Annotated in this window: 52 protein-coding genes (2 of these 52 only partly in view); 27 read left to right on the plus strand and 25 right to left on the minus strand. The window is 58.9% G+C overall.

Going from position 1 to position 57,671, the window contains the following annotated elements; all coding sequences use genetic code 11:
- Positions 1 to 494 carry the beginning of a tyrosine--tRNA ligase gene (gene tyrS / locus LOY43_RS25670; protein ID WP_095126209.1) on the minus strand. The gene continues 706 nt to the left of window position 1, outside the view, so the window shows 494 of its 1,200 coding nt (coding positions 1-494); the start codon lies at positions 492 to 494; its stop codon lies beyond the left edge, outside the window.
- A 212-nt stretch (positions 495 to 706) separates the two neighbouring features.
- On the opposite strand from tyrS, the gene LOY43_RS25675 reads away from it, so the two are divergent.
- Positions 707 to 2,125 (plus strand): peptidoglycan DD-metalloendopeptidase family protein, encoded by a 1,419-nt coding sequence (locus tag LOY43_RS25675; RefSeq protein WP_095050332.1) that lies wholly within the window; start codon positions 707 to 709, stop codon positions 2,123 to 2,125.
- Positions 2,126 to 2,128: 3 nt separating this feature from the next.
- On the plus strand, positions 2,129 to 3,220 hold the full coding sequence (locus LOY43_RS25680) for an anhydro-N-acetylmuramic acid kinase (RefSeq protein WP_258708891.1): 1,092 nt from the start codon (positions 2,129 to 2,131) through the stop codon (positions 3,218 to 3,220).
- Positions 3,221 to 3,291: 71 nt separating this feature from the next.
- Here LOY43_RS25680 and erpA read toward each other — a convergent pair whose 3' ends face one another.
- The gene (gene erpA / locus LOY43_RS25685; RefSeq protein WP_008077999.1) at positions 3,292 to 3,642 is read right to left on the minus strand and encodes an iron-sulfur cluster insertion protein ErpA; all 351 of its coding nucleotides are present in this window, start codon (positions 3,640 to 3,642) and stop codon (positions 3,292 to 3,294) included.
- Between the two features lie 168 nt (positions 3,643 to 3,810).
- The gene (gene argC, locus LOY43_RS25690) at positions 3,811 to 4,845 is read right to left on the minus strand and encodes an N-acetyl-gamma-glutamyl-phosphate reductase (protein WP_034155112.1); all 1,035 of its coding nucleotides are present in this window, start codon (positions 4,843 to 4,845) and stop codon (positions 3,811 to 3,813) included.
- Positions 4,846 to 4,978: 133 nt separating this feature from the next.
- Here argC and hemJ point away from each other — a divergent pair, with 133 nt between their 5' ends.
- The 6 genes from hemJ to coq7 all read left to right on the plus strand — a co-directional run bounded on the left by hemJ (position 4,979) and on the right by coq7 (position 9,525).
- Entirely contained in the window at positions 4,979 to 5,407 is a 429-nt protein-coding gene (gene hemJ, locus LOY43_RS25695) for a protoporphyrinogen oxidase HemJ (protein ID WP_034155111.1), read from the plus strand.
- A gap of 33 nt (positions 5,408 to 5,440) precedes the next feature.
- Complete coding sequence (locus LOY43_RS25700) at positions 5,441 to 6,412, plus strand: nitronate monooxygenase family protein (protein WP_095050330.1); 972 nt, start codon at positions 5,441 to 5,443, stop codon at positions 6,410 to 6,412.
- A gap of 78 nt (positions 6,413 to 6,490) precedes the next feature.
- Positions 6,491 to 7,441: a DUF805 domain-containing protein gene (locus LOY43_RS25705; RefSeq protein WP_095050329.1), complete on the plus strand. Its 951-nt coding sequence runs from the start codon at positions 6,491 to 6,493 to the stop codon at positions 7,439 to 7,441.
- Between the two features lie 61 nt (positions 7,442 to 7,502).
- Positions 7,503 to 8,291, plus strand: coding sequence for an SDR family oxidoreductase (locus LOY43_RS25710; RefSeq protein ID WP_093441854.1), 789 nt, complete (start codon positions 7,503 to 7,505; stop codon positions 8,289 to 8,291).
- A 57-nt stretch (positions 8,292 to 8,348) separates the two neighbouring features.
- Positions 8,349 to 8,687 carry a histidine triad nucleotide-binding protein gene (locus LOY43_RS25715; protein ID WP_003228789.1) on the plus strand — a complete coding sequence of 113 codons (339 nt, stop codon included), beginning with the start codon at positions 8,349 to 8,351 and terminating at the stop codon, positions 8,685 to 8,687.
- 190 nt (positions 8,688 to 8,877) lie between these two features.
- Positions 8,878 to 9,525 carry a 2-polyprenyl-3-methyl-6-methoxy-1,4-benzoquinone monooxygenase gene (gene coq7 / locus LOY43_RS25720; protein WP_008077993.1) on the plus strand — a complete coding sequence of 216 codons (648 nt, stop codon included), beginning with the start codon at positions 8,878 to 8,880 and terminating at the stop codon, positions 9,523 to 9,525.
- 120 nt (positions 9,526 to 9,645) lie between these two features.
- On the opposite strand, the gene speD is transcribed toward coq7, so the two are convergent.
- Positions 9,646 to 10,440 carry an adenosylmethionine decarboxylase gene (gene speD, locus LOY43_RS25725; protein ID WP_095050328.1) on the minus strand — a complete coding sequence of 265 codons (795 nt, stop codon included), beginning with the start codon at positions 10,438 to 10,440 and terminating at the stop codon, positions 9,646 to 9,648.
- 237 nt (positions 10,441 to 10,677) lie between these two features.
- Positions 10,678 to 11,100 carry an OsmC family protein gene (locus LOY43_RS25730; protein WP_003228794.1) on the minus strand — a complete coding sequence of 141 codons (423 nt, stop codon included), beginning with the start codon at positions 11,098 to 11,100 and terminating at the stop codon, positions 10,678 to 10,680.
- Between the two features lie 237 nt (positions 11,101 to 11,337).
- On the opposite strand from LOY43_RS25730, the gene crp reads away from it, so the two are divergent.
- Complete coding sequence (gene crp, locus LOY43_RS25735) at positions 11,338 to 11,982, plus strand: cAMP-activated global transcriptional regulator CRP (protein WP_095126211.1); 645 nt, start codon at positions 11,338 to 11,340, stop codon at positions 11,980 to 11,982.
- A gap of 9 nt (positions 11,983 to 11,991) precedes the next feature.
- Here crp and LOY43_RS25740 read toward each other — a convergent pair whose 3' ends face one another.
- From LOY43_RS25740 to LOY43_RS25755, 4 genes are all read right to left on the minus strand, one after another.
- Positions 11,992 to 12,693: a lipoyl protein ligase domain-containing protein gene (locus LOY43_RS25740; protein ID WP_258708892.1), complete on the minus strand. Its 702-nt coding sequence runs from the start codon at positions 12,691 to 12,693 to the stop codon at positions 11,992 to 11,994.
- Between the two features lie 135 nt (positions 12,694 to 12,828).
- Positions 12,829 to 13,665 (minus strand): indole-3-glycerol phosphate synthase TrpC, encoded by an 837-nt coding sequence (gene trpC, locus LOY43_RS25745; RefSeq protein WP_258708893.1) that lies wholly within the window; start codon positions 13,663 to 13,665, stop codon positions 12,829 to 12,831.
- Positions 13,662 to 14,711 (minus strand): anthranilate phosphoribosyltransferase, encoded by a 1,050-nt coding sequence (gene trpD, locus LOY43_RS25750; protein WP_095050325.1) that lies wholly within the window; start codon positions 14,709 to 14,711, stop codon positions 13,662 to 13,664. The genes trpC and trpD overlap by 4 nt, the downstream gene beginning before the upstream one ends.
- A 9-nt stretch (positions 14,712 to 14,720) precedes the next feature.
- Complete coding sequence (locus LOY43_RS25755) at positions 14,721 to 15,314, minus strand: aminodeoxychorismate/anthranilate synthase component II (RefSeq protein ID WP_095050324.1); 594 nt, start codon at positions 15,312 to 15,314, stop codon at positions 14,721 to 14,723.
- A 408-nt stretch (positions 15,315 to 15,722) separates the two neighbouring features.
- Between LOY43_RS25755 and estP the strand changes: the two genes are divergently transcribed.
- Positions 15,723 to 17,630, plus strand: coding sequence for an esterase EstP (gene estP / locus LOY43_RS25760; RefSeq protein ID WP_095050323.1), 1,908 nt, complete (start codon positions 15,723 to 15,725; stop codon positions 17,628 to 17,630).
- Positions 17,631 to 17,802: 172 nt separating this feature from the next.
- Here the strand turns inward: estP and trpE are convergent, their stop codons facing one another.
- From trpE to LOY43_RS25810, 10 genes are all read right to left on the minus strand, one after another.
- Complete coding sequence (gene trpE / locus LOY43_RS25765; RefSeq protein WP_007918809.1) at positions 17,803 to 19,284, minus strand: anthranilate synthase component I; 1,482 nt, start codon at positions 19,282 to 19,284, stop codon at positions 17,803 to 17,805.
- A gap of 71 nt (positions 19,285 to 19,355) precedes the next feature.
- Positions 19,356 to 20,174, minus strand: coding sequence for a phosphoglycolate phosphatase (locus LOY43_RS25770; RefSeq protein ID WP_258708894.1), 819 nt, complete (start codon positions 20,172 to 20,174; stop codon positions 19,356 to 19,358).
- Positions 20,171 to 20,845, minus strand: coding sequence for a ribulose-phosphate 3-epimerase (rpe, locus tag LOY43_RS25775; protein ID WP_007918813.1), 675 nt, complete (start codon positions 20,843 to 20,845; stop codon positions 20,171 to 20,173). Before rpe ends, LOY43_RS25770 begins: the two co-directional genes overlap by 4 nt.
- Positions 20,846 to 20,959: 114 nt before the next feature.
- The gene (locus LOY43_RS25780; protein ID WP_095050322.1) at positions 20,960 to 22,108 is read right to left on the minus strand and encodes an iron-containing alcohol dehydrogenase; all 1,149 of its coding nucleotides are present in this window, start codon (positions 22,106 to 22,108) and stop codon (positions 20,960 to 20,962) included.
- Between the two features lie 391 nt (positions 22,109 to 22,499).
- A complete protein-coding gene (locus tag LOY43_RS25785; protein ID WP_008084123.1) occupies positions 22,500 to 23,324 on the minus strand; it encodes an ABC transporter permease in 825 nt (274 codons plus the stop codon).
- 12 nt (positions 23,325 to 23,336) lie between these two features.
- A complete protein-coding gene (locus tag LOY43_RS25790; RefSeq protein ID WP_093441896.1) occupies positions 23,337 to 24,584 on the minus strand; it encodes an ABC transporter permease in 1,248 nt (415 codons plus the stop codon).
- A gap of 198 nt (positions 24,585 to 24,782) precedes the next feature.
- Positions 24,783 to 25,826 (minus strand): ABC transporter substrate-binding protein, encoded by a 1,044-nt coding sequence (locus LOY43_RS25795; RefSeq protein WP_038363355.1) that lies wholly within the window; start codon positions 25,824 to 25,826, stop codon positions 24,783 to 24,785.
- A gap of 48 nt (positions 25,827 to 25,874) precedes the next feature.
- Positions 25,875 to 26,999 carry an ABC transporter ATP-binding protein gene (locus LOY43_RS25800; protein ID WP_095126215.1) on the minus strand — a complete coding sequence of 375 codons (1,125 nt, stop codon included), beginning with the start codon at positions 26,997 to 26,999 and terminating at the stop codon, positions 25,875 to 25,877.
- 352 nt (positions 27,000 to 27,351) lie between these two features.
- Positions 27,352 to 27,981 (minus strand): response regulator transcription factor, encoded by a 630-nt coding sequence (locus tag LOY43_RS25805; protein ID WP_093441901.1) that lies wholly within the window; start codon positions 27,979 to 27,981, stop codon positions 27,352 to 27,354.
- Positions 27,982 to 28,066: 85 nt separating this feature from the next.
- Positions 28,067 to 30,463: a PAS domain S-box protein gene (locus LOY43_RS25810; RefSeq protein WP_095050320.1), complete on the minus strand. Its 2,397-nt coding sequence runs from the start codon at positions 30,461 to 30,463 to the stop codon at positions 28,067 to 28,069.
- Positions 30,464 to 30,536: 73 nt separating this feature from the next.
- Here LOY43_RS25810 and LOY43_RS25815 point away from each other — a divergent pair, with 73 nt between their 5' ends.
- Positions 30,537 to 31,520 (plus strand): alpha/beta hydrolase family protein, encoded by a 984-nt coding sequence (locus tag LOY43_RS25815; protein ID WP_258708895.1) that lies wholly within the window; start codon positions 30,537 to 30,539, stop codon positions 31,518 to 31,520.
- A 123-nt stretch (positions 31,521 to 31,643) separates the two neighbouring features.
- On the opposite strand, the gene LOY43_RS25820 is transcribed toward LOY43_RS25815, so the two are convergent.
- Genes LOY43_RS25820 through LOY43_RS25830 form a run of 3 tightly spaced genes read right to left on the minus strand, consistent with a single transcriptional unit; the run spans position 31,644 to position 34,100 of the window.
- Positions 31,644 to 32,411 carry a TerB family tellurite resistance protein gene (locus LOY43_RS25820; RefSeq protein ID WP_093441918.1) on the minus strand — a complete coding sequence of 256 codons (768 nt, stop codon included), beginning with the start codon at positions 32,409 to 32,411 and terminating at the stop codon, positions 31,644 to 31,646.
- A gap of 1 nt (position 32,412) precedes the next feature.
- Entirely contained in the window at positions 32,413 to 33,084 is a 672-nt protein-coding gene (murU, locus tag LOY43_RS25825; protein ID WP_258708896.1) for an N-acetylmuramate alpha-1-phosphate uridylyltransferase MurU, read from the minus strand.
- Positions 33,081 to 34,100 (minus strand): aminoglycoside phosphotransferase family protein, encoded by a 1,020-nt coding sequence (locus LOY43_RS25830; protein WP_258708897.1) that lies wholly within the window; start codon positions 34,098 to 34,100, stop codon positions 33,081 to 33,083. Before LOY43_RS25830 ends, murU begins: the two co-directional genes overlap by 4 nt.
- A gap of 130 nt (positions 34,101 to 34,230) precedes the next feature.
- Here LOY43_RS25830 and LOY43_RS25835 point away from each other — a divergent pair, with 130 nt between their 5' ends.
- From LOY43_RS25835 to LOY43_RS25885, 11 genes are all read left to right on the plus strand, one after another.
- On the plus strand, positions 34,231 to 37,044 hold the full coding sequence (locus LOY43_RS25835; RefSeq protein WP_095126217.1) for an LPS-assembly protein LptD: 2,814 nt from the start codon (positions 34,231 to 34,233) through the stop codon (positions 37,042 to 37,044).
- Complete coding sequence (gene surA, locus LOY43_RS25840; protein WP_408980817.1) at positions 37,025 to 38,341, plus strand: peptidylprolyl isomerase SurA; 1,317 nt, start codon at positions 37,025 to 37,027, stop codon at positions 38,339 to 38,341. Before LOY43_RS25835 ends, surA begins: the two co-directional genes overlap by 20 nt.
- The gene (pdxA, locus tag LOY43_RS25845) at positions 38,338 to 39,327 is read left to right on the plus strand and encodes a 4-hydroxythreonine-4-phosphate dehydrogenase PdxA (protein ID WP_258708899.1); all 990 of its coding nucleotides are present in this window, start codon (positions 38,338 to 38,340) and stop codon (positions 39,325 to 39,327) included. The genes surA and pdxA overlap by 4 nt, the downstream gene beginning before the upstream one ends.
- Positions 39,324 to 40,142, plus strand: a complete 819-nt coding sequence (gene rsmA / locus LOY43_RS25850; protein WP_095122616.1) for a 16S rRNA (adenine(1518)-N(6)/adenine(1519)-N(6))-dimethyltransferase RsmA — start codon at positions 39,324 to 39,326, stop codon at positions 40,140 to 40,142. Before pdxA ends, rsmA begins: the two co-directional genes overlap by 4 nt.
- 113 nt (positions 40,143 to 40,255) lie before the next feature.
- Positions 40,256 to 40,636, plus strand: a complete 381-nt coding sequence (apaG, locus tag LOY43_RS25855) for a Co2+/Mg2+ efflux protein ApaG (protein ID WP_134178005.1) — start codon at positions 40,256 to 40,258, stop codon at positions 40,634 to 40,636.
- Complete coding sequence (locus LOY43_RS25860; protein ID WP_134178006.1) at positions 40,636 to 41,517, plus strand: symmetrical bis(5'-nucleosyl)-tetraphosphatase; 882 nt, start codon at positions 40,636 to 40,638, stop codon at positions 41,515 to 41,517. The genes apaG and LOY43_RS25860 overlap by 1 nt, the downstream gene beginning before the upstream one ends.
- A gap of 33 nt (positions 41,518 to 41,550) precedes the next feature.
- On the plus strand, positions 41,551 to 41,880 hold the full coding sequence (glpE, locus tag LOY43_RS25865; RefSeq protein ID WP_016983139.1) for a thiosulfate sulfurtransferase GlpE: 330 nt from the start codon (positions 41,551 to 41,553) through the stop codon (positions 41,878 to 41,880).
- Positions 41,881 to 42,177: 297 nt separating this feature from the next.
- Positions 42,178 to 44,100, plus strand: coding sequence for a PrkA family serine protein kinase (locus LOY43_RS25870; RefSeq protein ID WP_007910115.1), 1,923 nt, complete (start codon positions 42,178 to 42,180; stop codon positions 44,098 to 44,100).
- Between the two features lie 121 nt (positions 44,101 to 44,221).
- Positions 44,222 to 45,493, plus strand: coding sequence for a YeaH/YhbH family protein (locus tag LOY43_RS25875; protein WP_007910114.1), 1,272 nt, complete (start codon positions 44,222 to 44,224; stop codon positions 45,491 to 45,493).
- A complete protein-coding gene (locus tag LOY43_RS25880; protein ID WP_258708900.1) occupies positions 45,490 to 47,052 on the plus strand; it encodes a SpoVR family protein in 1,563 nt (520 codons plus the stop codon). Before LOY43_RS25875 ends, LOY43_RS25880 begins: the two co-directional genes overlap by 4 nt.
- Before the next feature lie 63 nt (positions 47,053 to 47,115).
- The gene (locus LOY43_RS25885) at positions 47,116 to 48,339 is read left to right on the plus strand and encodes a multifunctional CCA addition/repair protein (RefSeq protein WP_095126220.1); all 1,224 of its coding nucleotides are present in this window, start codon (positions 47,116 to 47,118) and stop codon (positions 48,337 to 48,339) included.
- Between the two features lie 91 nt (positions 48,340 to 48,430).
- Here the strand turns inward: LOY43_RS25885 and folK are convergent, their stop codons facing one another.
- Both folK and folB read right to left on the minus strand, forming a co-directional pair.
- The gene (folK, locus tag LOY43_RS25890; RefSeq protein ID WP_095050309.1) at positions 48,431 to 48,946 is read right to left on the minus strand and encodes a 2-amino-4-hydroxy-6-hydroxymethyldihydropteridine diphosphokinase; all 516 of its coding nucleotides are present in this window, start codon (positions 48,944 to 48,946) and stop codon (positions 48,431 to 48,433) included.
- Positions 48,937 to 49,293 carry a dihydroneopterin aldolase gene (folB, locus tag LOY43_RS25895; RefSeq protein ID WP_064390789.1) on the minus strand — a complete coding sequence of 119 codons (357 nt, stop codon included), beginning with the start codon at positions 49,291 to 49,293 and terminating at the stop codon, positions 48,937 to 48,939. Before folB ends, folK begins: the two co-directional genes overlap by 10 nt.
- 74 nt (positions 49,294 to 49,367) lie before the next feature.
- On the opposite strand from folB, the gene plsY reads away from it, so the two are divergent.
- Positions 49,368 to 49,937, plus strand: coding sequence for a glycerol-3-phosphate 1-O-acyltransferase PlsY (plsY, locus tag LOY43_RS25900; RefSeq protein ID WP_095050308.1), 570 nt, complete (start codon positions 49,368 to 49,370; stop codon positions 49,935 to 49,937).
- 23 nt (positions 49,938 to 49,960) lie between these two features.
- On the opposite strand, the gene tsaD is transcribed toward plsY, so the two are convergent.
- Positions 49,961 to 50,986: a tRNA (adenosine(37)-N6)-threonylcarbamoyltransferase complex transferase subunit TsaD gene (tsaD, locus tag LOY43_RS25905; protein WP_093441977.1), complete on the minus strand. Its 1,026-nt coding sequence runs from the start codon at positions 50,984 to 50,986 to the stop codon at positions 49,961 to 49,963.
- 199 nt (positions 50,987 to 51,185) lie between these two features.
- Between tsaD and rpsU the strand changes: the two genes are divergently transcribed.
- From rpsU to LOY43_RS25925, 4 genes are all read left to right on the plus strand, one after another.
- Complete coding sequence (rpsU, locus tag LOY43_RS25910) at positions 51,186 to 51,401, plus strand: 30S ribosomal protein S21 (protein WP_002551877.1); 216 nt, start codon at positions 51,186 to 51,188, stop codon at positions 51,399 to 51,401.
- 486 nt (positions 51,402 to 51,887) lie between these two features.
- Entirely contained in the window at positions 51,888 to 53,852 is a 1,965-nt protein-coding gene (gene dnaG, locus LOY43_RS25915; RefSeq protein WP_258708901.1) for a DNA primase, read from the plus strand.
- Positions 53,853 to 53,919: 67 nt separating this feature from the next.
- Positions 53,920 to 55,764 (plus strand): RNA polymerase sigma factor RpoD, encoded by a 1,845-nt coding sequence (gene rpoD, locus LOY43_RS25920; RefSeq protein WP_093441990.1) that lies wholly within the window; start codon positions 53,920 to 53,922, stop codon positions 55,762 to 55,764.
- Between the two features lie 126 nt (positions 55,765 to 55,890).
- Positions 55,891 to 57,671: the 5' end (the start) of a bifunctional diguanylate cyclase/phosphodiesterase gene (locus LOY43_RS25925; RefSeq protein WP_258708902.1), read on the plus strand. Its footprint extends 1,966 nt past the window's final position; only the first 1,781 of its 3,747 coding nucleotides appear in the window; the start codon lies at positions 55,891 to 55,893; the stop codon falls past the right edge of the window.

The following is a 57,671-nucleotide window of genomic DNA, read 5'->3' on the forward strand; positions in this document are numbered from 1 at the left end:
TGAATAGCGATTGGCTGATTGGTGGTGTAGCGCTTATCGAAGTCGTCACGCTCAAGCATGCGCGCCACGGTGTACTGAGAGGTCAGGCGGATGAAGTCCGCCGGCCCCATCTTGTCCATCCAGGTGGAATTGAACGCAACTTCGGTTTTCGCCGGATCAAGAATCTTGAACACCTGCGTCTTGTAAGTCTCGGCGTTTTCCAGAACCTGCTCACGAGTCAACGGAGGACGCGTAGCACTCTTGCCGCTCGGATCACCGATCATTCCGGTGAAGTCACCTATAAGGAAGATAACTTGATGCCCCAGCTCCTGGAACTGGCGCAGCTTATTAATAAGCACCGTGTGGCCCAAATGCAGATCCGGAGCGGTCGGATCGAAACCAGCCTTGATACGCAGCGGTTGGCCGCGCTTGAGCTTCTCGATCAGCTCGGACTCGACCAATAGTTCTTCCGCACCACGTTTAATCAGCGCTAGCTGCTCTTCAACCGACTTCATAACAGACCCGCAAGGCTCAGATTCAAAGGGAACCAACCATACAAGATCGTGCACCAATTACAAGTTTTGCCCGGCGCACGGACACCAATCCACAAACGCGGCGTCTGCAGACTTGCTTCAGAGATGATTTGGTTATATTTTATACAGTTATTTCATCTTCATCATGTCATTCATCTTTTCCAATTCATCTTTTTTCAAAGTCAAAATTACTTATGACCACAGAACCGTCTAAAGCGCCTCCGCTTTACCCGAAGACCCACCTGCTCGCCGCAAGTGGAATCGCCGCCCTTCTCAGCCTGGCACTCCTGGTATTCCCTTCCAGTGATGTTGAAGCCAAAAAGACGACCCTGAGCCTTGAACTGGAAAGTCCTGCTGAACAACTGACACAAGATCAAGACGCTGCTGACGCAGCTCAAGCCACAAATGAGCCAGTAGCTTCGCCATTTGCTCAAATCGAAAACAGTAGCGAAAACACCCCGCAAACCGCAGAGGCTGCACCTACGCCAGCCGCCGAAAAGCCAAAAGCGCCTGGCCATCGCGAAGTCATCGTTGCCAAGGGCGATACCCTGTCGACCCTGTTCGAAAAGGTCGGCCTGCCGGCTGCCTCCGTTCACGAAGTCCTGGCCAGCGACAAACAAGCCAAACAGTTCAGCCAACTCAAGCATGGCCAGAAACTCGAATTCGAATTGAATCCTGAAGGCCAACTGACCAGTTTGCACAGCAAGGTCAGCGACGTCGAAACCATTACCCTGACCAAGAATGACAAGGGTTATGCCTTCAACCGGGTTACCGCAAAACCAACCGTTCGAACTGCTTACGTCCATGGCGTAATCAATAGCTCGCTCTCACAATCAGCAGCCCGTGCCGGTCTCTCCCATAGTCTGACCATGGATATGGCCAGCGTCTTTGGCTACGACGTCGATTTCGCTCAAGACATCCGCCAGGGTGACGAATTCGATGTCATCTACGAGCAGAAAGTGGTCAACGGCAAAGCCGTCGGCACCGGACCTATCCTGTCCGCTCGCTTCACTAACCGCGGCAAGACCTACACCGCCGTGCGTTACACCAACAAGCAAGGCAACAGCAGCTACTACACCGCTGACGGCAACAGCATGCGCAAGGCGTTCATCCGTACTCCGGTGGATTTCGCCCGCATCAGCTCGAAGTTCTCAATGGGCCGCAAACACCCGATTCTCAACAAGATCCGCGCCCACAAAGGCGTGGATTACGCTGCGCCACGCGGTACGCCAATCAAGGCTGCGGGTGACGGTAAAGTGTTGCTGGCCGGACGTCGTGGTGGCTACGGCAACACGGTGATCATCCAGCACGGCAACACTTACCGCACGCTGTACGGCCACATGCAAGGCTTCGCCAAAGGCGTGAAGACTGGCGGTTCCGTTAAGCAAGGCCAAGTCATCGGCTACATCGGCACCACCGGCCTCTCGACCGGCCCGCACTTGCACTATGAGTTCCAGGTCAACGGCGTTCACGTCGATCCGCTGGGACAGAAGCTGCCAATGGCTGATCCAATTGCCAAAGCCGAACGCGCTCGCTTCCTTGCACAGAGCCAGCCGCTGATGGCGCGCATGGATCAAGAGAAAGCCACCATGCTGGCTTCGAGCAAGCGCTAAGTCATGGCCCTGTATATTGGCGTGATGTCCGGAACCAGCCTCGACGGTCTGGACATTGCCCTGATCGAACAGACCTCGGCGATCAAACTGGTCGCCACGCATTACATTCCCATGCCTGAATCCCTGCGCACCGAGCTGCTTGGCTTATGCGCCAGCGGCCCTGACGAAATCGCCCGCTCGGCGATTGCCCAGCAGAACTGGGTGACACTCGCTGCGCAGGGCATTCATACCCTCCTCGATCAGCAGCGACTCAAGCCGCAGGACATTCGGGCGATAGGCAGCCACGGCCAGACCATTCGCCATGAGCCTGCACGCGGTTTCACCGTGCAGATCGGCAACCCCGCTCTGCTGACCGAACTGACCGGTATCACCGTAGTCAGCGATTTCCGCAGTCGTGATGTGGCGGCCGGTGGCCAAGGCGCTCCGCTGGTACCTGCATTTCATGAAGCGTTATTTGAAGAGCGTACCGGTAACCAGGCCGTCTTGAATGTCGGCGGTTTCAGCAATCTGAGTCTGATTGAGCCGACCAAACCTGTAGCCGGTTTCGACTGCGGCCCCGGGAATGTGCTGATGGACGCCTGGATTCACCAGCAGCGCGGCGAAAACTATGATCGCAATGGCGACTGGGCTAAAACAGGTACAGTCGAGCCGACACTGCTAAACGCACTCCTCAGCGATCCGTTCTTCGTCACCAAGGGGCCGAAAAGTACCGGCCGAGAAGTGTTCAACCTGCCCTGGCTGGAACAACATCTCTCGCACCTGCCAGCCTTTGCTGCCGAGAACGTGCAAGCGACGTTGCTTGAGCTGACCGCGTTGACGATCGCTGAATCTTTGCAAAACGCTCAAACCGATACTCAGGAACTGTTGGTCTGTGGCGGCGGGGCGCACAACGCCACGCTGATGAAGCGTCTGGCCGAGCTGCTGCCGACCACCAAAGTCACCAGCACTGCCACTCACGGCGTTGACCCCGACTGGGTCGAAGCCATGGCCTTCGCCTGGCTGGCCCATTGCTGCCTAGAAGGCATCGCCGCCAACCGCCCAAGCGTCACCGGCGCACGCGGGCTGCGGATACTTGGCGCTATCTACCCCGCTTAAAGATTAAGCACAGCAAAACGCCGCAGAACCGTGAGGCTCTGCGGCGTTTTGTTATCTGGAGCGAGGAGCAATCAGATCGAGAACGAAGACCCGCAACCACACGTCGTGGTGGCGTTAGGGTTCTTGATCACGAAGCGCGAACCTTCCAGACCTTCCTGGTAATCCACTTCAGCACCGGCCAGGTACTGGAAGCTCATCGGATCCACCACCAGACTCACGCCTTCGCGCTCGACGATGGTGTCGTCCTCGGCCACATCTTCATCGAAGGTGAAACCGTACTGAAACCCTGAACAACCGCCGCCCGTAACGAATACGCGCAGCTTCAAGCGATCATTCCCCTCTTCATCGACCAGGCTCTTCACCTTGTGCGCGGCACCGTGGGTGAATTGCAAAGCCGTGGGGGTGAAGGATTCGACGCTCATGCTGACTATCTCCCGGCGTTACGCCGCCATAATGCGTGATGACGCGCATTATCCGCTTGTCCGAGAAAATCGGTCAACTATTGTTACGGTATATCAATAAACCCGACGAACTGTTCAGAATGCAAAAAGGCCCGCTTAACGGGCCTTTTTGCTGTGCTGCTTAAAGTATTACGGCAGCATACCGGCGTGGGACAGACCGAAACGCTCGTCCAGCCCGAACAGGATGTTCATGTTCTGCACCGCTTGACCCGACGCACCTTTGACCAGGTTGTCGATCACCGACAGCACCACCACCAGATCGCCATCCTGCGGACGATGAACGGCGATACGGCAAACGTTGGCACCGCGCACGCTACGGGTTTCCGGATGGCTGCCGGCCGGCATCACATCGACGAACGGTTCGTTGGCATAGCGCTTTTCAAACAACGCCTGCAGATCCACCGAGCGATCAACCACGGTCGCGTAGAGCGTCGAGTGAATGCCACGGATCATCGGAGTCAGGTGCGGTACGAAGGTCAGACCGACATCCTTGCCCGCTGCGCGACGCAGACCCTGGCGAATTTCCGGCAGGTGACGGTGACCTTTCACCGCATAGGCCTTCATGCTTTCTGACGTTTCGGAGTACAGCGAGCCGACAGCCGCACCGCGACCAGCACCGCTGACGCCGGATTTGCAGTCGGCGATCAAGCGCGAAGTATCCGCCAGACCAGCCTCGAGCAACGGCAGAAAGCCCAGCTGCGTAGCGGTTGGGTAGCAACCCGGCACCGCGATCAGGCGGGCCTTCTTGATCTGCTCGCGATTGACTTCCGGCAGACCGTAAACCGCTTCGTCCAGCAACTCAGGCGCGCCGTGCGGCTGACCGTACCACTTGGCCCACTCTTCAGCGTCTTGCAGACGGAAGTCAGCCGACAGGTCGATGACCTTGGTGCCCGCTGCCAGCAATTCACCGGCCAACGCATGAGCCACACCGTGCGGAGTGGCGAAGAACACTACGTCGCAAGCGCCGAGGGTCTTGATGTCTGGGACGCTGAAGGCCAGGCCGTCGTAGTGTCCGCGCAGGTTCGGGTACATGTCAGCCACGGCCAGACCGGCCTCGGATCGGGAAGTGATCACTACCACTTCTGCCTGCGGATGCTGCGCCAACAGACGCAGCAGTTCGACACCGGTGTAACCCGTGCCGCCGACGATACCGACCTTGACCATAACCTGCCCTCAAAGAACCCACTGGAAAGCCGTCGATAATAGGGGCCGCGCGGCCCTGCGACAACCGTCAAGGTGACGTGCGGACGCTCAAGCCTCTACTATCCGGCTTACCGTGAACCTGGAATAACTAAAAATGCTCTATCTATGGATCAAAGCTTTTCACATTGTCAGCATCGTTTGCTGGTTTGCCGGGCTGTTCTACTTGCCGCGTCTGTTCGTGTATCACGCGCAAAGCGAAGACACGATCAGCAAAGAGCGCTTCAGTGTCATGGAGCGCAAGCTGTATCGCGGCATCATGGGCCCGGCGATGATTGCGACGCTGATCTTCGGCGGCTGGCTGATTTACCTCAACCCGAGCATCTTCAGCATGGGCGGCTGGATTCACGCCAAATTGACCCTGGTCGTCTTGCTGATCGGCTACCACCACATGTGCGGTGCGCAGGTAAAACGTTTCGCCCGTGGCGAGAACACCCGCAGCCATGTCTTTTATCGCTGGTTCAATGAAGTGCCGGTTCTGATATTGCTGGCTATCGTAATTCTGGTCGTGGTCAAGCCGTTCTAACTTCAACAAGTACAGATCCTTGGGGTGTTCATAATGTCGCTGCCCGCTTTGCTCGAACAACGTCTGCGTTTGCCTGTAGTGGCGGCGCCGATGTTTCTGATTTCCAACCCTGAGCTGGTGCTCGCCTGCTGCCGTAATGGCGTGGTCGGGAGTTTTCCTGCGCTGAACCAACGCGAAAGCAGCGGATTCAAAGCCTGGCTGGAACAGATCGAAGCGGGCCTGGCGACACTGGACAACCCGGCGCCGTACGCGGTGAACCTGATCGTGCACAACAGCAACCCGCGCTTGCAGGCAGACCTGAACATCTGCGTCGAACACAAAGTGCCGATCGTCATCACCAGCCTCGGCGCGGTGAAGGAGTTGGTCGACGCGGTACACAGTTATGGCGGCCTGGTCTTCCATGACGTCACCACTCGCCGACATGCCGAGAAAGCGGCCGAGGCCGGCGTCGACGGATTGATTGCTGTGGCGGCCGGCGCCGGGGGCCATGCCGGGACCTGGAGTCCGTTTGCGCTGATCGCCGAGATCCGTCAGTTCTTCGATAAAACCCTGCTGCTTGCAGGATGTCTTAACCACGGGCATGAGATTCTCGCCGCACAGCTGCTCGGCGCGGATCTGGCCTACTTCGGTACGCGATTTATCGGCACCACGGAAAGTCATGCGCCCGACGCCTACAAGGAGATGCTGCTGACAGCCAAGGCGTCCGACATCATCCATACTCCAGCGGTCTCGGGAGTGCCGGCGAGCTTTATGCGGCAGAGCCTGGAAGCGGCCGGTTTCGACATGGCCGCCCTGCAAGGCAAAGGCGAAGTGAATTTCGGTGACAAGCTCAAGCCAATCAATGATGAAGCCAAAGCCTGGAAGACTGTGTGGTCGGCCGGACAAGGCGTCGGACAGATCGATGACCTGCCGAGCGTGGATCAATTGATCGCACGGCTGGACGCTGAATACCGGCAAGCCCAGGAACACGCAGCACAATTGCCAAAACGCTGGCCGCGCGAATAAAAAAACCGGGCAAGTCGACTCAAGACTGGCCTTACACTGACGACCTTTCAAACCATTCGCGACAAGGATGCCTCGGCCATGAGCGAACCCCGTTACAAGATCGTATTCGACGGTGCTTTGCAGCCCGGTGTCGATATCACTACGGCCAAGCTCAATCTGGCTGATCTTTTCAAAAGTGAAGTGGCGGCCATCGAACGCCTGTTCAATGGCCGCGCCGTAGCACTCAAACGCGACCTGTCCCACAACGATGCACAGGCTTATCTACAAGCTCTGAGCAAAACCGGGATTGATGCACGCATTGAAGCAGAGACGGCAATCGAACTGAATCTATCGGACGTCCAGGAACACTCCACTGTGGTGGCAGAACCGGACTCCCCGTATGCACCGCCTCGCGCCAATGTGGGGGAACATCTTCCGGCGTTCGCCACGCTCAAGCCGTTCAGCGTCGAAGGCCGCATAGGTCGCCTGCGTTTTCTTGCATGGACGATGGTACTGAGCCTGGTCACGCTGCCCATTATCGGGGTATTCGCCCTGTTGGCGCTTGGCCTGGTCAGCGGCGATTCCACCACCGGCCTGATCATCGGCGGAATCTTCGCGTTCTTCCTGTTTATCGCCTTCCTGATCGTCAGCATTCTGTTCAGCGTCCAGCGCCTGCACGATATCGGCTGGTCGGGCTGGCTCTGGCTATTGAACCTTGTACCGTTCGTGGGCAGCTTCTTCCCGCTGGTGATCATGGTCGTACCGGGCAACACCGGCGCCAATCGCTACGGCCCTCCCCCGCCGCCAAACAGCACCGCCGTGAAAGTGCTGTGCTCACTGTGGATCGTGTTCTTCGCACTGATTTTTGTCGGTGGAATGCTCGGCGGCATCTCAGCCATCCAGCAGGAATATGAAAGCAATCTGGAAAGCAGCTACGAAAGTGGCTCGGTGACCACTGATGAAGTCGAAGTAGAGGTCGAAACGCCTGCGGATTCCGCCGACGAGGCAGCCGAAGCGGCGCAGGCCCCTGTAGACTCTGCGAAAGAATGAACAGCGCTCCCCGCCGTGACACCCGCGTCGCCGGCGCGGAGCTGTTGCGATGGAGAATTGCATGACCCGTTACGCACTGATCACCGGCGCCTCCAGCGGCATCGGCCTGGCGATGGCCGAAGCACTGGCCCGGCGTGGCCGCAGCCTGATTCTGGTGGCCCGACAGCGTGATCAGCTCGAAAGCATTGCGATCGAATTGACCCAGCGTTTTGGCGTCGAGGTACTGTTCCGCGCCTGCGATCTGGGCGAGCCATTGCGTCTGTCCGGCTTCCTGCTGGAACTGGAAGAAGGTGACCGACAGATCGACTTGCTCGTCAATTGCGCCGGCATCGGCACCTGCGGCCCGTTTCTCGCACAGGACTGGATGACCGAGCAGGATCTGATCGAAGTGAACATCCTCGCCCTCACCCGTCTCTGCCACGCCATCGGCAACAGCATGGCGCTGCAGGGTGGCGGGCAGATTCTCAATGTCGCCTCGGTGGCCGCCTTCAATCCCGGCCCTTGGATGAGCACTTACTACGCCAGCAAGGCGTATGTGCTGCACTTCTCCGAAGCCTTGCGGGTTGAACTGAAACAAAGTGCGGTGAAGGTCTCGGTACTCTGCCCCGGCCCGACACGCACGGCATTTTTCCGCACGGCGCAGCTGAACAGCGACAAACTCAAAGACAGCAAGTTAATGATGAGCCCGGAGGAAGTCGCGCTATACACCGTACGCGCCCTCGACAAGAACCGCGCAATCATCATTCCCGGACGACGCAACCGCTGGTTCGCGTTCTTGCCGCGACTGGGCTCGCGCTGGCTCAATCGCACCATCGTCGGTATGGTCAATAAAGCTTACTGCCCGCGCTGAAGAAACCGGATTCAACGCGGTACACTCGATTCAGCCCAAACAGCGGAGAAAACAGCAGTGGATACTCTGTTCACCAAGATCATCAACCGGGAAATCCCGGCCAAGATCATTTACGAAGACGACCAGGTTTTGGCCTTCCATGACATCGCCCCTCAGGCACCGGTGCATTTCCTGGTGATCCCGAAAAAACCGGTGCGCACCCTCAATGACCTGACCGAAGATGACAAGGCATTGGCCGGGCACATCCTGTTCACTGCGCAGCGTCTGGCACTGGAACTGGGTTGCGAAGAAGGTTTCCGCGTAGTGATGAACTGCAATGAGAAAGGTGGGCAGACCGTCTACCACATTCATATGCACGTACTCGGTCAGCGTCAGATGAACTGGCCACCGGGCTAAAAAGCCCCCTGCGGGAGCGAGCCTGCTCGCGAAGACGTCGGCACGTTCAATATACCAGTGCCTGACACGACGCCTTCGCGAGCAGCATCGCTCCCACAAAAAAGCATGACCGCGCAGCAAATGACCCAGCGCAAACCTTCCCCGGCCGATTCGGTTAAACTGGCCGTCGAGATTCTTCCCGGAGGTCAGCATGACTACCCAACGTCACTACTCGCCAATTGACCGTCTTCTGCTGCAAGCCGATGCCGCAATGCGTACCCTGCTGCCCTTCAGTGGCCAACCGTACCGTCCGTCGCCGGCGATTTTGCAGCCGGACACGCAAATGAGCGACGAAGACACCCGCCACGTCGCCGGCCTGATGCGCATCAACCATACCGGTGAAGTCTGCGCCCAGGCGCTCTATCAGGGACAGGCGCTGACCGCCAAGCTGCCTCAGGTGCGCGAGGCCATGGAGCACGCCGCCGAAGAAGAGATTGATCATCTGGTCTGGTGCGAACAACGTATTCATCAGTTGGGCAGCCATACCAGCGTTTTAAATCCGCTGTTTTACGGGATGTCGTTCGGTATTGGTGCGGTGGCCGGGTTGATCAGCGACAAGGTCAGCCTTGGATTCGTCGCGGCGACCGAGCATCAGGTGTGCAAGCACTTGAATGAACACCTGGAGCAGTTGCCGGCTGAGGACGAGAAATCCCGGGCGATTCTGGAGCAGATGCGCATAGATGAAGAACATCATGCGGAAAGTGCGCTGGAGGCTGGGGGTTTTCGGTTTCCGGCGCCGGTGAAGTTCGGGATGAGTATTCTGGCGAAGGTGATGACCAAGAGTACTTATCGGATCTGAGATCTGTGTGGGTGCTGAAGGCCTTATCGCGAGCAGGCTCGCTCCCACAGGATGCTTTGTTCCAGCAATAAAAAAGGCGACTGTCCTGAGACAGTCGCCTTTTTTTTGTGCCCGGGAATCTTAAGTCGGCATGTTGCGCGCGTAGAAGATTTCGAGCATTTCGTGTTTCACCCGATCGGTCACCTGAGCACGCTGCTCGAGGGACAGATTGCTGGTGGCGTCGCCGAACAGGTAGTTGTCCAGCTCGAAGTTCTTCAGCAGCATTTTGGTGTGGAACAGGTTTTCCTGATACACGTTCACGTCGGTCATCTGGTACGCGTCGCGGGTGTCTTCAGAGAGGTAGTTCTGGATCGAGTTGATCTCGTGGTCGATGAAGTGCTTGTTGCCTTCAACGTCACGGGTGAAGCCGCGCACACGATAATCCACAGTCACTATGTCCGAATCGAACTGGTGAATGAGGAAATTGAGCGCTTTAAGCGGTGAAATGACACCACAAGTCGACACGTCGATGTCCACACGGAAAGTTGCAATACCGTCGTCCGGATGAATTTCCGGGTAGGTGTGCACCGTGATGTGACTCTTGTCGAGGTGGGCCAGGATAATTTCGGGCAACGGGCCCGGCGACTCTTCAATCTGGCTTTCAGTCGGGGTTACCGGCTCTTCAGAAATCAGAATCGTGACGCTGGCGCCCTGAGGTTCATAGTCCTGACTGGCAATGTTCAGGATGTTGGCACCAATGATCTCGACAACTTCTGTGAGAATCTGCGTCAGGCGTTTCGCGTTGTACTCTTGATTGATGTACTCAACGTAAGCCTGCTGGTCTTGCGGGGTTTCCGCGTAGCAGATGTCATAGATGTTGAAGCTCAAGGTCTTTGTCAGGTTATTGAACCCGTGGAGCTTGAGTTTGCTTTTCACCGTTAAAAACTCTCTATGTATGCGGCCCGGCCGCGTGATCAAGCATGCCCGTCAAGTGCGAACAACGCACCTGCGTAGGACGGTTAACACCTCTTCGCGATGGCGATTTTGGTTATCTGTTCAGGCGGCTGATCCGTCGGCTGACCGATCACTGCCCTGAAAAAAGTGGCGCATTATGCAGACGTCAGCGGGGGATCGCCAGAGTCTGCACTGCTTTTATGATAGTTGAATGTCGGTTCAACCGAGTTCGACGATTTCGTAGTCGTGAGTGATCGCCACGCCAGCCGCGCCAAGCATGATCGAAGCGGAGCAGTACTTCTCGGCGGACAGTTCGATGGCGCGCTTGACCTGGGCCTCTTTCAAGCCACGGCCCTTGACCACGAAATGCATGTGAATCTTGGTGAACACCTTCGGATCTTCGGTCGCGCGCTCGGCTTCGAGAAAGGCCTCGCAGCTTTCAACGGCCTGACGGGACTTCTTCAGGATGCTGACCACGTCGAAGTTGCTGCAACCGCCGACACCCAGCAGAAGCATTTCCATCGGACGAACACCCAGATTACGACCACCAGCGTCCGGCGGACCGTCCATCACCACGACATGACCGCTACCGGATTCGCCGAGGAACATGGCTTCGCCAGCCCATTGGATGCGTGCCTTCATCGCCCAGACTCCACTGTAAAAAAAGGGTCGCCAGCTTAGCACAGGGCTTTACCCGGACAGCGAGCAACGTTCCTAGGACAGGATGCCTCCACGCTGTAGGTAATTTCTCGAATTTGCGACGAAGTGTCTGTTAAGCTGGCGCCAATTCGCTGGCGCCCATGTCAGCCCGTGTAGCGACCGCCTTCAGCGCCTCATAAAAAATCAAACATCACCGTGCAGTCTTTTCGGGATACAACCATGGTTGCTATTACCCCCACACCCAAAATCAAGAATCTCGACAAGCTGTTGATGCATTGCCAGCGCCGTCGCCATGCGGCCAAGAGCAACATCATCTGTGCGGGCGATCGCTCGGACACGCTGTACTTCATCATCAAGGGTTCTGTGACGATCCTGATCGAGGATGACGACGGTCGGGAGATGATCATCGCTTACCTCAACGCCGGGGATTTCTTTGGCGAACTGGGCCTGTTCGAGCAAGCGGGACAGGAACAGGAACGCAGCGCCTGGGTTCGGGCCAAAGTTGAATGCGAAACAGCGGAAATCAGCTACGCCAAGTTCCGCGAATTGTCGCAGCAGGATCCGGACATTCTTTTCGTACTCAGCGGACAAATCGCACAACGACTGCGCAACACCACGCGCAAGGTCGGCGATCTGGCGTTCTTCGATGTAACCGGTCGAGTCGCGCGTTGCCTGCTGGAACTGTGCAAACAACCGGATGCGATGACCCACCCGGACGGCATGCAGATCAAGGTGACCCGTCAGGAAATCGGCCGGATTGTCGGTTGTTCGCGGGAGATGGTCGGCCGCGTGCTCAAGGATCTTGAGGAACGCAACCTGGTCGATGTGAAAGGCAAGACCATGGTGGTCTTCGGTACGCGCTAAGCCCGAAAGTCAGGCGCTGTAGATCTGCGCCAGCATCAATCGAAACAGCTCATCGAGACGCGCCAAGGCCTGTGGCGCGTTGAATTTCTCATGCAGGCCGATGTGGCTTTCAGCCCGCACGCGTTGCTCCAGGCCGCACACTTCATTGAAGCGATTGACCGCCGCGACCATCGAGTCGCGCTCGTTATCCATCAGCATCGCACCGTGCACCAGGCCCACCGGACGTTGCCCGCCCTGACTCTGGCGCCAGCGCTGGGCCGTGCCGACCATTTTGCGACCGTCCAGATTGACGTTGAAGCGACCGTCGCAGAATGCGCCATCGATTTCACCCAACGATGACGAGCCGCCCAACTCCTCCAACAACTGACAGATCGGATCGCAGAGACGGTGGTAGCCGGTTTCGATGCGGTTCAGGTCGCCTTCGCTGCGTGGTGGCGCATAGACCAGGGCGATGTTGATCGTCGCCGCTGATTGCGGGACGGGTTCGCCACCGGTTTCGCGTAGCAGGACGGGCCAGCCAGCGGCGGCTGAGACTTCGCAGGCGTGGTCGAACGCGGCGAGACGATTGAGGCGGCGAGGCATGACCAACGCACGATCGCTGGGTTGCCAGAATAGAAGGCCGAATTCTGCGTCGCCGGCGCAGACCGAGGCCAGCAAGTCTTGTTCGGCTTGCAGACCGGCTTCGATGGTCAGGGAGGTTGGCAGCGACATAACAGGCTCCGGCAACATGGAAATCATTAGCGGTTTCGATGGACCCTTCGCTAGCAAGCTCACTCCCACATTGGAATGCATTTCCCCTGGGGGAGTGAGCCTGCTCGCGATGGTCTCGACTCGGTCTAGAGCGAATCAGTCGAGGGTCGAACCGCTGATGGAAGTGCCACGCTCCGGGAAGAACAGTCGCTGCAGTTCAGTGCCCGGATTCTCCGCACGCATGAACGCTTCACCCACCAGGAACGAATACACTTCGCTGATTTCCATCAACTCGACATCGGCACGATTGAGAATACCGCTCTCGGTAATCACCAGGCGATCGCGCGGAATGCGCGGCAGCAGGTCGAGGGTGGTTTCCAGGCTGACGTCGAAGGTGTGCAGGTTACGGTTGTTGACCCCGACCAGCGGCGTGTCGAGGGTTTTCAACGCACGCTCCAGCTCATCGCCATCGTGCACTTCGACCAACACATCGAGACCGACGCTTTTGGCGACAGCGGCCAGCTCGGCCATTTTCACGTCATCCAGTGCGGAGACGATCAGCAGCACACAGTCAGCACCCAGCGCGCGGGCTTCGACGATCTGGTAAGGATCGATCATGAAGTCCTTGCGAATCACCGGCAGTTTGCACGCGGCCCGGGCCTGTTGCAGATAAGCATCGGCGCCCTGGAAGTAATCGATGTCGGTCAGCACGGACAGACAGGTCGCCCCGCCCTTCTCGTAGCTTTTGGCGATGTCGGCGGGAACGAAGTTCTCGCGGATCACGCCTTTGCTTGGCGAAGCCTTTTTGATTTCGGCAATCACCGCAGGCTGCTTCTTCTTCGCCTGGGTCAGCAATGCCTGGGCAAAACCACGGGGTGCATCGGCCGCCTTGGCCAGACTTTCCAGCTCGCTCAGGCTGACGCGAGCGCTACGCTCGGCGACTTCCTGAACTTTGCGGGCCAGAATGTTTTCCAGAACCGTCGGTACACTCATCCCTCATTCTCCACTTTGAATACCGCGGTAAAGGCACCCAGCTCCTCGAGTTTTTCCCGAGCGAGGCCGGTGTGCAGGGCGTCGTGCGCAAGCTCCACACCCTGTTTCAAACTACTCGCCACGTCAGCGGCATACAGCGCCGCACCGGCATTGAGCACAATCATTTCGGCTGCTTTCTGGCCGTTTTCGGTTTTGCGCTTGCCGAGAGCATCACGGATCAGCGCCAGCGACGCCTCCGGGCCTTCGACCGACAGACCGTGCAGGCTCTGGCTCTTCATGCCGAGATCTTCCGGCTCGACCCAATACTCGGTGATTTCGTTGTTCTTCAACTCGGCAACAAAAGTCGGCGCGGCAAGACTGAACTCGTCCAGGCCGTCTTTCGAATGCACCACCAGTACATGCTTGCTGCCCAGGCGCTGCAAGACTTCGGCCAATGGCCGGCACAATGCCTGAGTGAACACGCCCACCACCTGATGTTTCACACCGGCCGGATTCGTAAGCGGGCCGAGCATGTTGAACAGCGTACGCAAGCCAAGATCGCGGCGCGGGCCGGCGGCGTACTTCATGGCTTTGTGGTGGGTCTGGGCAAACATGAAACCGATGCCGACGTTGTCGATGCAACGCGCGACTTGCACCGGCGTCAGGTTCAGATAGATGCCGGCGGCTTCCAGCAAGTCGGCGCTGCCGCTCTTGCCCGATACCGCGCGGTTGCCGTGCTTGGCCACGGTGCAACCGGCTGCCGCTACGACAAACGAAGAGGCGGTGGATACGTTGAAGATGTTCGCGCCGTCACCGCCGGTGCCGACCACATCGACCACGCCGTCGAGGGTTTTCAGTTCAACTTGATCGGCCAGCTCACGCATCACCGACACGGCGCCGACGATTTCGTCGATGCTCTCGCTCTTCATGCGCATGGCCATCATGAACGCGCCGATCTGCGCGTCGGTGCATTGGCCGGTCATGATTTCGCGCATCACGTCGCGCATTTCATCGGTGCTGAGGTCGAGGTGATCGACGATACGGCTCAGGGCTGTCTTGATATTCATGGGAAGTCCTTAGCGCGTGCCGCCGGTTTGTTTGAGGAAGTTGGCAAACAGTTCATGGCCCTGCTCGGTCAGGATCGACTCGGGGTGAAACTGTACGCCCTCAATGTTCAGGGTCTTGTGACGCAGGCCCATGATTTCGTCGACCGAACCGTCATCGTGCTGGGTCCATGCGGTCAGTTCCAGGCAATCGGGCAACGTGTCGTGCTTGACGATCAGCGAGTGGTAACGGGTGACGGTCAGCGGATGATTGAGGCCGGCGAAAACGCCCTTGTCCTCGTGGAATACCGGACTAGTCTTACCGTGCATCACTTGGCGGGCGCGCACCACGTCACCGCCAAACGCCTGGCCGATGGACTGATGGCCAAGGCAGACACCGAGGATCGGCAGCTTGCCGGCGAAGTGTTTGATGGCTTCGATGGAGATGCCGGCTTCAGTCGGCGTGCAAGGACCGGGGGAAACCACAATGCGCTCAGGCTTGAGGGCTTCGATTTCAGCGATGGTCAGTTCATCGTTGCGCACCACTTTGACTTCGGCACCCAGCTCGCCGAGGTATTGCACAACGTTGTAAGTAAAGGAGTCGTAGTTGTCGATCATCAGCAACATGGCGTGTCGAACCTCTTGAATTCTGATTTGAAAACAGCCTTCAGATCACTTGCCCGCAGGGCGCTGCACGATGTCGGACGCAGATAGATGCGTCGGCACAGCGGCATTTCAAACAGGCAAGGAAGGCAAAGCGATACAGATCCGGCGGGGCCGGCAGAAAAGATTCAGGCGCGCCAACGCCAGCGGGCGTGTGCCTTGATGACTTGATCCAGAAGTTTGCTGGTGATCAACACGGGGAAGGTCTCGTTCATACGTTCCGGCACAGTAACTTAGCTGGGCGGAGCGTGCAATATGGCCGGGGCTGCGGCAGATAAAACCGGGGGAGGATTCGCGACCGATGGCAAAACGCCGGGAGTTTTTGGTACTGTCGTTTCGTTCACCTACAACAATAACTAAACGGACTTGCTCATGATCAAACAGACGTTGTTTGTACCGCTGGCCGGCTGCCTGCTCGCACTGGCCTGCGCTCAGGCCAATGCTGCACCCAATCCTTATTCCAGTTTCATTGTGTTTGGCGACAGCCTCAACGACGCAGGCACCTTCACCGACACTGGCGGACCGGCCGGCTCCACCGAGCGTTACACCAACCGGACCGGGCCGGTGTATCAAGATGGCAGCGGTGAACTGTATTCATTGAATTCCACGCAGTTGCTCGGCGGACGCCTTGGCTTTTCGCCAGACCAGACAGCCTCCTCCAGCTCCGCCGTGCGCGCCGAAAACGGCCAGCCGGACGGTAACAACTGGGCGGTCGGCGGTTATCGCACCGACCAGATCCTCGACTCGATCACGACGCAATCCGCTACCGGCGAACGCACCCGCGCCGGTTACCTGCCATCGAACGGCTTCCGCGCCGACCCGAAGGCGCTGTATTACATTTCCGGCGGCGGTAACGACTTCCTGCAAGGTCGCATTCTCAGCCTGCCGCAAGCCAACGCCGCCGCCGATCGACTGGCCGACAGCGTGCAAACCCTGCAAACCGCCGGCGCCAAATACGTGATGGTCTGGCTGTTGCCTGATGTTGGCCTGACGCCAGCGATCAACGGTACACCGCTGCAAGCTTTCAGCAGCCAGCTCGCCACTCAGTTCAACAGCCAGTTGGTCACGCGCCTGCAAGGCATCAACGCCGAAATCATTCCGCTGAACATTCCGGTCCTGTTGTCGGAAGTGTTTGCCGATCCTGGGCGCTTTGGCCTCGCGACCGACCAGAACCTGACCGCGACCTGCTTCAGTGGCAGCGGTTGCACCGAGAACGCGCGATACGGGATCAACAGTGCAACGCCCGATCCGACCAAGCTGATCTACAACGACGGCGTGCACCCGACCGAGGCCGGGCAAAAGCTGATCTCCGATTACGCCTATTCCCTGCTCGCCGCGCCGTGGGAGCTGACGCTGCTACCGGAAATGGCCCACGCCACCGTGCGTGCGCATCAGGATGAACTGCGCAATCAATGGCAGGCGGACTGGGAGAACTGGCAAGCGGTAGGTCAATGGCGCGCCATTGTTTCGGCGGGCGGCCAACATCTTGATGTCGACAGCCAAAGCAGCGGCGCCAGCGCCGATGGCAGCGGTTACAACCTTAACGTCGGCGGCAGCTACCGCTTGAATGAAGCCTGGCGTGTCGGTGTGGCAGGAGGTTTCTACCGGCAGAATCTGGAGGCCGGTCACAACGACTCGGATTACAAACTCAACAGCTACATGGCCACTGCATTTGCCCAGTACCAGCAGAACCGCTGGTGGGCTGACGCGGCGTTGACCGGTGGCAAACTCGACTACGACAACCTCAAGCGCAAATTTGATCTGGGCGTCAGCGAAGGTGCTGAAAAAGGCGACACCGACGGCAGCCTCTGGGCCTTCAGCGCCCGCGTCGGTTACGACATTGCCCAACCGGGCAGCGAGTGGCACCTGTCGCCATTCGTCAGCGCCGACTACGCCAGCGTCGATGTCGACGGCTACTCAGAGAAGGGCAACCGCGCCACGGCGCTGACTTTCGATGATCAGACTCGTGACTCGAAACGCCTGGGGCTGGGCTTGCAGGGCAAGTACAACATCACCCCGCAAACCCAGGTATTCGGCGAGTACGCTCACGAGCGTGAGTACGAAGACGACGTGCAGAAGGTCAACATCGCGCTCAACACCTTGCCGGCCAACGACTTCAAACTTGAGGGCTACACGCCGCAGAGTCATTTGAACCGTTTGAGCCTGGGCGTCAGCCACAAACTCACGGCGGATCTGGCGCTGCGTGGCGGCTACTCGCTGCGCAAGGATGATGACTTTACCCAGCAGGGCGTTAACGTCGGGGTCGTTCTGGACTTCTAAATCGCAGGCAAAAAAAAGCGGCGCTCTCACAGGCGCCGCTTTTTTATGACCGAACACAGATCAAATGTAGGAGTGAGCCTGCTCGCGATTACGGTGGTTCAAACAACATATCCGTTGAATGTTAATCCGCTATCGCGAACAGGTTCACTCCTACAGGGGGTTTTGCGTGAGTTCAGGCTTCCGGGGTTTGCTCGGCCAGGGCCACGGCGCGGAACATCGCGCGGCGTTTGTTCAGGGTTTCTTCCCATTCCAGTGCCGGCACCGAGTCGGCGACGATACCGCCACCAGCCTGCACGTGCAGTTCGCCGTTCTTGATCACCGCCGTACGAATCGCAATCGCGGTGTCCATGTTGCCGTTCCAGGCGAAGTAACCCACCGCGCCGCCATACACTCCACGCTTGACCGGCTCCAGTTCGTCGATGATTTCCATCGCGCGAATCTTCGGCGCGCCCGACAAGGTGCCCGCCGGCAGAATCGCTCGAAGTGCATCCATCGCCGTCAGCCCGGCTTTCAACTGGCCGGTGACGTTGGAGACGATGTGCATCACGTTGGAATAGCGCTCGATAACCATTTTCTCGGTGAGCTTCACCGAGCCGATTTCCGACACGCGCCCGGTGTCGTTGCGACCCAGATCGATCAGCATCAAGTGCTCGGCGATCTCCTTGTCGTCCGACAGCAAGTCCTCTTCCAGCGCCACATCCGCTTCTTCCGTGGCGCCACGTGGGCGCGTGCCGGCAATCGGGCGCACGGTGATCAGGTTGTCTTCGACCCGCACCAGCACTTCCGGCGAACTGCCAACGACGTGGAAGTCGCCGAAGTTGAAGAAGTACATGTACGGCGTCGGGTTGAAGCAACGCAAAGCGCGGTACAGATCGATCGGCGCAGCCTTGAAGTCGATCGACATGCGCTGCGACGGCACGACCTGCATGCAGTCACCGGCAAGGATGTACTCCTTGATGGTGTCGACGGCTTTTTCGTAATCGTCTTGAGTAAAACTCGAACGGAACACCGGATCAGCCGATTGCTGCTTGCTGAAGTCCAGGCCACGGCGCGGGGTGATCGGCTGACGGAGCTTTTCCAACAATGCCTGCAGTTGCGCCTGACCTTGTTCGAAGGCATCCGCCTGCGCAGGGTCGGCGAGCACGATCGCGTGCATCTTGCCGGCGAGGTTGTCGAACACCACGACGGCGTCGGAAACCATCAGCAGAATGTCTGGCACGCCAAGTGGATCCGGGTTCGGGCACTTGCCCAGGCGCTTCTCGACATAACGCACGCAGTCGTAACCGAAGTAACCGACCAGACCACCGTTGAAGCGCGGCAGACCGGCGATGGTCGGCACGTTGTAGCGCGCCTTGAAGGTTTCGACGAAGGCCAACGGATCTTCAACATCGTGGCTTTCGGTCTCGACGCCATCAACGGTGATGCTCACGTGATGGTCGTGAACGCGCAACACGGTGCGGCACGGCAGACCGATGATCGAGTAACGGCCCCATTTCTCGCCGCCCTGCACCGATTCGAGCAGGTAGGAGTTGGGCTGGTCGGCCAGTTTCAGGTAGATCGACAGCGGCGTGTCGAAGTCGGCCAGGGTTTCGCAGGCCAACGGAATGCGGTTGTAGCCGTCAGCGGCCAAGCGCAGGAATTCTTCGCGGATCATAAGGTGCCTCGTGGTGTGAGGGGCAAATCAGTCAGGTATGCAAACGCGCCGGCAGGCCGGCCAGGAACAAGTCAGGCGCGCCAACGCCAGCGGGCCAGGGCCTTGATGACTTTCATCCAGAGTTTGCGAGTGACCACCACGATGGCGTTTCCAGAATGGGATTGAGCAGCGTCGGACAACGTTATCTCAGCGGCCGAACCTAGGCAACCGGGAATTAGCTTGCGCAGATCGTCGATGACCAGCGCCGGTGATTCTTCGGCAATCGGTCGACCGTGGTTGTAGCCATAGCTCAGCGCCACGCATTTGACCCCCGCCGCTTTCGCCGCCAGCACATCGCTGCGCGAGTCGCCGACGAAGAGCGATTGCGAGGCCGGGATGTTGGCCATTTTCATCACAAAGAACAGCGCTGCCGGATCAGGCTTTTTCTGCGGCAGGGTATCGCCACCGATGATCCACTTGAAGTAGCGGCCGATCTTCATCTGATCCAGCAGCGGCGCGACGAAACGCTCCGGTTTGTTGGTAATCAGCGCCATGGCCACGCCTTGCTTGTGCAGCCACTTGAGAGTGTCGCGCACGCCGGGATAGACCACGGTCAGCTCATGGCTGGCGCCGTAGGCTTGCATGAACACTTCCAGCGCGTGCTCGGCTTCGACGTCATCCACCGCCGAATGATCGATACCACCGGCCAACGCACGGCGCACCAGTACTGGCGCGCCGTTGCCAACCCACTCGCGCACCGAATCGATGCCCGCCGGTTGACGGCCGAGGGAGAGCAGCATGGTGTCCACGGCGGCTGCCAGGTCCGGAACCGAGTCGATCAGTGTGCCATCCAGATCGAACATCACCAGCCGTGGCAGTTTTCCCGGGAACAGCTGCTCAAAACCGCTCATGGGCGCGCCAGCGCCAGTTCGGAACGCATCTTGTCGATGACTTCCTGATAGTTCGGCGCATTGAAGATTGCCGAGCCGGCAACAAAGGTGTCAGCGCCAGCAGCGGCGATTTCGCGGATGTTGTTGACGTTGACGCCGCCATCGATTTCCAAGCGGATGTCACGGCCCGAGGCATCGATGATCGCCCGCGCTTCGCGCAGTTTATCGAGGGTGCCAGGAATGAACTTCTGCCCGCCGAAGCCCGGGTTGACGCTCATCAGCAAGACCATGTCGACCTTGTCGATCACGTACTTGAGCACATCCAGCGGGGTCGCCGGGTTGAATACCAGACCGGATTTGCAGCCACCTTCGCGGATCAGTTGCAGCGAACGATCAACGTGCAGCGTGGCTTCCGGGTGGAAGGTGATGTAGGTGGCGCCGGCTTCGATGAAGTCGCCGACAATGCGATCCACCGGGCTGACCATCAGATGCGCGTCGATCGGCGCGGTAACGCCGTACTTGCGCAATGCCGCGCAGACCATCGGACCGATGGTCAGGTTTGGCACGTAGTGGTTGTCCATGACGTCAAAGTGGACGAAGTCGGCGCCAGCGGCGAGAACGTTGTCTACTTCCTCGCCGAGGCGGGCGAAGTCGGCGGAGAGAATCGACGGAGCAATTACGAAGGGCTGCATGACGCACCTTTTCTGAGCTAAATCACGATGGCGCGCATTGTATACCTCAAGTTTCCAAGCGCGCACCGTGACCGCGATGATTGGGTTATGCCATGACGGATGACCGGCGCTGACTCAATACGCCGCGCGGTAGATCTTCTCGATATCGACAGCACTGAGTTTGCGCGGGTTATTGCGCATCAGCCGCTCAATGCCCGCGGCTTCCACGGCCATCGCCGGGATCGCCTCTTCCGGCACGCCGAAACTACGCAGCCCGGCCGGGATTTCCACGGCCGCACACAAATCGGTCATCGCTTGCACAGCTTTGTCTGCCGCTTCGGCTGCACTCAAATGAGCGGTCTTCACCCCCATGGCTTCGGCAATATCCTGCATGCGTTCGACGCAGGCCATCTTGTTCCAGGTCATGACATACGGCAGCAGCAACGCATTGCTCACGCCATGAGCGATGTTGAAGCGCCCGCCCAGCGGATACGCCAGCGCATGCACCGCGCCGACCCCGGCGTTGCCGAACGCCATACCGGCCATCAGGCTGGCGGTGGCCATGTCTTCGCGGGCCTGCAGGTTGGCGCCATTGGCGTAGGCCTTGGGCAGCGCTTTGGCGATCAGCTTGATGGCGCCAAGGGCCAGAGAGTCGGTGATCGGCGAGGCATTCACCGACAGATAGGACTCGATGGCGTGCACCAAGGCGTCGATGCCACTGGCGGCGGTGACACTGCGTGGGCAGGTCAGGGTCATCTGCGGGCTGACCAGCGCCACGTCCGGCAATAGAAAGTCGCTGACGATGCCTTTCTTCAACTGTGCGACTTTGTCCGAGAGAATCGCGACATTGGTCACTTCCGAACCGGTGCCGGCGGTGGTCGGGATGGCGATCAGCGGCGGACCTTTGCGTGGTACCTGGTCAACACCGAACAGATCTTCCAGCGCGCCGTGATATCCAGCGTAGGCAGCGACACTCTTGGCGATGTCGATGGCGCTGCCGCCACCAAGACCGATCAAACCGTCATGCCCGCCTTCGCGGTAGACACGCATGCAGTCTTCGACGATGGCGATTTCCGGGTCGGGCAGTACGCGATCGAAAATCTCGTAGTCGCGCCCACCGAGTTGCACCAACGCTAGCTCGACGGTGCCGGACTTGACCAGCGCGGCGTCGGTGACGATCAGTGGATTGTCGATGTCCAGACGCGTGAGCTCAGCGGCCAGTTGTTCGATGGCGGCGGCGCCGGTGATCAGTTTATGAGCGATTTTGAACTGGGACAGACTCATCGTACGCAGCCTCTTATAGATGTGGGAGCTGGGCACAAGATTAGCTGGGGATTTGGGGTTGTCTGCTATTCAGGTGGTGAATGGTTGATCGGTTAGAAAATCAAGAGCCCCTCACCCTAGCCCTCTCCCAAAGGGAGAGGGGACTGATCGAGGTGAATGTGAGAGGTACACCGACTTGAGATACCGAGTCGAACTCGGGTTTTGAAAAGCACAACGATCTGCTCCCTTTTCCCCAGAAGGTAAAAAGACTGACCGAGGTGCATGGAGGAGATACACCGACGTGCGATACCAAGTCGGATTCAGGTTTTGAAAACCATGAAGATTTGCTCCCTTCCCCCTCGCCCCCATGGGGGAGAGGGTTGGGGTGAGGGGGTGGCTTTTGACCTGGCCCTTAAACCTGAGCCGTACGCAGTTTTTCGCTACGCCCGCGCAGCCATTCCAGGGTCAGCAGCAAAATGACGGAGAAGGCGATCAGCAACGTGGCAGCAGCGGCAATCGTCGGACTCAGGTTCTCACGAATCCCGCTAAACATCTGCCGAGGCAACGTCGCCTGCTCAGGCCCGGCGAGAAACAACGTCACCACCACCTCATCAAACGAAGTCGCAAACGCAAACAGCGCCCCGGAAATCACCCCCGGCGCAATCAGCGGCAAGGTCACCCGGCGGAACGCAGTCAACGGCGATGCACCCAAACTCGCCGCCGCCCGCACCAGATTATGGTTAAACCCCTGCAACGTCGCCGACACCGTGATGATCACAAACGGCACACCCAGCACCGCATGCACGACGATCAATGAGAAGAAGCTGTTACCCAAACCCAACGGCGCGAAGAACAGATAACTCGCCACGCCGATGATCACCACCGGCACCACCATCGGCGAAATCACCAGCGCCATCACCAGCGCTTTGCCGGGGAAGTCACCGCGAGTCAGACCAATCGCCGCCAGCGTACCGAATATCATCGCCAGCACCGTCGCCGCTGGGGCAACAATGATGCTGTTCTTCAGTGCGCGCATCCATTCCGCCGAGGCGAAGAAGTCGTGGTACCACTGCAGCGAGAAACCCTGCAGCGGATAGACCAGAAAACTCCCCGAGTTAAATGACAGCGGAATAATCACCAGCACCGGCAGAATCAGGAACAACAGAATCAGGCCGCAGAGGATCCGCAGGCTGTAGAACCACACCCGTTCAATGGGCGACATGTAAGGACTCAGCATTTCGAATTCCCCTTAGCTCAGGCGCAGGCGACTGGCGCCGACCAGCCAGCTGTAAATCAGATAAAGCACCACGGTCGCCAGCAGCAACAGCCCGCCCAGCGCGGTGGCCATGCCCCAGTTGATGCTGGTGTTGGTGTAGAAAGCGACGAAGTAGCTGACCATTTGATCGTTCGGGCTGCCGAGCAGCGCCGGGGTGATGTAGTAGCCGATAGCGAGGATGAACACCAACAGGCAACCGGCGCCAACACCGGCGTAGGTCTGCGGGAAGTACACCCGCCAGAAACTGGCGAACGGGTGGCAGCCGAGGGAAATCGCCGCGCGCATGTAGGTCGGCGAGATGCCTTTCATCACGCTGTAGATCGGCAGGATCATGAACGGCAGCAGAATGTGCACCATCGAGATGTACACGCCGGTGCGGTTGAACACCAGTTCCAGCGGTTTATCGATGATGCCCATGGCCATCAGCCCACTGTTGATCAGACCGCCCGATTGCAGCAGTACGATCCACGCGGCGACGCGCACCAGGATCGATGTCCAGAACGGCAGCAGCACGAGGATCATCAGCAGGTTGCTTTGCCGCGACGGCAGGTTGGCCAGCAGGTACGCCAGTGGATAAGCCAGCAGTAGGCAGATCACGGTGATGACCAGACCCATCCAGAAGGTGCGGGCGAAGATGTCGAGGTAGATCGCCTGATCCGGGGTGGCCGGGGCGATTTCGCCGAGGTCGTCGATACGGTGATCGACCGCTGCCAGCAAGTAGTAAGGCGTGATGCTGCTGGTGTTGCGTTTGACCGCTTGCCAGTAGGCCGGGTCGCCCCAACGCTCGTCGAGGCCTTCCAGTGCTTCTTTATAGGAGGCCGGTTCGCTGGCGAACGGCAGCGCCCGGGCAGTTTTGGTCAGCAGGCTGCGATAGCCGGCCAACTCCATGTTCAAGCGCTTGGACAAATCGCCCAGCGTCTGGTTTTTACGCGCTTCGGCGAGGTCTTCGCCGGCAGCTTTGTAGACCGGTTCAGCGGGCAGGCCACGGCCGTCCCAACTGGCGATGGCCGCCACGGTGCGCGGCATGCCGCCGACCACTTCGGGGTTGCCGACGCTTTTGTAGAGCAGCGCCACGATCGGCACCAGAAACACCAGCAACAGAAACAGCACCAGCGGCGCAATCAGCGCTTGAGCCTTCCAGCGGTTGACCCGCTCGGCGCGCTTGAGCTTCTGCTTCAAGGTGGGGCTGGTGCCCTCGTTCAGGGGAACGGCGATGGCCATGACGTACTCCGCAAATCTTTGATCGTTACAGAGGTGGCGAACGCTACCTCGAACTTTGGGTACTGATCGTTCCCACGCTCTGCGTGGTAACGCATCCAGTGACGCTCTGCGTCACAGGGACGCGGAGCATCCCGGGCGGCATTCCCACGCAGAGCGTGGGAACGATCATCCGGAAAGCCCTCGGTCCGTATGCTCGGGTTACTTCGCAGCCCAGGAATTGAAGCGCTGCTCCAGTTGCTCGCCGTTGTCAGCCCAGAAGCTGACGTCGATCTGCACCTGGTTGGCGATGTTTTCCGGGGTGGTCGGCATGTCTTTCAGGACGTCCTTGGCCAGCAGAGGCACAGCCTGGGTGTTGGCCGGGCCGTAGGCGATGTTTTCCGAGTAGGTTTTCTGCTGCTGCGGCTGTACCGAGAAGGCGATGAATTTCTTCGCCGCTTCGGCGCGCTTGGCGTCCAGACCTTTCGGGATGGCCCACGCGTCGAAGTCGTAGATGCCGCCGTTCCACACCACTTTCAGGTTGGATTCTTTCTGCACCGCCGCGATGCGACCGTTGTAGGCCGAACTCATCACTACGTCACCGGAAGCGAGGTATTGCGGCGGTTGTGCGCCCGCTTCCCACCATTGGATGCTTGGCTTCAGCTCATCAAGCTTCTTGAACGCACGATCCTGGCCACCCTTGCTCGCCAGCTCTTTGTAGACGTCTTTCGGCGCCACACCGTCGGCCATCAGCGCGAATTCGAGGGTGTACTTGGCGCCTTTGCGCAGGCCACGCTTGCCCGGGAATTTCTTGGTGTCCCAGAAATCCGCCCAACTGGTCGGTGCGGTTTTCAGCTTGTCGGCGTTGTAAGCCAGTACGGTCGACCACACGAAGAAGCCCACGCCGCATGGCTGAATCGCGCCTTTGACGTAGTCTTCAGTCTTGCCGAACAGTGCCGGGTCGAGTTGTTCGAACATGTCTTCGTCGCAGCCACGGGACAGCTCTGGCGATTCAACTTCGACCAGATCCCACGACACGCTCTTGGTGTCGACCATGGCTTTGACCTTGGCCATTTCGCCGTTGTATTCGCCGGCGACGATCTTGCCGTTACCTGCCGCTTCCCACGGTGCATAGAAGGCTTTGACTTGCGCCGCCTTGTTCGCCCCGCCAAACGACACCACGGTCAAATCCGGGCCAGCGGCCATTGCGCTTGCCGCACCCATCAGGCCCAGGGTCAGGGCGGTGAACTTCAGGGATCTCAACATTTATTGTTCTCTCCACGTGCAGGGTTGGTGTTGGTATTGCCGGGGCGATCAGTTCGCCTCTAGAAGAGGATCGAGTGCGCGTACGTGCTCGACCTGCCAGCCAAGCGGAACCACGTCACCGACTGCGAGCGCGGGATCGAGCTCGGCAATCGGCTGTTTCACGAAGAAGTCGGTCTTGCCGCAGACTTCCAGGCGCACCCGGACGTGGTCGCCCAGATAGATGAATTCCGCCACCCTCCCTGAGAAGCGGTTAACGCATTGATCGCTCGAACCGTTGAGGCTGACGCGCTCCGGACGGATCGACAGGGTCACCGGTTCGCCGGTCTGGCCGACATTGACCGCCAGCGCCTCGACCTTTTCGCCACGGCCCAACTCGACCACGCAGCGCTCGCCGCTCTGGCTGAGCAGACGACCGTTGAGGCGGTTGTTCTCACCGATGAAGTTGGCGACGAAAGTGTTTTTCGGTTCTTCGTAGAGGGTGCGCGGTGGGGCGATCTGCTGGATTTCGCCTTGATGGAATACCGCAACGCGGTCGGACATGGTCAGCGCTTCACCCTGATCGTGGGTCACGTAGACCACGGTCACACCGAGGCGCTGGTGCAGGTGCTTGATTTCCATCTGCATGTGTTCACGCAGCTGTTTGTCGAGGGCGCCAAGAGGTTCGTCCATCAGCACCAGTTGCGGTTCGAACACCAGCGCACGGGCCAATGCCACACGTTGTTGCTGACCGCCGGACAGTTGCGCCGGATAACGCGAGGCGAACGCGTCGAGCTGAACCATGCTGAGGACTTTTTTCACGCGGTCACTGACATCGCTTTTGTTCAGGCCACGGACGGTCAGTGGAAACGCGAGGTTTTCCGCCACGGTCATGTGCGGGAACAGCGCGTAGTTCTGGAACACCATGCCGATGTCGCGCTTGTGCGGCGGCACGTTGTTGATCGAGCGCCCGGCCAGCAGAATCTCGCCAGCGGTCGGTGTTTCGAAACCGGCGAGCATCATCAGGCTGGTGGTCTTGCCGGAACCGGACGGCCCGAGCAGGGTGAGAAACTCGCCTTTGCGGATGTCCAGGTTGAGGTCTTTGACGATCAGGTTCTCGCCGTCGTAGCTCTTCTGCACTCCACGAAAGCTGACCAGCACATCACTGGCCCCTGCGTTTGTTTCGACCTGGCTCATACCCACACCTTTGTTGTTGATGACTGCTTGTGGATTAAGCCTAGTGGTTGCTGACAGGCGCGCAAATCGGGGCGCAGGAGAGAATCGCCTCAGCCGGATGGAAGGTTGGGGGTAGGGATTGCCCTACAAGGATGGCGCTAATGGATAAGGCAGTGGCGAGGGTTGAGCTGCAAGCTGCAAGAACAAGCAAAAGCGCGTGTCGCTAACAGATATGCTCAAAATTTCTGGCGCTATGGAGATCCCCTGTAGGAGTGAGCCTGCTCGCGATAGCGGTGGATCAGCCACCACAGCAGTGAATGATCCACCGCTATCGCGAGCAGGCTCACTCCTACAGTTTTGATCGCGGTGATCTTTAGAGGAGTTTGTGTTCCATCGCGTATTTGACCAGTTCGGCCAGCGAGGTGATGTTGAGTTTCTGCATCAAACGCGCCTTGTGGGTGCTGATGGTTTTGCTGCTCAGGGCCAGTTGCTGGGCGATGTCGTTGACGTTGGCGCCTTGGGCCAGGCGCTCGAACACCGAGAATTCGCGCTCCGACAGCAACGAATGCAGCGGCCGCGCATCGGTCAGGCCGACTTCGAAGACCATGCGATCCGCCAGATCCGGATCAATGTAACGCCCACCGGCCGCGACCTTGCGAATGGCGGTGAGCAACAACGCCGGATCACTGTCCTTGGTCGCATACCCGGCAGCGCCAACCTTCAGCGCCCGAGCAGCCATCTGCGCTTCGTCATGCATCGACAGCACCAGAATCGCTGGCGGATTGTTCAGAGCACGGATGCGCGGGATCGCTTCGAGGCCATTGACGCCGGGCATGGAGATGTCGAGCAGCACCACTTCGCACGGCACATTGCGCAGGGTTTCGAGCAGTTGCTCACCATTGCTCGCCTCGCCCACCACTTGCAGATCCTTGGCCAGGCCAATCAATTGCTTGATGCCTTCGCGGACAATGGTGTGGTCTTCGGCTACCAGTACACGGATCAAATCTTTTCTCCAGATTTCAGGTACACACCAATCCCTGTGGGAGCGAGCCTGCTCGCGATAGCGTCAGCCCAAACACCACAAACCTTCAAACCTCACTCACCGGCACCCGCACCACCAGACTGGTGCCCTCCCCCGGCTCACTCTCCAGCGTCAGCCGCCCGCCCATGATCAGCACCCGCTCACGCATGCCCACCAGCCCAAACGAAGTCGGCCGACCGGCAGCAGCGACGAATCCTACGCCATCATCGGCGACCGTCAGACACAATTCGTCGCCTTCCAGCGCCAGCGTCAGTTCCACAGTATGCGCCTGGGCATGGCGCATCACATTGGTCAGCGCCTCCTGCAGGATCCGGAACAGGCCAATCGCCTTGGCATCACTGAGCGCCGGCAGATTGTCCGGCACCTGCACCAGGCATGGAATCTGCGTACGCGCCTCGAACCGCCGCGCCTGCCACTCGATTGCCGACGCAATCCCGGCATCGAGAATCGGTGGTCGCAGCGCCGTCGCCACATCACGCACCAATTGAAATAACTGCGCGATCAGGCGCTTCATGCTGTTCAACCGTTCGTTCAGACCGGGATCGAGTTGCGCGTAGGCCAGTTCGCACATCGATGTTTCCAGTTTCAGCACCGTCAACATCTGCCCCAACTCATCGTGAACCTCGCGGGCAATTCGCGCCTTCTCTTCTTCACGCACGCTTTCAAGGTGCGCCGACAGTTCGCGCAGTTGCTCGCGGGAGGCCGCCAGTTCCAGCTCGATACGCTTGCTCTCGCTGATGTCCCAGACGATGCCGTCCCACACGTACGCGCCGTCCTCCAGTTGGCGAGTGATCGCTTTGATCTCGGCCCAGCGCTGCTCGCCCTGACGCGTGAGGATCCGGCCTTGCCATGACCAGTCACTGTCGGTGTCCAGCGCCTGATCCTGAGTGCGGTGATAACTCGCCTTATCTTCGGGATGCACCAGGCTGCGCAGGCCCATGTCGCGATGGGCAATGGTGGCCGGGGCATAACCGACCAGACTTTCGCTGCCCTCGCTGATGTAGGCAAAGTCGATCTGCCCGGTCACCGGTGCCCGCTCCAGACGGAACACCAGCCCCGGCACATTCGCCGCAATGCCTTGCAGACGCGCCTCGCTTTCCTGCAACGCCGCCAGTGCACGGCGGCGCTCGGTGACATCCGTGAGGTAAACCACCAGGTATTCGCTGTCACGAAAGCGCAGGAAACTCAGCGACACGTCCGCAGGCAAAACACTGCCATCGGCGCGCACGCAACTGGTTTCGAAACTCAGCGGCCCTTCTTCGCTGGCCCGCGCGCGCTTCCACAGATTGAGCCAGCGATCCATGTGCAGTCCCGGCTCGAAGTCGATCAGGGGACGCTCGATCAATCCGCCTGAGGGGTAACCGAGCATGTTTTCCGCCGCACGATTGGCGTAGCGCACATGGCTGTCCCAATTGACCCAGAGGATGCCGACGGTGCTTTGATCGATGGAGAACTGCGTCAACCGCAGCGCTTCTTCGCTGGCTGCGCGCAAGGCGATGTCTTCCCGGGCGGCCAGCAATCGCTGCTCAAGGCTGTGCTGTTGGCGGCGCTGCCAGAGCACGATCGCGACACAACTGAGCAGGATCACCGCAAACAACAGACTGAGGTTCTGCCAGAAGCCGGGCGACTCCGACAGTCGCGGGTATTTCGGTTGCAGCCATTGGTTGTGCAGTTGCTCCAGATCTTTGGCCGGGATCGCGCGCAAAGCACTTTGCACAATGCCGGCCAGCTCCGGCCAATCGCGGCGCGAGCCGACTCGCAGCAGTTGCGGCAAGCCGATATCGCCCACCACCACCAGTTCGGCGAACTCCGGCTCTACCGACAACCGCCCGAGTTGTGCCTCGTCGACCACGGCGTAGGCGGCCTGCTGCGTCAACAGCAACTGCAAGGCTTGACGCTCTAGCGGCACGCCTTGCAGGTTCAGGTGTGGATAGTTGCTGCGCAGATAGTCCGCGGTGCTGCTGGGCATGCGCACGGCGACGCGGACCTGGCTGTCGAGTTTCTCCAGATCGACCACGCCACTGGCCTTCTGCTCACTGACCACCAGTTGCGGCACGCGCATGTAGGGATCGGAAAACTGCCACAGACGCAACGCACTCGGGGTTTGACTCAGGCCCGGAGCGATATCGATCTCGCCCTCGCGCACGGCGGTTTCCAGTTGTGCGAGATCCTGAAAGTTACGCCAGCTCAGTTCGACATTGAGCGTCTTGGCCAACAACTTCATCAGTTCGACGTTAGCCCCGGACAGCCGCTGCAAACGCCGGTCGTATTGCGCATACGGTGCTTGCAGGACCAGACCGACGCGCAGTTCATTGTGCTGCGCCAGCCATTGCTGCTGGCCCGCCGACAATTGCGCAACGTGGGCCGGGGGCGCAGGCGCCGCCCAGCCCATCAAGGGAAACCACAAACAGCCGATAACCCACAGGCAGCAAAATCGCTTCATTGAAGTCTCATACACTGACAAATTCTGACCAACCCATTAGGCTGCCGGGATACTTTCTGGCCTGGAATAACCGATGCCCTCTGTTTACCGCCTGGCAATGCCAGCATTGTGCCTGTCGCTGATCCTGCCCTGTGCGTTTTCCGTCAACGCCGCCGACCCCACTCCTGCGGCGGAAAAACCGGCAGAAGAAAAACCGGCCGAACGCCAGCCACTGCTAGAGCGTAGTCAGGAAGAGGCCGCCGCACTGGAACGTAAAGTCCCGGCGCAAGAACAGCAACAATTGCAGGCCGGCAGCGACAGCTTCCTCGCCCTGTGGAAACCGGCCAACACCGCCGAGCCCAAAGGCGCGGTGATCATCATCCCTGGCGCCGGCGAAACCGCTGACTGGCCGCAGGCAATCGGCCCATTGCGGCGCAAACTGCCGGATGCACAATGGAGCAGCCTGAGTATCACCCTGCCCGACCTGCAAAGCGACGCCATCGCACCGCGCGTGGTTGAAGCGCAGGTTGCGCCGAAAGCACCGGAGTCGGGTAGCAAGGACTCCACCACCGCGCAGCCAATTGAACAAGCCGCTGGCGGTGAAGCCGAAGTGGCGGATCAAGTGGTCGCCGAAACCACTGAAGAACAATCCAAGGCTGACGCCGAACGCATCTTCGCGCGCATCGACGCAGCGATTGCCTACGCCGAACAGCAGAGCGCACGCAGCATTGTCGTGCTCGGACACGGCACTGGTGCCTATTGGGCCGCGCGATACCTGAGCGAGAAACAAACGGCGCAGGTAGAGAAATTCGTCATGGTCGATGCACAGATGCCAGCCAAGGCCAAACCGCCACTGGCCGAGCTGACGCCAACCCTGAAGCTGCCGACCGCAGATATTTTCTACATGGACAAGCCGCTGGATCGCAACGCCGCGCTGGAGCGCATGCAGGCGAGCAAGCGCTTGAAGACTTCGGCGTTCAGCCAAGTGGCGCTGAGAGCCTTGCCAGACAACAAGGCTGAGCAGGAACAGTTGTTCCGCCGGGTGCGTGGCTGGCTGAATCCGCAGAACACAGACTGACCGACAAACCGCGTCGCTCCCTTCGCGAGCAGGCTCGCTCCCGCATTGGATCTGCATACACAATCCATTGTGGGAGCGAGCCTGCTCGCGAAGAGGCCAGCGCAGACGATACACATCTAACGTTTAGCGAAAATCCCGCCGCTCACGAATCAACGTATAAGCATTGTGCAGCTCCCGGGTTCTATCAGTCGCCTCACGCACCTGCGCTGGCGTCGCCCCCGTTCCGGCAATCTTGTCCGGATGATGACGACTGAGCAGGCGCCGATAGGCCCGCTTGATCTGCGCCGGTTCACTGGACGCCGACACGCCCAATAAACGCATCGCCTCCTGATAGCTCACTGCAGCACTGACGATCGGACGCTTGCCCGGTTCGTAATCACTGGCCAGCGCCTGCACCTGATGCGTTGTCCAGCCCAGCCATTTGCCCCACTGCGCCAACAATTCACGCTCGCTGACGCCGGCACGACCATCGGCCCAGACCATCCGCCAGCACGCACGCAAGACACCCTCGGCCGCATGGGGCTGCGCGCTCAAGCGCCGCAGATAACCGCGCAGATTGTCATTTTCAGACTTGCCACGGTTGAATGCCGCGATGGCGCGGCGCGTTGCCGGCTCACTCATCTCCAGCGCACGCATCTCGTTGCGCGCCTGCTGGATATGCCCGTCGGTAACCCGACCATCACTCTTGGCCAGACGCCCGAGCAACACAAACAACAGTTCGTCGTTGCGCAGCATCGGCCGACCGCCGAGTTTTTCCCGCAAGTGTCCCCAGCTCTGCAAGTGCAGACGCCGATCCAGCGCTTGCCCCAACAATGCCCCAAGCATGGCCCCCGGAATGCTGGCAATCGCAAAACCCGCTCCGGCTCCAATCAGAGTCCCTGGCCACAACATGTCAGCGACTCGCTTCTATCAAGGCTTCAGCTTCGGCCAGACGCTCGTGGGTACCGACATCCACCCAGTGACCTTTCAGGCGTTCGCCACTCACTTCGCCAGCCGCCATGGCTTTGCGCAGCAGCGGTGCCAGCTTGAACGCGCCGTCGGTGCAGCCATCGAACAGTTGCGGATGCAGCACAGCGATGCCGCTGTAGGTCAGGGTTGCAGCGTCGGGCTGGCCATCGATCACCTGGCCGTCGGCCAACGTGAAATCACCGTTCGGGTGATGCGTCGGGTTGTCCGCAAGGACCAGATGCGCGAGTCCGTTGATCGGCTGGTGCAGGACGCTGAAGTCATAATCGGTCCAGATATCACCGTTGACCACCAGGAACGCATCATCGCCAAGCATCGGCAGCGCCCGGAAAATCCCGCCGCCGGTTTCCAGTGGCTCGCCTTCGGGCGAGTACTGAATGCTCACACCAAATCGCGAACCGTCACCCAGATAATCCTCGATCTGCTGACCGAGCCAGGCGTGGTTGATCACGATCTCGTTGAATCCTGCGGCCGCGAGGGCGCGCAGGTGATATTCGATCAGGGGAACACCGCCGGCACGCACCAGTGGTTTCGGCGTGGTCAGGGTCAGCGGACGCATGCGCTCGCCTTTGCCTGCTGCCAGAATCATTGCCTTCATGCTGTTGCTCCACCCCGCAGGCTGGTGAACAGCGCTTGCAGTTCGGCCAATTCCGGACGTCGCGCAATCACCGCTTCTATATAGGAGAAGAAACGTGGCACGTCGGCCAGGTAACGCGGCTTGCCGTCACGGTGGCAGATGCGCGCGAAGATGCCGATGACTTTCAAATGGCGCTGCACGCCCATCAGATCGCTGGCGCGCAGGAAGTCTTCGAAGTCCGGCTGCACTGGAATGTTCAGCGCCGAAGCTTGCTGCCAGTAATTTTCCAGCCAGCCGTGCACGCGCTCTTCGGGCCAGCTGAGGAAGGCGTCCTTGAACAGGCAGGTCACGTCGTAGGTCACCGGGCCATAAACCGCATCCTGGAAGTCCAGCACGCCGGGATTCGGTTCGCTGAGCATCAGGTTGCGTGGCATGTAGTCGCGGTGTACCAGCACTTTGGGTTGAGCGAGTGCGCTGTCGATCAGTAGATCACTAACCTGCTGCCACTGCTGTTGCTGAGTCGAATCGAATTCGACACCGAGTTCACGCTTCACATACCACTCAGGGAACAGTTCCAGCTCACGGCGCAGCAAGGCAACGTCGTAGCTCGGCAACGGTGCAACCATCGGCAACTGCTGAAAAGCCAGCAGCGCTTGCAAGGCATCGGCGAACAATGCGTCGGCATTTTCGCCATCGATCACGTCGAGATAGGTCTGATTACCCAAGTCATTGAGCAAAAGAAATCCGCGCTCGAGGTCCTCGGCATAAATTTTCGGCACATTTATTCCGGATTTCGCCAGCAAAAAAGCGATATCCACGAACGGTTTGCAGTTTTCCTGGGGGGGCGGCGCGTCCATCACGACGAAGCTGCGCCTCTCGCCTTCCCAGCGGAAGTAACGGCGGAAACTCGCGTCGCTGCTGGCCGCAGTCAACGTGGCCGGGGGCACGGTGCCCCAGCCCTGATCTGCAAACAGGATTGCCAACTGCTCATCGAGCCAAACTTTCAGGTGTTGCAAGCGTACATCTTGGTCAGGCATTGCAAGGGTCTCCGACGGCGCTAGCCGTCAAGCGGGTCATGCTTTATTATCCAGCATCTTTTTCAGACCATCGAGAGGCGTGCGGCCCACACCGCGGGCAGATGGCACGCAGGAAGCCCGGACTAATAAGATGGCATTGAAATCCCCCGCGTTTCGTAAAAAATTTCCGTTGTTGGTAACCGGCAGTCTGCTGGCTATGCAACCTCTGGCCAGTCAATTCGTTGTTGCCGCCGAGCAGTATGACTGCTCCGTCTCGGCTTCGGGTGGTTGGGCCTGTGCGCCCAAATCAACCGCTGCTGCGTTGCCGCCGCGTCCGGTGCATGACGGCAGTGCCGTCAGTGCTACGGGCGAAGCGGCGACCGAGAACGGTTCGGCTGCCGACACAGCGCCAAAAACGGCGCTGGTCACCGAAGCCAAGGGCCGCGGTTTGAAATCCCGTAGCGAAGACTTCAGTCACCTCGACTGGGTTCCGCGCGAGAAGCTCACCGCCGCCCAATTGGCCGAGACCGGGCCTTACTGCTCTGGTGCCTATATCGAACCGATTCGTCCTGGCATGAATGACAAGACGAACAAAAGCGATGCTCCGACCTTTATCGGCGCAAAAGCCTCGCGCTATAACACCGATGATCAAGTCGGTACGCTGGCCGGTGATGTTGTCCTGCGTCAGGGCAGCATGCAGGTCGAATCCGACGAGGCCAGCCTGTATCAGGCCGAGAGCCGCGCCGAACTCAATGGCGATGTACGTATCCGCGACAACGGCGCGCTGATTGTCGGCGACCACGCCGATGTGCAGCTCGACACCGGTGAAGCCAAGGTCGACAACGCCGAATACGTGATGCACAAATCGCGCATCCGCGGTAACGCGCTGTACGCCAAGCGTGCCGAAAACGCGATCATCCGCCTGAAGGACGGCACGTACACCACGTGCGAACCGAACAGCAACGCCTGGCAGCTCAAGGGCAACAACATCACCTTGAACCCGGCCACCGGTTTCGGTACCGCGACCAACGTGACGCTGCGCGTAAAAGACATTCCGATTCTGTACACGCCGTACATCTACTTCCCGATCGACGACCGTCGTCAGTCGGGTTTCCTGCCGCCGACCATTGGCAGCGGCAGCGACACCGGCTTCATGCTGGTTACACCGTACTACTTCAACCTGGCACCGAACTACGACGCCACGTTGTACCCGCGTTACATGAGCAAGCGTGGCATGTTGGTGGAGGGTGAGTTCCGTTACCTGACCAAGTCGAGTGAAGGTCAGTTTGGTGCGGCGTATCTGAACGATGACGATACCGAACGCAGCAAGCAGACCGATTACGAAAAAACCCGCTACATGTACAACTGGCAGCACAAGGGCGGTCTCGACTCCCGTGTGCTCACCGAAGTCGACTACACCAAGATCAGCGATCCTTATTACTTCCAGGATCTGCAGACTGACCAGATTGGCGTGAAATCCAGCGACTTCGTGAACCAGCAGGGCGCAGTTACTTATCGTGGCGACAGCTATACCGCTCGCTTGAATGCTCAGCAGTACCAATTGGCTACTGTTTCGAACATCACGCCGTATGGTCGTCTGCCGCAGATCACCTTCAATGGTCAGCTGCCGTATCATCCGGAAGGTTTGAATTTCGATTACGAGACCGAGATTGTGCGGTTTGATCGTGATTTGAAAACTGGCAACTTCATCGATGAAAACGGTAACGCGTCACCGCGTCTGGATACCAACGTTCAAGGCCTGGCCCGTGCCAACGGCGACCGTCTGAATTTGAAGCCGGGTGTCAGCCTGCCGATGAACTGGACCTATGGCTTCTTGAAGCCATCGCTGAAGTATCAGTACACCCAGTATCAGCTGGATCTGGACGGTACCGGTAAGTCGCAGATCGTTGCTCAGCAGAATGCTGCAGCTGCGGCAGGCACCGACTACGTAGGTGGCAAGTTCGGCAGCAACCAGAACCGTGGCGTGCCAATCGCCAGCATCGACAGCGGCCTCTACTTCGACCGCAACACGTCTTTCTTCGGCAAGAACTACCGTCAGACGCTGGAACCGCGACTGTTCTACCTCTACGTGCCCGAGGAGAATCAGGAAGACATTCCTGTATTCGACACCAGCGAGTACACCTTCAACTACTCGTCGCTGTTCCGTGACAACCGCTTCTCCGGCTCCGACCGTGTCGGCGACGAGAACAAACTGTCGCTGGGCGTGACCAGCCGCTGGATCGAAGACGACGGTTTCGAGCGTCAACGCATCAGTGTCGGCCAGGCTCTGTACTTCAAGGATCGCGAAGTTCAACTGCCAGGTATCGATGCCAAAACCCGTGACGACGCGAAATCCAACGTTTCGCCATATGCACTGGAATACGAATACCGCTGGAACCGCGATTGGCGCACCACGGCCGACTACAACTGGGATCCGGACAGCCGCAGCCCACGTTCCGGCAGCGCGATGTTCCACTATCAGCCTGAAGACAACCCGAACAAGGTTATCAACGCCGGCTACCGCTATCGCAATGACCAGGTCCGTTATGACCAAAACACCGGCAAATGGTCGGTGGGTGGTGGTGACTACGGCACTCCGGGCACACCTGGCTACGTGAAGGACTACTACAAGATCCAGCAGCATGACTTCTCGGTTATCTGGCCGATCGTTCCACAGTGGAACGCGATCAGCCGCTGGCAGTATGACTACAACCGTAACCGTACCTTGGAAGCCTTCGGTGGTTTCGAGTACGACAACTGCTGCTGGAAACTGCGCCTGATCAACCGTTACTGGGTTTCCTATGACGAGTTCAGCCAGGAAGCTCCGCAAAACGAAAAAGGCGACCATGGCGTCTTCCTCCAAATTGTTCTGAAGGGACTCGGCGGCCTCACTGGCGCCAAGGTAGAGAGCTTCCTCGACAAAGGCATTCAAGGTTATCGTGAACGTGAAGACCAAGCTTTCTGATTGTCTGCGCCCGCTGATGCTGGGCGCGCTGTTCCTGGGTACTGCGGCGAACGCCGCAGTTCAATCCATCGACAAAGTGGTAGCGATCGTCGACAACGATGTGGTCATGCAGAGCCAACTGGATCAACGCGTCCACGAAGTACAGCAGACCATCGCCAAGCGTGGCGGCGGCTTGCCGCCTCCTGGCGTACTGGATCAACAGGTGCTTGAGCGCCTGATCGTCGAAAACCTGCAACTGCAGATCGGCGAACGCTCCGGCATCCGCATCACCGATGAAGAACTGAACCAGGCGGTCGGCACCATTGCCCAGCGCAATAACATGTCGGTTGAGCAGTTCCGTGCTGCTCTGGCTCGCGACGGCCTGAACTATGACGACGCCCGCGATCAGATCAAACGCGAGATGATCATCAGCCGCGTGCGTCAGCGTCGCGTGGCAGAACGCATTCAGGTTTCCGAGCAGGAAGTGAAGAACTTCCTCGCTTCCGACCTGGGCAAAATGCAACTGTCCGAAGAGCTGCACCTGGCCAACATCCTGATCCCGACGCCGGAAAGCGCCAACTCTGACGCGATTCAGAGTGCTGCCCGTCAGGCCATGGAGGTTTACCAGCAGCTCAAGCAAGGCGCTGACTTCGGCCAGATGGCCGTTGCCAAATCCGGCAGCGACAACGCTCTGGAAGGCGGCGACATGGGCTGGCGTAAAGCCGCGCAACTGCCTCCGCCGTTCGACCGCGAGTTGAGCAGCATGGCTGTTGGCGACATCACTCAACCTGCACGCACGCCGGGTGGTTTCATCATCCTCAAGCTGCTGGCAAAACGTGGTGGCGAAGCGCAGATGCGCGACGAAGTGCATGTACGTCACATTCTGGTTAAGCCGAGCCCGATTCGCGATGAAGCGAAGACCAAGGCACTGGTTCAATCCTTGTACGAGCGCATTCTGGCCGGTGAAGATTTTGCCACTCTGGCGAAAAGCTATTCCGAAGACCCGGGTTCGGCGCTCAACGGCGGCGACCTGAACTGGATCGACCCGAACGCACTGGTACCGGAATTCCGCGAAGTGATGGCCAAGACCCCACAAGGTCAGCTGTCCAAGCCATTCCAGACTCAATATGGCTGGCACGTTCTGGAAGTCCTTGGCCGTCGCGCCACCGACAGCACTGAACAGGCCCGCGAGCAGCAAGCCATGACCGTACTGCGTAACCGCAAATACGACGAAGAGCTGCAAACCTGGCTGCGTCAGATCCGTGACGAAGCGTACGTAGAGATCAAACTCCCTGGTGCAGACCAGGCAGCGCAGTGAAACCCCAGCGTTTCGCGCTGACACCCGGCGAACCAGCCGGCATCGGCCCCGACCTGTGCCTGCTGCTCGCCTCGCAAGCCCAGCCACATCCCCTGATTGCCATCACCAGCCGCGACCTGCTCTCCGAGCGGGCCGCGCAGTTGGGGCTGGCCGTCACTTTGCTGGATGTTGCGCCTGGCATCTGGCCGGATGCTCCTGCCCCCGCAGGCAGCCTATATGTCTGGGACACACCACTCAGCGCTCCCGTGGTTGCCGGGCAACTGGACAAAGCCAACGCCGCATTCGTCCTCGAGACCTTGACCCGCGCCGGCAATGGCTGCCTGAAGGGTGATTTCGCCGGAATGATCACCGCACCTGTGCACAAAGGCGTGATCAACGAGTCCGGCATCGCCTTTTCCGGGCACACGGAATTTCTCGCTGACCTGACCCACACCGCCCAAGTGGTGATGATGCTCGCCACCCGCGGTTTGCGCGTGGCACTGGTCACCACTCACCTGCCCCTGCGCGAGATTGCGGACGCAATCACACCCGAACGGCTGGAGCGCGTGACACGGATCCTGCACAGCGACCTGCAAAATAAATTCGGCATCGCCCGCCCGCGCATCCTGGTTTGCGGACTCAACCCGCACGCCGGTGAAGGCGGACACCTGGGCCATGAAGAAATCGACATCATTGAACCGACATTAGAGCGCCTGCGCGGCGAGGGCATGGACCTTCGTGGCCCGCTGCCTGCCGACACTCTGTTTACCCCCAAATATCTGGAGCACTGCGACGCAGTGCTGGCGATGTACCACGACCAGGGTTTGCCTGTGCTTAAGTACAAAGGCTTCGGCGCTGCCGTCAACGTGACCCTTGGTCTGCCGATCATCCGCACGTCGGTCGATCACGGCACCGCCCTGGATCTGGCCGGCAGCGGCAAGATCGATACCGGCAGCCTGCAAGTCGCCCTGGAAACCGCCTACCAGATGGCCGAGACCCGTTTATGACCGAGCAATACCAACACAAGGCGCGCAAACGCTTTGGCCAGAACTTCCTGCACGATGCCGGCGTCATCGACCGCATCCTGCGCTCCATCAGCGCCAAGTCTGAAGATCGCCTGCTGGAAATCGGCCCGGGCCAGGGCGCACTGACCGCCGGCCTGCTCAACTCCGGCGCACAACTCGACGTGGTGGAACTGGACAAGGATCTGATCCCGATCCTCAACCAGCAGTTTGCCGGAAAGAGCAACTTCAACCTGCATCAGGGCGATGCACTGAAGTTCGACTTCAACACGCTCAACGCCGCGCCAAACAGCCTGCGTGTGGTTGGCAACCTGCCGTACAACATCTCCACGCCGCTGATTTTTCACCTGCTGAACAATGCCGGCATCATTCGCGACATGCACTTCATGCTGCAGAAAGAAGTGGTCGAGCGTCTGGCTGCAGGCCCGGGTGGTGGTGACTGGGGTCGTCTGTCGATCATGGTTCAGTACCACTGCCGTGTAGAACATCTGTTCAACGTGGGTCCGGGCGCGTTCAACCCGCCGCCGAAGGTCGACTCGGCCATCGTCCGCTTGGTGCCGCACGCCGTACTGCCGCACCCCGCCAAGGATCACAAGCTGCTGGAGCGCGTGGTGCGCGAAGCGTTCAACCAACGCCGCAAGACCTTGCGCAACACTCTCAAGCAACTGCTCAGCAATGCCGAGATCGAAGCCGCCGGCGTCGATGGCAGCTTGCGTCCGGAGCAACTGGATCTGGCCGCGTTCGTACGTCTGGCCGACCAGCTCGCGGTACAAGTCCCGGCCTCCCCCGCCGCCGACTGATAAACGATGAACGCTATCGGGCAGGACGCCACTCTGGTTTACTGCCCGATACTTGCCTAGACTGAATCCCCATCAGCTACGCCCCGCGTTCCGCTTCGTTTAAGGCCTCTTGCATGTCCGATTCCCGTTACCAGGTCGATGTCAGCGTCGTTACCCGCTATCTGGCAGACCAATCGCAACCCGAGCACGACCGCTTCGCCTTCGCCTACACCATTACCGTTCAGAACAATGGCGAGCAGCCCGCACGCCTGATGTCGCGACACTGGGTGATCACCGATGGCGACGGCCATGTAGAGGAGGTGCGCGGTGCAGGCGTGGTCGGTCAGCAACCGCTGATCGATGCCGGCCAGAGCCACACCTACAGCAGCGGCACAGTGATGACCACCAAGGTCGGCACCATGCAGGGCACCTACGAAATGGTCGCCGACGATGGCAAACATTTCGACGCCATCATCAAGCCGTTCCGCCTCGCCGTTCCCGGATCTTTGCACTGATGGCGACGTATGCCGTCGGCGACCTGCAGGGCTGCCTTGAACCGCTGAAATGCCTGCTCAAGCAAGTGGCGTTCGACCCAAAGCTTGATCGACTGTGGCTGGTCGGTGACCTGGTCAACCGTGGCCCGCAATCACTGGAAACCCTGCGTTTTCTGTATGGCATGCGTGAATCGCTGATTTGCGTGCTCGGTAACCACGACCTACATCTGCTGGCAGCGGCTAGAAATATCGAGCGCTTGAAGAAGTCCGACACTTTGCGCGAGATTCTCGATGCTCCGGACAGCGCCGAGCTGCTGGAATGGGTACGCCAGCAAAAGCTGATGCACTACGACGAGACGCGTGATGTCGCCATGGTTCACGCCGGCATTCCACCGCAATGGTCGCTGCGTCGCGCGCTGAAATGCGCCGACGAAGTCGAAACCGCCTTGCGTGACGACAACCTGTTCCCCGCTTACCTCGACGGCATGTACGGCAACGATCCGGCGAAATGGGACAACGACCTGAAAGGCGTCACTCGCCTGCGCGTCATCACCAACTACTTCACGCGCATGCGCTTCTGCACCGCCGAAGGCAAACTCGACCTCAAGAGCAAGGAAGGTCTGGACACCGCCCCGCCCGGCTACAAACCGTGGTTCCAGCACAAGGATCGCAAGACCAAAGGCTTGCGGATCATCTTCGGCCACTGGGCGGCACTCGAGGGCAATATCCATGAGCCAGGCATCTCGGCACTGGACACTGGTTGTGTCTGGGGCGGCAGCCTGACCCTGATGAATGTCGACAGCGGCGAACGGCTGTCATGCAAATGCGATGAACACGGCGGCCTCGCCCCGACCGTCGCACCACTTATCCCCCAAACTTCGCCAGTCAGCGCACCGCGTTAGACTGCGCTTTCAGCCGAGCAACAGGAACCCGCCATGAGCGAATTCAAACGAATCCCCCCGGAACAGGCCCAGGCCCTGCGTGAACAAGGCGCCGTTGTCGTCGACGTGCGCGACCCGGCGACTTTCGCCGCCCTGCATATCAGCGGCTCGAAGCATCTGGACAATCATTCCCTGCACGCTTTCATTCAAGGCGCTGACCTTGATGCGCCGACCGTGGTCGTCTGCTACCACGGCAATTCCAGCCAGGGTGCCGCGGCGTACCTGATCAGCCAAGGCTTCTCTGACGTCTACAGCATGGACGGCGGCTTCGAGCTGTGGCGTACGACTTATCCTGCGGAAACTGCGCAAGGCACCGCCGAATAATTTTTTTGTCACGCGCAGGCCCCGGCTGCCGTGGGCCTGCGCGGGCAGACGAACGGTCTTGCCACAACTAATTACGTATCTCGCCTTTACCTCCCGAATTCCCAACTATCCTTAAGCCCAGGCCATCCAAATCAGGGGAGAGCCGGTACACCGGCGCACGGGTCATCGGGAGTGACTTTCACGATTGTCGATCGTGAAAGTGTTCTGGGGGGTAAACAAACAGCTGCCAAAACGGTTGTTTGCCAGCATCGACTGAGTGATCCGGCGTCGGCTCCACGTATCGAGCGAGGTGACGTCATGAGTATCTTTAGCCACTTCCAACAACGCTTCGAGTCCACACGCCAGGAAGAACTCTCGCTGCAAGAGTACCTGGAGCTGTGCAAGAAAGACCGTAGCGCCTACGTTTCCGCCGCCGAGCGTCTATTGCTGGCCATCGGCGAACCGGAACTGCTCGACACCTCGACCAACTCGAGGCTGTCACGCATCTTCTCCAACAAGGTGATCCGTCGCTATCCGGCCTTTGAAGACTTCCACGGGATGGAAGAATGCATCGACCAGATCGTCTCGTATTTCCGCCATGCCGCCCAAGGCCTGGAAGAGAAGAAACAAATCCTCTATCTGCTCGGCCCCGTCGGCGGCGGTAAATCGTCCTTGGCCGAGAAGCTGAAACAACTGATTGAAAAAGTGCCCTTCTATGCGATCAAGGGCTCGCCGGTATTCGAATCACCACTGGGTCTGTTCAACGCAACCGAAGATGGCGCGATCCTCGAGGAAGACTTCGGCATTCCACGGCGCTACCTGAATACCATCATGTCGCCATGGGCGACCAAACGCCTGGCCGAATTCGGTGGCGACATCAGTCAGTTCCGCGTGGTCAAGCTGTACCCGTCGATCCTCAACCAGATCGCCGTGGCCAAAACCGAACCGGGTGACGAGAACAACCAGGACATCTCGGCGCTGGTCGGTAAAGTCGACATCCGCAAACTCGAGGAATACCCACAGAACGACGCCGACGCTTACAGCTATTCCGGTGCGCTGTGCCGGGCCAACCAGGGCCTGATGGAATTCGTCGAAATGTTCAAGGCACCGATCAAGGTGCTCCACCCGTTGCTGACCGCGACTCAGGAAGGCAACTACAACAGTACCGAAGGCCTCGGCGCGATTCCGTTCACCGGGATCCTGCTCGCCCACTCCAACGAATCGGAATGGCACACCTTCCGCAACAACAAGAACAACGAAGCGTTCATCGACCGGATCTACATCGTCAAAGTGCCGTATTGCCTGCGCGTCAGCGACGAAGTGAAGATCTACGACAAACTGCTGTTCAACAGCTCCCTGGCCAAAGCGCATTGCGCGCCGGACACCTTGAAGATGCTCGCACAGTTCACTGTGCTGTCGCGCCTCAAGGAGCCGGAAAACTCCAACATCTATTCGAAGATGCGCGTCTACGACGGCGAAAACCTCAAGGACACCGATCCAAAGGCCAAGTCGATCCAGGAATACCGCGACTCGGCAGGCGTCGACGAGGGCATGAACGGGCTGTCGACCCGCTTCGCGTTCAAGATCCTCTCCAAGGTCTTCAACTTCGACCCGCATGAAATCGCCGCCAACCCGGTGCATCTGCTCTATGTGCTGGAACAGCAGATCGAACAGGAGCAATTCCAGGCCGAAACCCGCGAGCGCTACCTGCGCTACCTGAAGGAATACCTAGCGCCGCGTTATATCGAATTCATCGGCAAGGAGATCCAGACCGCGTACCTCGAGTCTTACAGCGAGTACGGCCAGAACATCTTCGACCGCTACGTGCTGTACGCGGACTTCTGGATTCAGGATCAGGAATACCGCGATCCGGAAACCGGCGAGATTCTCAACCGCGTCGCGCTGAACGAAGAACTGGAGAAAATCGAAAAACCGGCCGGCATCAGCAATCCGAAGGATTTCCGCAACGAGATCGTCAACTTCGTACTGCGCGCACGGGCCAACAACAACGGCAAGAACCCGACCTGGCTCAGCTACGAGAAACTGCGGGTGGTCATCGAGAAGAAAATGTTCTCGAACACCGAGGACCTGCTGCCAGTCATCAGCTTCAATGCCAAGGCCAGCAAAGAGGATCAGCAAAAGCACAACGACTTCGTCACTCGAATGGTCGAACGCGGCTACACCGACAAACAGGTACGGCTTCTTTCCGAATGGTACCTACGGGTACGGAAGTCGCAGTGAAGCAGCTGCAAGCTTCTAGCTACGAGCTGCAAGAACAAAGCGCGTAACCCACTGATGCCCGGGAACCTGCTTTTACTTGCAGCTTGAAGCTCACAACTTGAAGCTGCCCGGAGGGCTTCCTATGAGTTATGTGATCGACCGACGTCTCAATGGCAAGAACAAGAGCACGGTAAACCGTCAGCGCTTCCTGCGGCGTTACCGTGACCACATTAAGAAGGCTGTCGAAGAGGCGGTCAGCCGGCGCTCCATTACCGATATGGAGCACGGCGAACAGATCAGTATTCCCGGTCGCGACATCGACGAACCGGTGCTTCACCACGGCCGTGGCGGCAAGCAGACCGTGGTGCATCCTGGCAACAAGGAGTTCACCGCCGGCGAACACATCGCCCGCCCGCCGGGAGGCGGTGGCGGACGCGGCCCGGGCAAGGCCGGCAACTCCGGCGAGGGCATGGACGAATTCGTCTTCCAGATCACTCAGGAAGAATTCCTCGAATTCATGTTCGAAGACCTCGAACTGCCAAACCTGGTCAAACGCAACCTGAGCGGTACCGACACCTTCAAAACCGTGCGGGCCGGGATCAGCAACGAAGGCAACCCGTCGCGGATAAATATCATCCGCACGCTGCGTTCGGCTCATGCTCGGCGCATTGCCTTGTCCGGCAGCAGCAGGGCAAAACTGCGTGAAGTGAAAGAAGAACTTGAACGTCTAAGACGCGAAGAGCCAGATAACTTCGGCGATATTCAGGAGCTCGAGGCAGAAATCGAGAAACTCAGCGCGCGCATCCATCGTGTGCCGTTCCTCGACACCTTCGACTTGAAATACAACTTGCTGATCAAACAGCCCAACCCCAGCTCGAAAGCCGTGATGTTCTGCCTGATGGACGTCTCCGGCTCCATGACCCAGGCGACCAAGGACATCGCCAAACGCTTTTTCATCCTGTTGTACCTGTTCCTGAAACGGAACTACGACAAGATCGACGTCGTGTTCATCCGCCACCACACCAGTGCCCGGGAAGTCGACGAAGAAGAGTTTTTCTATTCACGGGAAACCGGCGGCACCATCGTTTCCAGCGCCCTGAAACTGATGCAGGAGATCATGGCCGAGCGTTACCCGAGCAACGAGTGGAATATCTACGCGGCGCAGGCTTCCGATGGTGATAACTGGAACGACGACTCGCCAATCTGCCGCGACATCCTGATCAACCAGATCATGCCGTTTGTGCAGTACTACACTTATGTGGAGATTACCCCGCGCGAACATCAGGCCTTGTGGTACGAGTACGAACGCATCGCCGAAGCCTTTTCTGACACTTTTGCCCAGCAGCAACTGGTCTCGGCCGGGGATATCTATCCGGTCTTCCGTGAACTCTTCCAGCGCAGGTTAGTGACATGACCGCCAAAGAGCAGAAGCGCCAACCCATTTCCACCGGCTCCGAATGGACGTTCGAGCTGATTCAGACCTATGACCGCGAAATCGCCCGGATCGCGGCCCGCTATGCGCTGGATACCTACCCCAACCAGATTGAAGTGATCACCGCCGAGCAGATGATGGATGCGTATGCCTCGGTGGGCATGCCACTGGGCTACCACCACTGGTCCTACGGCAAACACTTCCTCAGCACGGAAAAGTCGTACAGCCGTGGGCAGATGGGCCTCGCCTACGAAATCGTGATCAACTCTGACCCGTGCATCGCCTATCTGATGGAGGAAAACACCATCTGCATGCAGGCGCTGGTAGTGGCCCATGCCTGTTACGGGCATAACAGTTTCTTCAAGGGCAATTACCTGTTCCGCACCTGGACCGACGCCAGCTCGATCATCGATTACCTGGTGTTTGCCAAGCAGTACATCATGCAGTGCGAGGAGCGTCACGGCATCGATGCAGTAGAAGACTTGCTCGACTCCTGCCATGCGTTGATGAACTACGGCGTCGACCGCTACAAACGTCCTTATCCGATTTCCGCCGAAGAAGAACGGCGTCGGCAGAAGGATCGTGAAGAGCACCTGCAGAAGCAGATCAACGATCTGTGGCGCACCATTCCCAAAGGCGCGGATAAATACAGCGACAAGGATAACGCCCGCTTCCCCGCCGAGCCGCAGGAAAACATCCTGTACTTCATCGAAAAACACGCGCCGTTACTGGAACCGTGGCAGCGCGAGATCGTGCGGATCGTGCGCAAGATCGCCCAGTACTTCTACCCGCAACGCCAGACCCAAGTGATGAACGAAGGCTGGGCAACGTTCTGGCACTACACGCTGATGAACGACTTGTACGACGAAGGGCTGGTCACCGACGGCTTCATGATGGAGTTCCTCACCTCGCACACTAGTGTGGTATTCCAGCCAGGTTTCGATAGCCCTTACTACAACGGCATCAACCCCTACGCGCTGGGTTTCGCCATGTATCGCGACATCCGGCGCATGTGTGAAGAACCTACCGAAGAGGATCGTCACTGGTTCCCGGAAATTGCCGGGAGCGACTGGCTGTCGACCATCAAATTCGCCATGAGTAGCTTCAAGGATGAAAGTTTCATCCTGCAGTATCTGTCGCCAAAGGTGATCCGTGACCTGAAACTGTTCAGCATCATGGATGACGATCAGAAGGACGACTTGTTGGTGCCTGCGATTCATGACGAACCCGGCTACCGGATCATCCGCGAAACCCTGGCCGCGCAATACAACCTCGGCAATCGTGAACCGAACGTGCAGATCTACAGCATCGATCGGCGTGGCGACCGCTCACTGACCTTGCGTCACCAACAGCACGATCGCAAACCGCTGGGAGACTCCACTGACGAAGTGCTTAAACATCTGCATCGCCTGTGGGGCTTCGATATCCATCTGGAAACCCTGCAAGGCGACCAGATCATGAAAACCCACCACGTTCCCCCCCGCAGTGAACACAGCGAAGGGGATTACGGTCGACTTGACCTTGCCGTCATTCATCTTTGATCCGGTTCCGGCCTCCGAAAGTCTGACGCAAGGGTTATTCTGTCGGGCTAACGGAGGTTTTTTATGCAGATTTTCAAGGTTGGCGGTGCCGTACGTGATCGCTTGCTGGGCAAACCAGTCACTGACATCGATTGGGTCGTAGTCGGTGCCACCACGGAAGAAATGCTCGCCCAGGGTTATCGCCCGGTCGGCGCGGATTTCCCGGTGTTTCTTCATCCCAAAAGCGGCGAGGAGTACGCCCTCGCTCGCACCGAACGCAAGAGCGGGCGCGGTTATGGCGGTTTCACTTTTCACGCCAGCCCCGAAGTGACGCTTGAAGAAGACCTGATTCGTCGCGACCTGACCATCAACGCCATGGCCGAGGACAATGAGCACAATCTGACCGATCCCTACCATGGCCAGCGCGATCTGGAAGCCCGGATTCTGCGCCACGTTTCTCCGGCGTTCGCCGAAGATCCCCTCCGTGTATTGCGGGTTGCCCGTTTCGCAGCGCGCTATGCCGGGCTGGGTTTTACCGTCGCACCGGAGACGCTGGAATTGATGCATGAGCTCAGCGAGTCCGGTGAGCTGGAGGCGTTGACCGCCGAACGTAGCTGGAAAGAAATCTCCCGGGCACTGATGGAAGATCAGCCGCAAGTGTTCATTCAGGTGCTTCGCGACTGCGGCGCGCTGAAAGTACTGATGCCGGAAGTCGACGCGCTTTTCGGTGTGCCACAACCTGAAGCGCATCACCCGGAAATCGATACCGGCCTGCACACCCTTAGCGTCCTGGAGCAATCGGCGCGGCACAAACAACCGCTGACGGTTCGCTGGGCTTGCCTGCTGCACGATCTCGGCAAAGGTCTGACCCCGGAAGAAGAGTGGCCGCGACACATCGCCCATGAGCACACGGGGTTGAAGCTGATCAAAGCGGTCAACGAACGCTTTAAGGCACCAAAGGATTGTCAGGAGTTGGCCTTGTTGGTCGGCAAGTACCACACCCACAGCCACCGGGCGCTGGAGTTGAAGGCCTCGACGCTGCTTGACCTGCTGCAGAGTTTTGACGTGTATCGCCGACCGCAGCGGTTTGAAGAGTTTATCGCCGCATGCGAAATGGACGCCCGAGGCCGTAAAGGGCTGGAGCAGAGAAGTTATCCACAGGCGGATTATTTGCGCGGTGCGGCGAAGGCTGCGCGAGAGGTTGCGGTGCAGCCGTTGCTGGAGAAGGGATTCAAAGGGCCGGAGCTTGGCGAAGCGCTAAAGCGTGAACGGCTCAAGGCGTTGAAGGCTTACAAAGAGAACGCCTGAAGCAAGATCAGAAGATCGCAGCCTGCGGCAGCTCCCACACGGGAATATGCGTTTCTCTGCAGGACCTGCCGCAGGCTGCGATCTTTTGCTTTTAAAGATTCGGCGGGGTTAACTGCTCACCCCGCCATTCGAACGGCACTGGCGCCAGCACCTGATCAATCTGCGCTTCAGCCCACAAAGTCGCGAAGCTCTTTCCCACCCCCGGATGCACGCGATCCGGCGCAATCAGCGACAGCGGCCACAGCACAAAAGCATTTTTCAGAATCTCCGCGCGCGGCAGAACCAGTCCGTCGAAATTCCCCGCCAGATCACCATACAACAGCACGTCGATATCCAGCGGCAAGCCCTTGCGATCCGGCGCGTAACGTCCGTTATCCGCCTCAATGAATTTCAAGCGTCGGTCCAGCTCCATCAACGGCAGATCGGTATACGCCGACACCACGAAGTTGAAGAACGGCCCGCTTTTGATCCCCACCGGTTGGCTCTCGAACACCGCCGAACAGCGGATATCCACCAGAAACGTCGCCAACGCTTCAAGCCCTGCGCGCAAATGGGTTTCGCGCTCGATATTGCTACCGAGCCCGAGGTAGACCTGAGTCAGCGACATCCGCGCTCGATCTCCACACCCACGCCGCCCTTGGCAGCCGGAACGGCGCCGGGCTTGGTCAGCTTCAGGCGTACCCAAGTGATCTTGAATTCGCTCATCAGCACTTCAACCAGACGTTCGGCAAAGGTCTCGACCAGTTGAAACTGCGCTTGCTCGGCAAACGCCTGAATTCGCGTGGACACGCTGGCGTAGTCGAGCGCCAGGGTCAGGTCATCACCGGCCGCGGCCGGGCGATTATCCCAGGCGAAGCTCAGATCAAGCCGCAGGCACTGGCGGATGCCGCGCTCCCAGTCGTAGGCACCAATCACGGTGTCGACTTCCAGGCCTTCGATAAACACTCTGTCCAAGCACTTCTCTCCGCTGCACGACAAGGGCGCAATGCGCCGTTAGAATCAGGGCGTCCTCGCCCGGAATAGTTAGCATGTTTTGGTTACTGGCGACTCTCGCCTACCTGCTCGGCTCGCTGTCCTTCGCCATTTTGCTCAGCCGCCTGACCGGAAACCCGGATCCGCGAATGAGTGGCTCGGGTAATGCCGGTGCCACCAACATGCTGCGCCTGGCCGGTCGCAAACTGGCGATCCTGACCTTGCTGGGTGATCTGTGCAAAGGCCTGGTGCCGGTGCTGATCGCTTCGACTGCCGGCCTTTCGCTGCAGGATCAGGCGTGGATCGGCGTGTGCGCCGTGATCGGTCACCTGTTCCCGCTGTATTTCCGCTTCCGTGGTGGCAAAGGTGTTGCCACCGCCGCCGGCATGCTGCTGGGCCTGTATCCGCCCGCCGCGCTGCTGGCCATCTGCGCCTGGCTGCTGACGTTCTACCTGACCCGCACCAGCTCGCTGGCGGCCCTTATCGCTACGCCCCTGACCTTGCCTTTGCTGGCCTGGCAGGAACCGGAAGCGCTGCTGCCGATGAGCGCGCTGACACTGCTGATCGTCTGGCGCCACCGCGGCAATCTACGCGACCTGTTTGCCGGGCGCGAACGGCATTTTTAAATACCGGCCATGAGCGCCACTCATCACAACGCCGACAATTGCTCCATCGGCCAGCGCGCCTGCACGCTGATTGCCAGACTTTCCTGCTGACCGGCCTGCAAACGCTGGCAACCGGCAAACGCGATCATCGCGCCATTGTCGGTACAGAACTCCGGGCGCGCATAAAACACATCGCCCTTCATGTCGCCGAGCATCTTTTCCAGCGAAACACGTAACGCCTTATTGGCGCTGACGCCGCCCGCAATCACCAGACGCTTCATACCGGCCTGCTTCAGGGCACGCTTGCACTTGATGGTCAAAGTCTCCACCACGGCCTGCTGGAACGCCAGCGCGATGTCGCAACGGGCTTGCTCGCTGTCGTCCCCGGCGTTGACGCACTGCTGCCAGGCGTTGAGCGCAGAGGTTTTCAGACCACTGAAGCTGAATTGCAGACCCGGGCGATCACACATCGGACGCGGGAAGGTAAAACGTCCTGCGACGCCCTTCTCGGCCAGTTTGGCGATTTCCGGCCCCCCCGGATAATTGAGACCCATCATCTTCGCGGTTTTGTCGAATGCCTCACCGGCGGCATCATCCAGCGTCTCGCCGAGCAGACTGTATTGGCCGATGCCATCGACCTGAACCAGTTGCGTATGACCGCCGGAGACCAACAAAGCGACGAACGGGAATTCGGGCGGTTTCGGCTCCAGCATCGGCGCCAGCAAGTGGCCTTCCATGTGGTGCACGCCGAGCGCAGGAATGCCCCAGGCAAACGCCAGCGCCTGAGCGCAGGAAGCGCCGACCAGCAACGCGCCAACCAGGCCAGGACCCGCGGTGTAGGCGATCGCGTCGATCTCGGTCGGCACGCAGTCGGCTTCTGCCAACACCTGACGAATCAAGGGCAGCATGCGCTTGACGTGGTCACGCGAGGCCAGCTCCGGTACCACACCGCCATAAGCGCGGTGCAGGTCGATCTGGCTGAACAGTGCGTCGGCCAGCAGGCCGCGTTCGCTGTCATATAATGCGACACCGGTTTCGTCGCAGGAGGTTTCTAATCCCAGTACTAGCATGGGTTTGCGCCTTGTTTAGGCTGAATTCGAAGGCGCGCATAATAGTCGCCGCGTGATGCCCCGACCAGCGGTTTTCGATCAGAGGCTTTGCATTCCGAGCGATGAGGGGTTAACATCCGCAACCCTTAAAAACCGACGTCTTCAAGTGCTCTTTTGCCGCGAGGATGTTGACCCCGGTAATGAATGAAGGTAGCTCTGGATGCCAGCCGTCAAAGTTAAAGAGAACGAACCCTTCGACGTAGCTCTGCGTCGTTTCAAGCGCTCCTGCGAAAAAGCCGGTGTACTGGCTGAAGTTCGTAGCCGCGAATTTTACGAGAAGCCAACTTCTGAGCGTAAGCGCAAAGCAGCAGCCGCTGTTAAGCGTCACGCCAAGAAAGTTCAGCGCGAACAGCGCCGCGCCGTTCGTCTGTACTAATACACAGACGTTCGTTGCAAGCTTCTTTGCCTAAGCCCGGCTCTCAGCCGGGCTAATGGCATTTGCGTAAAACGCTTGATGCTTCAACGTCGAAGCCGCACACGCGACCAAGACGAATCTGCTTCACACGTCAGACCTGGCTCTTTTGCCAGCGGTGCACGTCTTTTCTGACGAGCCTTTCAAGGCTACTGACGAGCACACCCACTGATTCCTCTTACGACGATCAGCCCAAGGCACCTGCATGCGTGCCCGCTTTATTGAGCTATCCGAGGCCCCTAACCGGCCGTCAGCGGATTCAGCGCAACACTTTCAAATAGTCGAAGGCTGATGAGTACTAACGTCAGTGGATTTTCGGCAGATACACTTCCCGACAGCGATTACGCAGACGACACCGGTCGAGCCGCATATTTTGCGCGCTTCAAACAATGACCCGCGTTCGGCAGCCTTTCGCATCGGACTTATTACAGCGCAGACGACGAGTACGCCATGGCCGGGCTGATTCCCCAGAGCTTCATTGACGACCTGCTGAACCGCACCGACATCGTCGACGTGGTCAGTTCGCGCGTGCAATTGAAGAAGGCCGGCAAGAACTACACCGCCTGTTGCCCGTTTCACAAAGAGAAAACCCCGTCTTTCAGCGTCAGCCCCGACAAGCAGTTCTATTACTGTTTCGGCTGCGGCGCCGGCGGCAATGCCCTCGGCTTTCTCATGGATCACGACAACCTGGATTTCCCCCAGGCTGTCGAAGATCTGGCCAAAGCCGCCGGTATGGAAATCCCCCGCGAAGAAAGCGGCCGCGAGCGCAAGCCACGGCAGCCGACCGATTCGCCGCTGTATCCGCTGCTCACCGCCGCCGCCGACTTTTACCGGCAGGCGCTCAAGAGCCATCCAGCACGCAAAGCTGCGGTGGATTACCTAAAAGGACGCGGCCTGACTGGCGAGATCGCCCGGGATTTCGGCCTCGGTTTCGCGCCGCCGGGCTGGGACAATCTGTTCAAGCACTTGAGCAGCGATACATTGCAGCAGAAGGCCATGATCGACGCTGGCCTGCTGATCGAGAACGCCGAAACCGGCAAACGCTATGACCGCTTCCGCGATCGCGTAATGTTCCCGATTCGCGACACCCGCGGGCGGATCATCGCTTTCGGTGGCCGCGTACTCGGCGACGACAAGCCGAAATACCTGAACTCACCGGAAACCCCGGTATTCCATAAAGGCCAGGAACTCTACGGCCTCTATGAAGCACGCAAGAACAACCGCAACCTCGACGAAATCATCGTCGTCGAAGGCTACATGGACGTCATCGCCCTCGCACAGCAGGGGCTGAAGAATGCCGTCGCGACGCTGGGCACCGCGACCAGCGAAGAACATTTGAAGCGCCTGTTCCGCGTCGTACCGAACGTGTTGTTCTGTTTCGACGGTGACCAGGCCGGCCGTAACGCCGCCTGGCGCGCGCTCGAAGCTACGCTTTCAAGCCTGCAAGACGGCCGCCGGGCGCGCTTTTTGTTTCTGCCCGAAGGCGAAGACCCCGATACCTTGGTGCGCGCCGAAGGCACTGACGCCTTCAAGGCCCGGATCAATCAGCATGCTCAGCCACTGGCGGATTATTTCTTCCAGCAATTGACCGAAGAAGTCGATCCGCGCTCGCTCGAAGGCAAGGCCCACATGGCCACCCTCGCCGCACCACTGATCGACAAAGTGCCGGGCGCCAACCTGCGTATTCTGATGCGTCAGCGCCTGACCGAAATCACCGGCCTGAGCAGCGAAACCGTCAGTCAGCTGGCACAAAGCGCACCGCAGGAAGCGCCTCCTGCCTACGATCCGGGCATCGATTACGACGCAATGCCTGACTACAGCGACTACCATCAGCCGCAGGCACAGGACATGTATGTGCCGCAGCAGGAGTGGACGCCCAAGAAGCCCGGTGCTGGTGGCAAGAAGTGGGACAAAAAGCCCTGGGACAAGAACGGCAAACGTGGCGGTGATCGCGATCAGCAGCGCCCGCGCACACCGATTGGCGTCGAGTCGCCAACCCTGACCGCCCTGCGCACACTGCTTCATCACCCGCAATTGGCCAAGCGCGTCGAAGATGCCGGGCACATTGCGGACGAGAATCAGACCAACGCCCAGTTACTTGTGGCCCTGCTCGAAGCTGTACAGAAGAATCCCAAGCTAAACTCATTTCAGTTGATCGCGCGATGGCACGGCACTGAACAGGGACGCTTGCTCAAGGCTTTGGCAGAAAAGGAGTGGCTGATTGACGGCGATAACCTTGAACAACAGTTTTTCGACACCATTACTAGCTTGTCAGCCCGCCAACGCGAGCGAAATCTGGAACAGTTGCTCAGGAAAGCGCGTCAAAGCGAACTGAGCGTTGAAGAGAAAAACCAACTGCGCGACCTACTAAGTCGCAATGTTTCCGCATCAAACCCGACCTCAACTGGCGCGTGAGGTCATAGCTCAGGTATAATCCTCGGCTTGTTTTTTGCCCGCCAAGACCTTCAGTGGATAGGGTGTTATGTCCGGAAAAGCGCAACAGCAGTCTCGTATTATTGAGTTGATCAAACTGGGTCGTGAGCAGAAGTATCTGACTTACGCCGAGGTCAACGACCACCTGCCCGAGGATATTTCAGATCCTGAGCAGGTGGAAGACATCATCCGCATGATTAACGACATGGGGATCCCCGTACACGAGAGTGCTCCGGATGCGGACGCCCTTATGTTGGCCGACGCCGATACCGACGAGGCCGCTGCGGAAGAAGCAGCCGCCGCGTTGGCAGCGGTGGAGACCGATATCGGTCGCACCACTGACCCTGTGCGCATGTATATGCGTGAAATGGGTACGGTCGAGCTTCTGACTCGTGAAGGCGAAATCGAAATCGCCAAGCGTATCGAAGAGGGCATCCGTGAAGTGATGAGCGCAATCGCGCACTTCCCTGGCACGGTTGACCACATTCTCTCCGAGTACACCCGCGTCACCACCGAAGGTGGTCGCCTGTCCGACGTTCTGAGCGGTTATATCGACCCGGACGACGGCATTGCGCCGCCTGCCGAAGTGCCGCCGCCTGTCGAAGCTAAAGTGGCGAAAGCCGACGACGACACCGACGACGATGAAGCCGAATCTTCCGATGACGAAGAAGAAGCCGAAAGCGGTCCGGATCCGGTCATCGCTGCCCAGCGTTTCGGCGCCGTGGCTGACCAGATGGAAATCACCCGCAAGGCCCTGAAAAAGCACGGTCGCAACAACAAGGCAGCGATTGCCGAGTTGCTCGCACTGGCCGAGCTGTTCATGCCGATCAAACTGGTGCCGAAGCAATTCGAAGGCCTGGTCGAGCGTGTCCGCAGTGCCCTGGATCGTCTGCGTCAGCAAGAGCGCGCGATCATGCAACTGTGCGTACGTGATGCACGTATGCCACGCGCCGATTTCCTGCGTCAGTTCCCGAGCAACGAAGTCGACGAAAGCTGGTCCGACGCCCTGGCCAAAGGCAAGAGCAAATACGCCGAAGCCATTGGTCGCGTGCAACCGGACATCATTCGTTGCCAGCAGAAACTGATCGCGCTGGAAACCGAAACCGGTCTGACCATCGCAGAAATCAAGGATATCAACCGTCGCATGTCGATCGGTGAGGCCAAGGCCCGCCGCGCGAAGAAAGAGATGGTTGAAGCCAACCTGCGTCTGGTGATCTCGATCGCCAAGAAGTACACCAACCGTGGCCTGCAATTCCTCGATCTGATCCAGGAAGGCAACATCGGTCTGATGAAAGCGGTAGACAAGTTCGAATACCGTCGTGGTTACAAGTTCTCGACTTATGCCACCTGGTGGATCCGTCAGGCGATCACTCGCTCGATCGCCGACCAGGCCCGCACCATCCGTATTCCGGTGCACATGATCGAGACGATCAACAAGCTCAACCGCATTTCCCGGCAGATGTTGCAGGAAATGGGTCGCGAACCGACCCCGGAAGAGCTGGGCGAACGCATGGAAATGCCTGAGGACAAGATCCGCAAGGTATTGAAGATCGCTAAAGAGCCGATCTCCATGGAAACCCCGATCGGTGATGACGAAGACTCCCATCTGGGTGACTTCATCGAAGACTCGACCATGCAGTCGCCAATCGATGTCGCCACTGTTGAGAGCCTAAAAGAAGCGACTCGCGAAGTGCTGTCCGGCCTCACTGCCCGTGAAGCCAAAGTACTGCGCATGCGTTTCGGTATCGACATGAACACCGACCACACACTCGAAGAAGTGGGCAAACAGTTTGACGTAACGCGTGAGCGGATCCGTCAGATCGAAGCCAAGGCGCTGCGCAAGCTACGCCACCCGACGCGAAGCGAGCATCTGCGCTCCTTCCTCGACGAGTGATACCAGAACCCCCGGCCCAGGCCGGGGGTTTTGTTTATATGGCAGATTAAATCCTTCGCAACGCCCCTCCCCCGCATACCCCGTCTACACTCGAAACAATCATCCCCGAGCCATAACGAGAGCGTTATGCCCAGATTGGCGTCCGTGCTTTTTTTGCTGTCACTGATGATCTGGACCGCAACGGCTGACGCGCTGACTCTGACCGATGAAGAACGTAGCTGGCTGGCGGCTCACCCGGACTTGCGCCTAGGTGTCGATGCGTCGTGGCCGCCCTTTGAGTTTCGCGACGACCAGAGCCGCTATCAGGGCCTGGCTGCCGACTATATCGACGTGATTCGCCAACGCCTGGCAATCAAATTGACGCCCATCGAACCGGTGAGCTGGACGGTGGTGCTCGAACAGGTCAAATCAGGCAAGATCGACCTCCTGCCCGGCATCATGTCCACACCGGAGCGCCAGACTTACCTGTCGTTTACCCGCCCTTATCTCGACTTCCCTATCGTCATCCTCTCGCACATCGGCGGTGCACAACCGCGCAAACTTGACGACCTGTACGGCTTGAAGATCGCCGTGGTGGAAAACTACGCGCCCCACGAACTGCTGCGCACCCACCACCCCGATCTGAATCTGGTGGCCATGCCCAATGTCAGTTCGGCATTACAAGCGTTGGCGACCGACGAAGTGGACGCCGTCGTCGGCGACCTCGCCTCCAGCGTCTGGAGCCTGCGCCAGCTCAAGCTCGACGGTCTGTACGTCAGCGGCGAAACCCCATATCGCTACCAACTGGCAATGGCCGTCCCCCGCGACAACAAGATACTGGTGGGAATTCTCGACAAAGTCCTTGCTGACATGAGCTCTGATGAAATCAGCAGCATTCAGGAGCACTGGGTCGGCAACGTCCTTGATCATCGGACATTCTGGTCGGATCTGCTGATCTACGGTTTACCAGGTCTGTTGCTGTTGGTGACGATTCTCGCCGTGGTGATCCGCATCAACCGCCGCCTGAGTTCGGAAATCGCCCGACGTATCGACCTCGAACAGGAACTGCGCAGCAGCGAATACCACTATCGTGGCCTGGTCGAGAGCCTGTCGGCCATCGCCTGGGAAGCGCGGATGAGTGACTTCACCTACAGCTATGTGTCGCCCCACGCCGAAGACTTGCTTGGCTATCCACAATCGCACTGGCTGATTCCCGGGTTCTGGCACAACATTATTCACCCGGCCGACCTGACCCGTACGCAGAGTTACTGCAAAGAAGCGCTTCGCCAGGGTCGCGATCACATCGTCGATTACCGCGTTATCACCGCTGATGGCCGCTGTTTGTGGGTACGCGACATCGTCAGCCTGATCGAACATGGCCACGAGCCGGTGATGCGCGGTTTGATGATCGACATCAGCGAAATCAAGCGCACTGAAGAAGCGCTGCGGCTTTCGGAACAAAAGTTCGCTTCGGTCTTCCAGCAGTGCCCGGACATTCTAGTGATTGCACGGCTGTCCGATGGCTGCCTGCTGGAGGTCAACGAAGCGTTTGAAGAACAAATCGGCCTGAAAGCCGAAGAAGTGCTGGGGCAAACCGCAACTGACCTGAATATCTGGGGGATACCCGGCGTCGGTCCCGGATTGCTGCAGCGCTTGCAGGCGGGCAGCATTCGCAATCTGGAGATGCCGTTTCGCCGCAACAATGGCCAGTTGTTCACTGGCCTGATTTCCGCCGAGCCGTTCGACCTCGATACCACCCCCGCGCTGGTTGTCGTAGTGCGCGACATCACCCAGCTCAAGGAAACCCAACAGCAACTGCAAACCTCCGAAGAGAAGTTCGCCAAAGCCTTCCACGCCTCGCCGGACGGTTTGTTATTGTCACGCCAGAGCGACGGCCTGCTGCTGGAGGTCAACGAAGGATTCAGCCG

The sequence above is a fragment of the Pseudomonas sp. B21-041 genome (genome assembly GCF_024748675.1).
GTDB lineage: Bacteria > Pseudomonadota > Gammaproteobacteria > Pseudomonadales > Pseudomonadaceae > Aquipseudomonas > Aquipseudomonas neuropathica.

Excerpts from the sequence above, each read along its gene's own strand:
- LOY43_RS25860 (WP_134178006.1), top strand. The coding sequence starts at position 40,636 with ATGGCGACGTATGCCGTCGGCGACCTGCAGGGCTGCCTTGAACCGCTG.
- LOY43_RS25710 (WP_093441854.1), top strand. The coding sequence starts at position 7,503 with ATGACCCGTTACGCACTGATCACCGGCGCCTCCAGCGGCATCGGCCTG.
- LOY43_RS25705 (WP_095050329.1), top strand. The coding sequence starts at position 6,491 with ATGAGCGAACCCCGTTACAAGATCGTATTCGACGGTGCTTTGCAGCCC.
- LOY43_RS25770 (WP_258708894.1), bottom strand. The coding sequence starts at position 20,174 with ATGAGCGGTTTTGAGCAGCTGTTCCCGGGAAAACTGCCACGGCTGGTG.
- tsaD (WP_093441977.1), bottom strand. The coding sequence starts at position 50,986 with ATGCTAGTACTGGGATTAGAAACCTCCTGCGACGAAACCGGTGTCGCA.
- folK (WP_095050309.1), bottom strand. The coding sequence starts at position 48,946 with ATGTCGCTGACTCAGGTCTACCTCGGGCTCGGTAGCAATATCGAGCGC.
- LOY43_RS25880 (WP_258708900.1), top strand. The coding sequence starts at position 45,490 with ATGACCGCCAAAGAGCAGAAGCGCCAACCCATTTCCACCGGCTCCGAA.
- rpe (WP_007918813.1), bottom strand. The coding sequence starts at position 20,845 with ATGCAGCCCTTCGTAATTGCTCCGTCGATTCTCTCCGCCGACTTCGCC.
- LOY43_RS25780 (WP_095050322.1), bottom strand. The coding sequence starts at position 22,108 with ATGAGTCTGTCCCAGTTCAAAATCGCTCATAAACTGATCACCGGCGCC.
- trpC (WP_258708893.1), bottom strand. The coding sequence starts at position 13,665 with ATGAGTGTACCGACGGTTCTGGAAAACATTCTGGCCCGCAAAGTTCAG.
- LOY43_RS25740 (WP_258708892.1), bottom strand. The coding sequence starts at position 12,693 with ATGTCGCTGCCAACCTCCCTGACCATCGAAGCCGGTCTGCAAGCCGAA.
- trpE (WP_007918809.1), bottom strand. The coding sequence starts at position 19,284 with ATGATCCGCGAAGAATTCCTGCGCTTGGCCGCTGACGGCTACAACCGC.
- LOY43_RS25785 (WP_008084123.1), bottom strand. The coding sequence starts at position 23,324 with ATGCTGAGTCCTTACATGTCGCCCATTGAACGGGTGTGGTTCTACAGC.
- apaG (WP_134178005.1), top strand. The coding sequence starts at position 40,256 with ATGTCCGATTCCCGTTACCAGGTCGATGTCAGCGTCGTTACCCGCTAT.
- estP (WP_095050323.1), top strand. The coding sequence starts at position 15,723 with ATGATCAAACAGACGTTGTTTGTACCGCTGGCCGGCTGCCTGCTCGCA.
- LOY43_RS25755 (WP_095050324.1), bottom strand. The coding sequence starts at position 15,314 with ATGTTGCTGATGATCGACAACTACGACTCCTTTACTTACAACGTTGTG.
- crp (WP_095126211.1), top strand. The coding sequence starts at position 11,338 with ATGGTTGCTATTACCCCCACACCCAAAATCAAGAATCTCGACAAGCTG.
- argC (WP_034155112.1), bottom strand. The coding sequence starts at position 4,845 with ATGGTCAAGGTCGGTATCGTCGGCGGCACGGGTTACACCGGTGTCGAA.
- glpE (WP_016983139.1), top strand. The coding sequence starts at position 41,551 with ATGAGCGAATTCAAACGAATCCCCCCGGAACAGGCCCAGGCCCTGCGT.
- LOY43_RS25820 (WP_093441918.1), bottom strand. The coding sequence starts at position 32,411 with ATGTTGTGGCCAGGGACTCTGATTGGAGCCGGAGCGGGTTTTGCGATT.
- erpA (WP_008077999.1), bottom strand. The coding sequence starts at position 3,642 with ATGAGCGTCGAATCCTTCACCCCCACGGCTTTGCAATTCACCCACGGT.
- trpD (WP_095050325.1), bottom strand. The coding sequence starts at position 14,711 with ATGAATATCAAGACAGCCCTGAGCCGTATCGTCGATCACCTCGACCTC.
- LOY43_RS25870 (WP_007910115.1), top strand. The coding sequence starts at position 42,178 with ATGAGTATCTTTAGCCACTTCCAACAACGCTTCGAGTCCACACGCCAG.
- LOY43_RS25790 (WP_093441896.1), bottom strand. The coding sequence starts at position 24,584 with ATGGCCATCGCCGTTCCCCTGAACGAGGGCACCAGCCCCACCTTGAAG.
- LOY43_RS25795 (WP_038363355.1), bottom strand. The coding sequence starts at position 25,826 with ATGTTGAGATCCCTGAAGTTCACCGCCCTGACCCTGGGCCTGATGGGT.
- LOY43_RS25815 (WP_258708895.1), top strand. The coding sequence starts at position 30,537 with ATGCCCTCTGTTTACCGCCTGGCAATGCCAGCATTGTGCCTGTCGCTG.
- LOY43_RS25810 (WP_095050320.1), bottom strand. The coding sequence starts at position 30,463 with ATGAAGCGATTTTGCTGCCTGTGGGTTATCGGCTGTTTGTGGTTTCCC.
- dnaG (WP_258708901.1), top strand. The coding sequence starts at position 51,888 with ATGGCCGGGCTGATTCCCCAGAGCTTCATTGACGACCTGCTGAACCGC.
- LOY43_RS25700 (WP_095050330.1), top strand. The coding sequence starts at position 5,441 with ATGTCGCTGCCCGCTTTGCTCGAACAACGTCTGCGTTTGCCTGTAGTG.
- LOY43_RS25835 (WP_095126217.1), top strand. The coding sequence starts at position 34,231 with ATGGCATTGAAATCCCCCGCGTTTCGTAAAAAATTTCCGTTGTTGGTA.
- rsmA (WP_095122616.1), top strand. The coding sequence starts at position 39,324 with ATGACCGAGCAATACCAACACAAGGCGCGCAAACGCTTTGGCCAGAAC.
- LOY43_RS25675 (WP_095050332.1), top strand. The coding sequence starts at position 707 with ATGACCACAGAACCGTCTAAAGCGCCTCCGCTTTACCCGAAGACCCAC.
- plsY (WP_095050308.1), top strand. The coding sequence starts at position 49,368 with ATGTTTTGGTTACTGGCGACTCTCGCCTACCTGCTCGGCTCGCTGTCC.
- murU (WP_258708896.1), bottom strand. The coding sequence starts at position 33,084 with ATGAAGGCAATGATTCTGGCAGCAGGCAAAGGCGAGCGCATGCGTCCG.
- LOY43_RS25800 (WP_095126215.1), bottom strand. The coding sequence starts at position 26,999 with ATGAGCCAGGTCGAAACAAACGCAGGGGCCAGTGATGTGCTGGTCAGC.
- rpsU (WP_002551877.1), top strand. The coding sequence starts at position 51,186 with ATGCCAGCCGTCAAAGTTAAAGAGAACGAACCCTTCGACGTAGCTCTG.
- rpoD (WP_093441990.1), top strand. The coding sequence starts at position 53,920 with ATGTCCGGAAAAGCGCAACAGCAGTCTCGTATTATTGAGTTGATCAAA.
- LOY43_RS25875 (WP_007910114.1), top strand. The coding sequence starts at position 44,222 with ATGAGTTATGTGATCGACCGACGTCTCAATGGCAAGAACAAGAGCACG.
- LOY43_RS25885 (WP_095126220.1), top strand. The coding sequence starts at position 47,116 with ATGCAGATTTTCAAGGTTGGCGGTGCCGTACGTGATCGCTTGCTGGGC.
- LOY43_RS25830 (WP_258708897.1), bottom strand. The coding sequence starts at position 34,100 with ATGCCTGACCAAGATGTACGCTTGCAACACCTGAAAGTTTGGCTCGAT.
- coq7 (WP_008077993.1), top strand. The coding sequence starts at position 8,878 with ATGACTACCCAACGTCACTACTCGCCAATTGACCGTCTTCTGCTGCAA.
- hemJ (WP_034155111.1), top strand. The coding sequence starts at position 4,979 with ATGCTCTATCTATGGATCAAAGCTTTTCACATTGTCAGCATCGTTTGC.
- LOY43_RS25730 (WP_003228794.1), bottom strand. The coding sequence starts at position 11,100 with ATGAAGGCACGCATCCAATGGGCTGGCGAAGCCATGTTCCTCGGCGAA.
- LOY43_RS25680 (WP_258708891.1), top strand. The coding sequence starts at position 2,129 with ATGGCCCTGTATATTGGCGTGATGTCCGGAACCAGCCTCGACGGTCTG.